41 protein-coding genes, 1 tRNA gene and 1 pseudogene (1 of these 43 running past the window's edge) are annotated in these 48,235 nt (G+C 35.1%); 31 read left to right on the forward strand and 12 right to left on the reverse strand.

Translation table 11 applies throughout. The features are described from left to right. From BZARG_RS08525 to BZARG_RS08550, 6 genes are all read left to right on the forward strand, one after another. A protein-coding gene (locus BZARG_RS08525) for a membrane protein (protein WP_008637337.1) crosses the window boundary here: on the forward strand, positions 1-793 show its 3' portion. Its footprint begins 530 nt before the window's first position; the window shows 793 of its 1,323 coding nt (coding positions 531-1,323); its start codon lies off the left edge, out of view; it ends in the stop codon at positions 791-793. Continuing rightward, positions 759-2,198 carry a hypothetical protein gene (locus tag BZARG_RS08530; RefSeq protein ID WP_237702584.1) on the forward strand — a complete coding sequence of 480 codons (1,440 nt, stop codon included), beginning with the start codon at positions 759-761 and terminating at the stop codon, positions 2,196-2,198. The genes BZARG_RS08525 and BZARG_RS08530 overlap by 35 nt, the downstream gene beginning before the upstream one ends. Then, a complete protein-coding gene (lptC, locus tag BZARG_RS08535; RefSeq protein WP_040288275.1) occupies positions 2,198-2,755 on the forward strand; it encodes an LPS export ABC transporter periplasmic protein LptC in 558 nt (185 codons plus the stop codon). The genes BZARG_RS08530 and lptC overlap by 1 nt, the downstream gene beginning before the upstream one ends. A 97-nt stretch (positions 2,756-2,852) precedes the next feature. Further along, positions 2,853-3,044 (forward strand): hypothetical protein, encoded by a 192-nt coding sequence (locus tag BZARG_RS16035; RefSeq protein ID WP_040288276.1) that lies wholly within the window; start codon positions 2,853-2,855, stop codon positions 3,042-3,044. A 3-nt stretch (positions 3,045-3,047) separates the two neighbouring features. Next, complete coding sequence (locus BZARG_RS08545; protein WP_008637369.1) at positions 3,048-4,337, forward strand: hemolysin family protein; 1,290 nt, start codon at positions 3,048-3,050, stop codon at positions 4,335-4,337. A 100-nt stretch (positions 4,338-4,437) separates the two neighbouring features. After that, the gene (locus tag BZARG_RS08550) at positions 4,438-6,561 is read left to right on the forward strand and encodes a peptidylprolyl isomerase (protein ID WP_008637281.1); all 2,124 of its coding nucleotides are present in this window, start codon (positions 4,438-4,440) and stop codon (positions 6,559-6,561) included. Between the two features lie 63 nt (positions 6,562-6,624). On the opposite strand, the gene BZARG_RS08555 is transcribed toward BZARG_RS08550, so the two are convergent. Both BZARG_RS08555 and BZARG_RS08560 read right to left on the reverse strand, forming a co-directional pair. Further along, on the reverse strand, positions 6,625-7,527 hold the full coding sequence (locus tag BZARG_RS08555; RefSeq protein WP_008637405.1) for a GYDIA family GHMP kinase: 903 nt from the start codon (positions 7,525-7,527) through the stop codon (positions 6,625-6,627). A 47-nt stretch (positions 7,528-7,574) separates the two neighbouring features. Then, positions 7,575-8,891 carry a hydroxymethylglutaryl-CoA reductase, degradative gene (locus BZARG_RS08560; protein ID WP_008637287.1) on the reverse strand — a complete coding sequence of 439 codons (1,317 nt, stop codon included), beginning with the start codon at positions 8,889-8,891 and terminating at the stop codon, positions 7,575-7,577. A 136-nt stretch (positions 8,892-9,027) separates the two neighbouring features. Here BZARG_RS08560 and BZARG_RS08565 point away from each other — a divergent pair, with 136 nt between their 5' ends. From BZARG_RS08565 to BZARG_RS08580, 4 genes are all read left to right on the forward strand, one after another. Beyond that, a complete protein-coding gene (locus tag BZARG_RS08565) occupies positions 9,028-11,220 on the forward strand; it encodes a S9 family peptidase (RefSeq protein WP_008637261.1) in 2,193 nt (730 codons plus the stop codon). A gap of 60 nt (positions 11,221-11,280) precedes the next feature. Next, a complete protein-coding gene (locus BZARG_RS08570; protein WP_008637370.1) occupies positions 11,281-13,110 on the forward strand; it encodes a peptide MFS transporter in 1,830 nt (609 codons plus the stop codon). A gap of 13 nt (positions 13,111-13,123) precedes the next feature. Continuing rightward, positions 13,124-14,887: a peptide MFS transporter gene (locus BZARG_RS08575; RefSeq protein ID WP_008637416.1), complete on the forward strand. Its 1,764-nt coding sequence runs from the start codon at positions 13,124-13,126 to the stop codon at positions 14,885-14,887. Between the two features lie 86 nt (positions 14,888-14,973). Then, a complete protein-coding gene (locus BZARG_RS08580) occupies positions 14,974-15,522 on the forward strand; it encodes a thioredoxin family protein (RefSeq protein ID WP_008637286.1) in 549 nt (182 codons plus the stop codon). Here BZARG_RS08580 and BZARG_RS08585 read toward each other — a convergent pair. Both BZARG_RS08585 and BZARG_RS08590 read right to left on the reverse strand, forming a co-directional pair. Further along, positions 15,519-17,570 (reverse strand): ComEC/Rec2 family competence protein, encoded by a 2,052-nt coding sequence (locus BZARG_RS08585; RefSeq protein WP_040288277.1) that lies wholly within the window; start codon positions 17,568-17,570, stop codon positions 15,519-15,521. The two genes, BZARG_RS08580 and BZARG_RS08585, sit on opposite strands and share 4 nt — an antisense overlap. A 22-nt stretch (positions 17,571-17,592) precedes the next feature. Next, positions 17,593-18,054 (reverse strand): C40 family peptidase, encoded by a 462-nt coding sequence (locus BZARG_RS08590; RefSeq protein ID WP_008637294.1) that lies wholly within the window; start codon positions 18,052-18,054, stop codon positions 17,593-17,595. A gap of 173 nt (positions 18,055-18,227) precedes the next feature. Here BZARG_RS08590 and BZARG_RS08595 point away from each other — a divergent pair, with 173 nt between their 5' ends. After that, complete coding sequence (locus tag BZARG_RS08595; protein ID WP_008637399.1) at positions 18,228-19,391, forward strand: DNA cytosine methyltransferase; 1,164 nt, start codon at positions 18,228-18,230, stop codon at positions 19,389-19,391. On the opposite strand, the gene lpxB is transcribed toward BZARG_RS08595, so the two are convergent. From lpxB to surE, 3 genes are read right to left on the reverse strand one after another with little or no spacing between them, the layout of a single operon-like run. Continuing rightward, the gene (gene lpxB / locus BZARG_RS08600) at positions 19,381-20,496 is read right to left on the reverse strand and encodes a lipid-A-disaccharide synthase (protein ID WP_008637366.1); all 1,116 of its coding nucleotides are present in this window, start codon (positions 20,494-20,496) and stop codon (positions 19,381-19,383) included. The genes BZARG_RS08595 and lpxB overlap by 11 nt on opposite strands. A gap of 1 nt (position 20,497) precedes the next feature. Continuing rightward, entirely contained in the window at positions 20,498-20,782 is a 285-nt protein-coding gene (locus BZARG_RS08605) for a hypothetical protein (RefSeq protein WP_008637319.1), read from the reverse strand. Then, a complete protein-coding gene (surE, locus tag BZARG_RS08610) occupies positions 20,775-21,551 on the reverse strand; it encodes a 5'/3'-nucleotidase SurE (RefSeq protein WP_008637293.1) in 777 nt (258 codons plus the stop codon). Before surE ends, BZARG_RS08605 begins: the two co-directional genes overlap by 8 nt. A gap of 153 nt (positions 21,552-21,704) precedes the next feature. On the opposite strand from surE, the gene BZARG_RS08615 reads away from it, so the two are divergent. After that, complete coding sequence (locus BZARG_RS08615) at positions 21,705-23,861, forward strand: carboxy terminal-processing peptidase (protein ID WP_008637326.1); 2,157 nt, start codon at positions 21,705-21,707, stop codon at positions 23,859-23,861. 7 nt (positions 23,862-23,868) lie between these two features. Next, entirely contained in the window at positions 23,869-24,954 is a 1,086-nt protein-coding gene (locus BZARG_RS08620) for an ABC transporter permease (protein ID WP_008637279.1), read from the forward strand. Between the two features lie 124 nt (positions 24,955-25,078). On the opposite strand, the gene yihA is transcribed toward BZARG_RS08620, so the two are convergent. Together yihA and BZARG_RS08630 are read right to left on the reverse strand one after the other, a co-directional pair. Beyond that, positions 25,079-25,678: a ribosome biogenesis GTP-binding protein YihA/YsxC gene (yihA, locus tag BZARG_RS08625; protein ID WP_008637411.1), complete on the reverse strand. Its 600-nt coding sequence runs from the start codon at positions 25,676-25,678 to the stop codon at positions 25,079-25,081. A 40-nt stretch (positions 25,679-25,718) separates the two neighbouring features. Further along, positions 25,719-26,483 (reverse strand): alpha/beta fold hydrolase, encoded by a 765-nt coding sequence (locus BZARG_RS08630; protein ID WP_008637409.1) that lies wholly within the window; start codon positions 26,481-26,483, stop codon positions 25,719-25,721. Positions 26,484-26,777: 294 nt separating this feature from the next. On the opposite strand from BZARG_RS08630, the gene mraZ reads away from it, so the two are divergent. From mraZ to BZARG_RS08715, 17 genes are all read left to right on the forward strand, one after another. Further along, complete coding sequence (gene mraZ, locus BZARG_RS08635) at positions 26,778-27,248, forward strand: division/cell wall cluster transcriptional repressor MraZ (protein ID WP_040288281.1); 471 nt, start codon at positions 26,778-26,780, stop codon at positions 27,246-27,248. Continuing rightward, a complete protein-coding gene (gene rsmH / locus BZARG_RS08640; RefSeq protein WP_008637260.1) occupies positions 27,235-28,131 on the forward strand; it encodes a 16S rRNA (cytosine(1402)-N(4))-methyltransferase RsmH in 897 nt (298 codons plus the stop codon). The genes mraZ and rsmH overlap by 14 nt, the downstream gene beginning before the upstream one ends. Before the next feature lie 66 nt (positions 28,132-28,197). After that, on the forward strand, positions 28,198-28,515 hold the full coding sequence (locus BZARG_RS08645; protein ID WP_008637290.1) for an FtsL-like putative cell division protein: 318 nt from the start codon (positions 28,198-28,200) through the stop codon (positions 28,513-28,515). Between the two features lie 60 nt (positions 28,516-28,575). Further along, entirely contained in the window at positions 28,576-30,528 is a 1,953-nt protein-coding gene (locus BZARG_RS08650) for a penicillin-binding protein (protein ID WP_050807296.1), read from the forward strand. Beyond that, positions 30,525-31,988 (forward strand): UDP-N-acetylmuramoyl-L-alanyl-D-glutamate--2,6-diaminopimelate ligase, encoded by a 1,464-nt coding sequence (locus BZARG_RS08655; protein WP_040288285.1) that lies wholly within the window; start codon positions 30,525-30,527, stop codon positions 31,986-31,988. Before BZARG_RS08650 ends, BZARG_RS08655 begins: the two co-directional genes overlap by 4 nt. Before the next feature lies 1 nt (position 31,989). Further along, positions 31,990-33,231: a phospho-N-acetylmuramoyl-pentapeptide-transferase gene (gene mraY, locus BZARG_RS08660; RefSeq protein WP_008637372.1), complete on the forward strand. Its 1,242-nt coding sequence runs from the start codon at positions 31,990-31,992 to the stop codon at positions 33,229-33,231. Between the two features lie 17 nt (positions 33,232-33,248). Further along, complete coding sequence (murD, locus tag BZARG_RS08665) at positions 33,249-34,580, forward strand: UDP-N-acetylmuramoyl-L-alanine--D-glutamate ligase (RefSeq protein WP_008637292.1); 1,332 nt, start codon at positions 33,249-33,251, stop codon at positions 34,578-34,580. 60 nt (positions 34,581-34,640) lie between these two features. Beyond that, positions 34,641-35,834, forward strand: a complete 1,194-nt coding sequence (locus BZARG_RS08670) for an FtsW/RodA/SpoVE family cell cycle protein (RefSeq protein WP_008637285.1) — start codon at positions 34,641-34,643, stop codon at positions 35,832-35,834. 24 nt (positions 35,835-35,858) lie between these two features. After that, entirely contained in the window at positions 35,859-36,974 is a 1,116-nt protein-coding gene (gene murG / locus BZARG_RS08675; RefSeq protein WP_008637324.1) for an undecaprenyldiphospho-muramoylpentapeptide beta-N-acetylglucosaminyltransferase, read from the forward strand. After that, complete coding sequence (gene murC / locus BZARG_RS08680) at positions 36,971-38,323, forward strand: UDP-N-acetylmuramate--L-alanine ligase (RefSeq protein WP_008637414.1); 1,353 nt, start codon at positions 36,971-36,973, stop codon at positions 38,321-38,323. Before murG ends, murC begins: the two co-directional genes overlap by 4 nt. Further along, complete coding sequence (locus BZARG_RS08685) at positions 38,313-39,032, forward strand: cell division protein FtsQ/DivIB (protein ID WP_008637332.1); 720 nt, start codon at positions 38,313-38,315, stop codon at positions 39,030-39,032. The genes murC and BZARG_RS08685 overlap by 11 nt, the downstream gene beginning before the upstream one ends. Positions 39,033-39,035: 3 nt before the next feature. Then, the gene (gene ftsA, locus BZARG_RS08690) at positions 39,036-40,352 is read left to right on the forward strand and encodes a cell division protein FtsA (RefSeq protein ID WP_008637262.1); all 1,317 of its coding nucleotides are present in this window, start codon (positions 39,036-39,038) and stop codon (positions 40,350-40,352) included. A 61-nt stretch (positions 40,353-40,413) separates the two neighbouring features. Then, complete coding sequence (gene ftsZ, locus BZARG_RS08695; protein ID WP_008637253.1) at positions 40,414-42,387, forward strand: cell division protein FtsZ; 1,974 nt, start codon at positions 40,414-40,416, stop codon at positions 42,385-42,387. A gap of 140 nt (positions 42,388-42,527) precedes the next feature. Continuing rightward, positions 42,528-42,977, forward strand: a complete 450-nt coding sequence (locus tag BZARG_RS08700) for a GatB/YqeY domain-containing protein (protein ID WP_008637330.1) — start codon at positions 42,528-42,530, stop codon at positions 42,975-42,977. Between the two features lie 40 nt (positions 42,978-43,017). Beyond that, positions 43,018-43,091, forward strand: a tRNA-Arg gene (locus BZARG_RS08705). 441 nt (positions 43,092-43,532) lie between these two features. Beyond that, positions 43,533-44,375 (forward strand): zinc-dependent peptidase, encoded by an 843-nt coding sequence (locus BZARG_RS08710; RefSeq protein WP_008637317.1) that lies wholly within the window; start codon positions 43,533-43,535, stop codon positions 44,373-44,375. A gap of 78 nt (positions 44,376-44,453) precedes the next feature. Continuing rightward, on the forward strand, positions 44,454-44,873 hold the full coding sequence (locus BZARG_RS08715) for a CBS domain-containing protein (RefSeq protein WP_008637288.1): 420 nt from the start codon (positions 44,454-44,456) through the stop codon (positions 44,871-44,873). A 41-nt stretch (positions 44,874-44,914) separates the two neighbouring features. On the opposite strand, the gene rpe is transcribed toward BZARG_RS08715, so the two are convergent. The 3 genes from rpe to BZARG_RS08730 all read right to left on the reverse strand — a co-directional run bounded on the left by rpe (position 44,915) and on the right by BZARG_RS08730 (position 47,811). Beyond that, positions 44,915-45,577 carry a ribulose-phosphate 3-epimerase gene (gene rpe / locus BZARG_RS08720; protein ID WP_040288288.1) on the reverse strand — a complete coding sequence of 221 codons (663 nt, stop codon included), beginning with the start codon at positions 45,575-45,577 and terminating at the stop codon, positions 44,915-44,917. A gap of 408 nt (positions 45,578-45,985) precedes the next feature. Further along, a complete protein-coding gene (locus BZARG_RS08725) occupies positions 45,986-46,849 on the reverse strand; it encodes a sigma-70 family RNA polymerase sigma factor (protein WP_008637385.1) in 864 nt (287 codons plus the stop codon). 590 nt (positions 46,850-47,439) lie between these two features. Beyond that, positions 47,440-47,811, reverse strand: coding sequence for a hypothetical protein (locus tag BZARG_RS08730; protein ID WP_008637268.1), 372 nt, complete (start codon positions 47,809-47,811; stop codon positions 47,440-47,442). A gap of 208 nt (positions 47,812-48,019) precedes the next feature. Here BZARG_RS08730 and BZARG_RS08735 point away from each other — a divergent pair. Next, positions 48,020-48,235: pseudogene (locus BZARG_RS08735) on the forward strand (IS1182 family transposase); the annotation flags it as partial.

Genomic DNA, 48,235 nt, shown 5'->3' on the forward strand with positions numbered 1-48,235 from the left:
CTATAATTTTGGAAATATTAAAAACAGTACTATTATTCTTGATTATGACTCTAGTGATGGAACCCTATTGGAGTTTCAATCCCGCGAAAAAAACAGATCGGATTTAGCTGGTTTAAGTCTTAATTTCGGACTTACCTATCAAGCCATGATTACGGATAAACTTCAGTTAAAATCAGGATTCACCTATACACCGGAAACTAGCTTAAATTCCACGAACGAACGATCGTTTGCCACTATACTCTTTAATCAGATTACGGGGCAGGAAGCTGAGGTTAATACTATAGACGCTAATTTAGCGGCGCAAGGTTTAGATGAAACTAAATTCGTATTACCTTCTAAATATTCTCTAGGTGCAGGTGTTGGCCAACCAAGAATGTGGTTTGTTGGTGCAGAATACACCTTTCAAAATACGAAAAATTTTAAAAACGAACTGTATGGTGATGCCGGTGTCGATTACTCTAACAGTTCAACTATTGCTCTTGGAGGATTTTTTATTCCAGAGTACAATTCGTTTACAAGTTACTTTAAGCGAATGGTTTACAGAGGAGGTGTTCGCTACGAATCGTCAGGCTTGAATGTAAATAACACTTCTATTGATGAGTTTGGCATATCTTTTGGAGTAGGACTTCCAGTAGGAAGAGCAGGAAACGATTTCTTTTCAAATGCCAACATAGGTTTTGAATTTGGGAAACGTGGAACAACAGATAGTAATTTAATACAAGAGAACTTTTTAAATTTTAGTTTAAGCTTATCCTTAAATGATAGATGGTTCCAAAAACGAAGATATGACTAACAACACCAATATTATGAAGAATATGAAAACGAAATTTACATTATTAGCTGTAATGCTATTTTTAGGCTTTCAGGTTGTGCATGCACAACAAAACGAGGAATGTATGACCAAGCTGTCTATTTTCTCGGAATATGCTAAAGCGAAAAATTATGATGCTGCTTTTGAGCCTTGGATGTATGTTAGAACAAATTGTCCAAAATTGCATAAAGCAATATATAGTCAAGGTGCTGAAATTTTAGAATATAAAATTGAAAAAGCAACTGGTGCCGAAAAAGTAAGCTTCCTAAAAGATTTAGTGAAGTTATACAAAGAACGTCAAATGCATTTTGCAAGTAACTCGCCAGCTGGTGAGTTTGAAACCAAATCTTGTCAATTACAATATGATAATAGAGAAGCTTTAGGGCTTTCAGATTTAGAGCTGTATAACTGTTTTGATGCCACTTTTAATTCGGATATAGAGAATTTCACAAACCCAAAATCATTGTATACCTACTTTTCTTTAATGGTGGATTTGTATGATGCTGGTAGTAAATCTGCTGCCGATTTGTTCAATAAGTATGATGATGTTGCTGAAAAACTTCAAACAGAGGTTGGTAACTATTCTGAAAAATTGAATGTTATTATTGAGAAAGAAGAAGCAGGAACAGCTTTAACTAAAAAAGAAGGAAGTTACCAAAGATCATACGAAAGCTATTTAAAAGCGTATGACCAAGTAGCATCTGGTGTAGATAAAAAATTAGGCGATCGTGCAAATTGTGAAAACTTAATTCCTTTATACAAAAAAGGCTTCGAAGAGAATAAAACAAATGCGGTATGGTTACAACGTGCAGCTGGTAAAATGTCTGAAAAAGATTGTTCAGACGATCCAATGTTTTTTAAATTGGTACACGCATTGCATGAAATAAACCCATCTGCTGATTCAGCTTACTTTTTAGCAATCTTAAAAGATAAAGAAGGTAAGTCAAATGAGGCGCTAGCGTTTTATGAGCAAGCTGTAGGTTTACAAACAGATAAGTTCAAAAAGGCAAGACTTAATGAAAAAATCGGGGATAAATTAAAAAATAAAGGTCGTTATGGGAGTGCTCGAAACTACTATATGAAGTCTTTACAGTTAAATCCATCAAACGGTCGTCCCCATTTACGTATTGCAGCAATGTATAACTCAAGTGCTAACGATTGTGGAGATAGTAACTATAATAAGCGTGCTGTTTTCTGGTTAGCTGCTGAAGAAGCTCTAAAAGCAGGACGTGTAGATCCTACATTAAAAAGTAGCGCTGCTCAAACAGCTGCTCATTACAAAGCAAAAGCGCCGCAGAAAACAGAAATTTTCCAAGCTGGAAATGCAGGACAAAGTATTAGTATTGGATGTTGGATAGGAAGATCAGTTACTGTTCCTTCTCTTTAATGTTTAACATAACAAATCATATAAAAAAAACCATAGTCATAGCTTTTGCTTTGACTGTGGTTTTTTCTTGTAAAAATAATTTCGACGATGTTAAAAAAATTGGAATTTCTGAAAACGCTCCAATTGGAGTTGCCGAAAATCTCAATTTAAAATACACCGATTCGGGTCGGGTAACGGCCAATTTACGGAGTCCGAAAATGTTGGATTTTTCAAATCGGGATTTTCCGTTTTCAGAATTTCCAGACCATGTAGAATTGGATTTGTTTGATGATGCGAATCAAAAAAGCACAATTACTGCCGATTATGCCATAGTTTACGATAAAACAGGCTTAATTGATATGCAAGGTAATGTGGTGTTAGCATCTCCTGAAAATGACACCCTATTTGCGGAGCAGTTGTATTATGATCAGAATAGGGAGTGGTTATTTACCAATAAACCTGTTATGTTCAAATCTAAAGGAAATATTTTAAGAGGAAATATGTTTGACTCTAACGTTAAATTTACTCAAGTAGCAATTGCGGAATCTAAAGAAGGCGTAATTATATTAGAGGAATAATGCCTATTAAATAAAAAAATGGAAACCTCGTGATTATTAAAGGCATGAGGTTTTTTTATTTACCTTTGTTTTTAATAAACCATTCAAAAATATCAAGATGAAAATCTTTAAGTTTTTTCAGTATGCCTATTTAGTTTTTGCTGTACTATTCATTTATGTGGCCGGGCAAAAATATATGGAAACGGAAATAATAGATTATATGTCGCTACTTCTGGCGGCAACCGCTGTTTTTATGTTTTTCTTCAGAAAAAAATTCAATAAACGCTTCGATGATAGAGATCGAAAATAGCCTATGAATCCAGATGTCATTATCATAATTGCATCCTTAATCCTTTCCGCTTTTTTTTCAGGTATGGAAATTGCCTATGTGTCTTCTAATAAAATTCACATTGAAATAGAAAAAAAGCAAAGTGGCTTATTGGCTAAAATATTATCCAAATTAACGGCAAAACCTTCCAAGTTTATTGCTACCATGCTTATTGGTAATAATATTGCTTTGGTTGTTTATGGTTTTTTTATGGGCGATTTGCTTGTGGAATGGTTCCAATCTATGTTACCATCATCTATAGCCATTGTCAATTATTTGTTGGTAGAGTTTAGTCTGCTAACACAAACCATTATTTCTACTTTGATTATTTTAATTACTGCGGAGTTTTTACCCAAAGTGTTTTTTCAAATTTATGCTAATTCACTTCTTAAAATTTTAGCCTTTCCTGCTTATATATTTTATATTTTATTTTCTTGGATTAGCGATTTTATTATATGGATAACCGATTTGGTATTGAAGAAATTCTTTAAAACCGAAGGCGATCAAGTGCAATTGGCGTTTACTAAAATAGAATTAGGTCACTATATCAGTGAACAGATGGAATCCGCAGAGCCACATGATGATGTAGATACCGAGATTCAGATATTTCAAAATGCCTTGGAATTTTCGGAAGTCAAATCCCGAGAAGTTATGGTGCCAAGAACCGAAATTATTGCTGTGGATGTCAATGAATCTCTTAAAACCATTAACGGTAAATTCACCGAAACAGGTATTACAAAAATATTGATTTATAAAGATAACATTGATGAGATATTGGGATATGCTCATTCATTCGAACTCTTTAAAAAGCCTAAAACGCTTAAATCTATTATCAGGCCTGTGGAATTTGTGCCAGAAACTATGCTAATTAAAGATGTTTTAAGTGCGCTAATTAAGAAGCGGAAAAGTATTGCAGTAGTATTGGATGAATACGGTGGAACATCTGGTATTATGACGGTAGAAGACATCGTTGAAGAGCTTTTTGGTGAAATCGAAGATGAACACGATACCGCTTTGCTAACTGAAGAGAAAATAGATGAAGAAAATTATATTTTTTCGGCACGTTTAGAAGTCGATTACTTAAATGAAACCTATAAATTAAATCTTCCAGAAAGTGAAAACTACGAAACATTAGGTGGTTTAATTGTAGACCAAACACAAGGTATTCCAGAGCAAGGAGAGGTTATTGTAACTGAAGATTTCCAGTTTTCAATAATGGAAGTTTCTACTACAAAAATCGATCTAGTCAAGCTCAAAATTCTTGAAGAAGACTAATTTCCTGATAATTAAAATAATTAATGCCAATTTCTACTTTTATTATTAAATAGAAAATGGTATTTTCGCGCACTATATCGTAAAAAATTTAAATGTACAGATGGCAGTTTTAAATAAAATTAGACAACGTTCACTTTTCTTGATATTAATTATTGCACTAGCATTGTTTGCTTTTGTATTATCAGATTTGTTTAGAAACAGTGATGCGCTTTCAGCAAAATCTCAAAACGTGGTGGCTACCATAAATGGTAAAGACATTTCTCGTGAGGACTTTTTAATGAAGGTTGAAAACGCAACTCAACAAATGGGTGGTCAAGCAACGCAAACCCAGGTTATGAATCGTGTTTGGGAGCAGGAAGTCCGTAGTGCGATATTAGAAAAGCAGTTTGAAGAATTAGGAATTACAGTTGAAAGAGACCAAATGCGTGATTTATTGCGTACTAGTTTGGGAAGTAATCCAGACTTTCAAAATGAAGCTGGTGTTTTTGACGATAACAAACTAACCGAATACATTGCTAACTTAAAAGCAACATCTGCCGCAGCCTATCAACAATGGATTGAGTATGAAAACTCAATTGCTGCAAATGCTTTACAACAAAACTATTTTAACTTGGTTAAAGCTAGTATGGTTGGAACGCTTGCTGAAGGGAAGCTAGAGCATCAGTTAGAAGGTAATAACGCAGATATTAAATTTGTGCAAGTAGCTTATTCTACGATTGCAGATAGTACGATTACAGTTTCTAAATCGGAAATTGAAAAGTACATGAAAAATCATAAGAAAGAGTACGAAGTTGAAGAGTCGATAGATTTACAATACGTACAATTTAGAGAAGCGGCATCTACGGAAGATGAAGCTGAAATAGAAAAAGAAATTGCTAAATATAAAACAGCACAAGTAGAATACGTAAATGGTAAAACGGATACGATTCCATCTTTTGCTAACGCGAAGGACAATGCTAATTACATTAATTTTGTAGCGAACTCTGAAATTAAATTTGCAGACCGTTTCATAAAGAAATCTGCTTTACCAGATGCTGTTGCAGATGATGTTTACAACTTAAATGTTGGAGAAGTATTTGGACCTTATAAAGAAAACGGTTTTATTAAGTTAACGAAAGTTGTTGCTGTAACCCAATTACCAGACTCTGTAAAAGCAAGACATATTTTAATTCCTTTTGTTGGATCTCGTTCACAAACAGAAGTAACGACGCAAACAGAAGTTCAAGCTAAAAAAACGGCTGATAGTTTAATGACTATTATTAAAAAAGATAAAAGCAAGTTTGTGTCTTTATTAGATTTTTCAGTGGATACTGGAACTAATGAAAAAGAAGGTATCGTGGACTGGTTTACTTATGATACTATGGTTCCTGAATTTAGAGATTTTGCTTTTGAAAACGAAAAGGGCAATATCGACGTTGTGAAAACTGATTATGGTTTCCACGTTATTGAAATTTTAGATCAGACAAGTAAGAAGCGTGTTATTAAAATTGGAACAATTGCTAAAACAGTTGAGCCGTCGGAACAAACAGTAAACAAAGTGTTTAGAGATGCTTCAAATTTTGAAATTGATTTAGCAGATAAAAACTTTGGAGATTTAGCTAAAGAAAGAGATTATACAGCACGTCCAGTTAATACAATTAAAGTACTGGATGAAACAATTCCTGGTTTAGGTAATCAACGTAATATTACACGTTGGGCTTTTGAAAGTGGTACTAAAACTGGAGATGTTAAACGCTTTAATGTTGCTGGTGGTTATGCTATTGTTCAATTAGTAGCTAAAAATAAAGCAGGCATGATGAAAACAGAAGATGCTTCTGTAACAGCTTTACCAGCTATCCGTATGCAAAAGAAAGCAGAATTAATTAAAAGCAGAATATCGGCTACAACTTTAGAAGATGTTGCTGCTGCAGAAAATACGTCTGTCCGTTCTTCTTTAGCAATTAACATGAAGAACCCTACTATTTCAGGAGCAGGGAACGAACCTAAAGTGGTTGGGTATGCATTTGGACTGAAAGTTGGCGAAACATCTAAATTAATTGATGGTGAAAAAGGTGTTTACATGATTCGTGTAGAAAAATTAACCCCTGCAGCAGAATTAGATAACTATCAAGGTTTTGCTAATAAAGTGCAGATGAGTAAAATAAATACAGTGGAATCTAAATTATTTCCTGCGCTAAAAGAGGTTGCTGAAATAGAAGATAACAGAGCAAATACTGTTCAATAATGTAGTTAGTACTTATATTATGACATGAAAAAAGGCTTTACAATTTGTAAAGCCTTTTTCGTTTTATAGGATTAAATCTTGATACCGAATAACGGTATGATAACCTTTTTCTTTAAAGTAACTTTCAGGATTTTTAGTAGCCGTGGCTAATATAAAATCGCCGCCCCAAGCACCGAGGCTTTTTAATTGGCCTTCGTAGTCTGGAAATAAGCGTGCTTTTACGGTAGGTTGCTTAATAATGCTTGAAATGATAGCTTCGTGTTGTTTAAGTAAGCCATTGAAGTGCTCAAGACTGTTACAAGCTACTAGCATTTGATTTGTTATTTCATTTATTTCTAAAATAGCATGTTCATTTTTATCTGAAGTGTTTCTATAACTCGAAATACCATCACGACTATTCTGCTTCTGATTCAAATACACAAAATATAGATCTTCTTTAAAAGTCGGATTAAAATGGATGGATTCCACAAGTCTTTCTTCATTTTGAAGCTGATAGGTTATAGCCGTTTCATGTCTTGCGCAAGCAATGTCATAACCGCTACCACCAAAAGTTTTGTTTAATAATAGGTAGGGATCAATATCTGCCCAGTCAGCAATATTGTTTAAAAGAGTAGAAGAGGAACCAAGTCCCCAGTTTCTTGGGAAGGTCAGACGACTTTCTATAGCGTAACCCGTTTTTAGAAAATCAGGATTTAATTGTTTGGCAACTTGAAGTATCTGAACTAAACGATTTGAAATAGCATCCTCATGCAAACTGCTTATTTTTTCTTTTAGAATAGTAAAAGTATCTTCAAACCAAGCCCTGCCTTTTTCATCTTTACTTTTCCATTCAATTGTTTTGCTTTCAATCGGTTTAATATCTAGAAACTGTCCGAATTTGGTTGGCAGCGCTAAAGCTTTGGCTCCGTCTAAAACTAAATATTCACCTGTAAGTAATAATTTACCGTTGCTATATAAACGTTTCATATTCGGTTGGTTCTGTCTTTGAGTGATGAATCTAATCTGTAAATAGATTATTTCCGTAAATTTTCTATAGCTTCTACAACTGCACGGTGCGTAACTATATGGGTTTTGAAGTGATGGATTATTTGCACTTTCTCTTCTGCTGAAGCATCAAATTGATTCAAGATATTCATTAAATGCATTTTCATATGCCCTTCTTGAATTCCAGTAGTGGTTAAGGAGCGCAAAGCAGCAAAGTTTTGTGCTAATCCTGCTACAGCAACGATTTCCATCAATTCTTTTGCTGATGGATTATGCAATAACCTCATGGCAAATTTAACTAAAGGATGTAATCCTGTTAAACCGCCAACGGTTCCTAATGCTAATGGAATCTCCATCCAAAAAGTAAATATCCCATTTTCAATTTTTGCATGCGTTAAGCTCCTGTATTGTCCGTCGCGAGAGGCATAGGCATGAACACCAGCTTCAACTGCCCGGAAATCATTTCCTGTAGCTAACACCACCGCGTCAATACCATTCATGATACCTTTATTATGGGTTACAGCGCGGTATGGTTCTATTTCGGCAATTTTAACCGCCTGAATAAATTTTTCTGCAAAAGCATCGGGATCTATAGTTTTGTCATCGGATAACTCTGAAACTGGACAAGAAACTTCAGCTCTTACTATACAGTTTGGTACATAATTAGATAAAATGCTCATTACAATTTCAATCTGTTTTTCAACTGCGGTAAAACCATCAAACAGTAAGGCTTCGCGTTTAAAAGTAGATGAAAATTGCTCTAAACAGGAGTTGATAAAGTTGGCACCCATGGCATCTAACGTGTCAAAAGTGGCATGTAATTGATAATAACCAGCTAAATCTTCTGTTTTATTTCGTAATTCAATATCCAAAATACCACCGCCGCGCTTTTCCATGTTTTCGGTAATGGGTTTTGCATCAGTTTGTAATTTTGATTTTACACTTTGAAAGAATGCTTGTAGGGTTTCGGTCTTTCCATAAAACATAAAGTGCACTTGACCGATTTTGGTGGTTGATAGTACTTCGGTTTTAAAACCACCGCGTTTTAACCAAAATTTAGCAGCTTTACTAGCAGCCGCAACTACTGAACTTTCTTCAATGGCCATTGGTATAGTTAGCATCTTCCCATTAATTAGAAAGTTTGGAGCAACGCCAAATGGCAAGTAATAATTGGTGATTGTGTTTTCAATGAATTCATCATGAAGCTGTTGCAGCTTATTGTCTGAATTCCAATATTGTTTTAAGGTTGCTTTAGCTTCTTCTTGGTTGCTGAAATGTGTTTCAACAATCCAATCGATTTTCTGGGATTTTGATAATTTAGAAAAGCCTGATATAGATGTGTTCATTTGGGTTTTATTGGAAATGTAAAGATACTATTTATGTGTGAGTTCTATATACAAAGGGTATTTAAGTGTTAATAAATGGGGTTTTTCGCTTATTTTTTAGTAAACTTGGCAAAATTTTAGTCTTAACTTTATTTTAATGAGATTCACAAAACAACTCCTGTTAGTTTGCTTAATTACAAGCTTTTTTACTTCAGCTCAAAATAATAAAATTTCACTTGAAGATATTTGGTCGGGCACTTTTAGAACTGAACGAATGGATGCTTTGCATTCCATGAATAACGGTCAACAATATTCAGTATTGAATTTGGATCGTACTACGCGGTCAATAACTATTGATGTTTACGATTATAAAACCCTAAACAAGGATTACACGTTAGTAAACTCCTCTAATTTAGGGCCTATTCAATCTTTTTCAGATTATACATTTAGTGCTGATGAAAGTCAGATATTATTAGCAACGGAAGTTGAATCTATTTTTAGACGCTCTACTTTAGGTAAATATTATGTGTATAACACGAAAACCAAGCAATTGGAATTGGTGGCTGCTGAAAAGATTCAAGAACCAACGTTTTCGCCTGATGGGTTTAAATTAGCCTACGGTTATAATAATAACTTATTTGTAAAAAATTTAAAAACAGGAGACACCCAGCAAATCACCTATGATGGTGAGAAAAATATAATTATCAACGGTATTACGGATTGGGTTTATGAAGAAGAGTTTGGTTTTGTTCGCGCTTTCGAGTGGAATGCTGATAGTAATAAAATAGCTTTTATTCGTTTTGATGAAACCGAAGTGCCAGAATTTTCTATGGATGTTTACGGACAGGATTTATACCAAACACAAAACGTATTTAAATATCCAAAGGCCGGTGAAGCTAATGCCATAGTATCTTTGCATATTTATGATGTGAATTCGGACGAAACAGCAGAAGTTAAAGTAGATAAAAGTTATACTGATTTTTATATACCAAGAATTGAATGGACTAACAATCCTGATGTTTTAAGTGCGCAATATATGAACAGACACCAAGATGAATTGGATTTATGGTTTGTAAATGCTGCAAAAAATACAACAAAATTAGTCCTAGAGGATCGGGACAAGGCTTATGTAGACGTTACAGACAATTTAACGTTTTTAGAGGACTATAGTTTTATATGGACCAGCGAAAAAGATGGTTATAATCATATTTACCATTATGATGAATCTGGAAAACTAATCAATCAAATTACGAAAGGTAATTGGGAGGTCACTAATTATTATGGGTTTGATGCCAAGGATAAAAAAATCTTCTACCAATCGACAGAAAAGGGTTCTATTAATCGCGATGTGTATTCAATTAAATTAAATGGTCGCAATAAAACAAGGTTAACCACAGAAAGTGGATCGAATAATGCCGCTTTTAGTGCAGACTTCTCTTACTTTATTAATACGTTTTCTAACGCTTCAACAGCACCTGTTTATACCTTAAATAATGCTAATTCTGGGGAGCTAATCAAATTGATTAAAGATAATTCAGCATTAGAAAACGCATTGAAGGACTATAAAATGTCTGAAAAAGAATTTTCAACTATTGCAGTTAATGGCAATGATTTAAATATGTGGATGATTAAACCTGCCGATTTTGATGCTTCAAAAACATATCCGTTATTTATGTTTCAATATTCAGGTCCTGGATCACAAAGTGTTTCCAATTCTTGGAATAATTCTAACGATTATTGGTATCAGTATTTGGCTCAAAAAGGGTATATCGTGGCTTGTGTCGACGGTCGAGGAACAGGATTTAAAGGTGCTGAATTTAAAAAAGTGACTCAAAAAGAACTTGGAAAATACGAATTAGAAGATCAAATAGATGCTGCTAAAAAATTAGGTTCTGAATCTTATATTGATGCAACTCGTATAGGAATTTGGGGTTGGAGTTACGGTGGCTTTATGAGTAGCAATGCCCTGTTTAAGGGGAATGATGTTTTTAAAATGGCTATTGCCGTAGCACCTGTAACAAGCTGGCGTTTTTACGATTCGATTTATACCGAGCGTTATATGACGACACCACAAGAAAATCCAAGTGGTTATGATGAAAACTCTCCAATTAATCATGTTGATAAATTAAAAGGCGATTTTTTATTAATCCATGGTACTGGCGATGATAACGTGCATGTGCAAAACACCATGCGTATGGTAGAAGCGTTAATTCAAGCAGACAAACAATTTGAGTGGATGATTTATCCAGATAAAAATCACGGTATTTACGGTGGAAATACCCGCTTACATTTATATAAAAAGATGACTAACTTTATCGACGAAACTTTAGGTGATAAAATAGGCAAGTAAAACTAGAGCGCAGGCTCAAACATTAGAAACTAACTAACTAACTAACTAACAGATACAATTATGGCAAATACGACTGATGTGGCAATGAAAAAAGAACTATTTGGACATCCCGTAGGGCTTTTCATACTATTTTTCACCGAAATGTGGGAACGTTTTTCATATTATGGAATGCGTGGAATATTAGTATTATATATGGCGGCTTCCGCTACGGCAATAGATCCCGGATTAGGTTGGTCCAGTAAAGATGCCCTTTGGCTTTACGGTTGGTATACCATGTTAGTATATGTTGCTTCAATTCCAGGTGGTTGGATTGCCGATAAGATTTTAGGGCAAAAGAAAACGGTTATGCTTGGAGGTTTATTACTGTGTGTGGGACACGGTATTCTTGCTATCCCACAAAGTTGGGCGTTTTTCACGGGGCTTTCATTAATTATTTTGGGAGTAGGTGGATTAAAACCAAATATTTCAACCATGGTTGGTGGATTATATAGGGAAGGTGATATTCGTCGTGATAGCGGTTTTACTATTTTTTATATCGGTATTAATATTGGTGCATTTTTAGCGAGTATAACTGTTGGATTAGTGGCGTATTATTACGGTTGGCATTATGGATTTGGTCTAGCTGGTATTGGTATGCTAGTTGGTCAAGCTGTATTTATTTGGGGTCAAAAATTCCTAAAAGGCGTTGGCGAATTCACAGGAGGAAGTGAGGCAACGGAAGAAGAGCGTTTAGCATCAAAACGTCCTTTAAATAAAATTGAAAAAGATCGCGTTATTGTTCTATTAATTTCATTCTTAATCGTGGTTGTGTTCTGGGGAGCTTTTGAACAAGCAGGCGGATTAATGAATCTTTATACAGATGCAAAAGTAGATAGAAATATTGGCTTAAGCTGGTTACAGGAAATTCCAGCTGCCGTTTTCCAATCGCTTAATGCAGGTTATATTATTATATTCGGAACAATTATTGGTGGTTTCTGGATTTGGTGGAAGAAGAAAGGAAGAGAATCTTCTTCTATATTCAAAATGGCCATCGGTACTATTATAATGGGTCTTGGTTATGTGTTTATGATGTTTGCATCACAAGAAGCAAGTGCTGAAACTTTTGGTAAGGCTGCAATGATGTGGATATTTTTAGCTTACTTATTCCATACCATTGGAGAACTGTGTACGTCACCAGTATCATTGTCGTTTATTACAAAATTAGCGCCATTAAAATACGCATCTATTATGATGGGTGTGTACTTCGCCGCTACTGGTTTTGGAAATAAATTAGCAGGTACTATTGGGGAGTCTTCGCAGTTGGAATCTTTTAAAGGAGAAATGGTTGTTAGTAAACAGGATATATTGCCGTTTATTTCCAAGGACTCTATGAAAGTTAAAAATGCTGAAAATAAAGTGATTAAAATTTATGATTATGCTATAAATCAAGATAAAAACTTTAGCATTAGATCTACAGTTTATCCTGAAAATGGTCAAGTGATTTTCAAGGATTTTACATCTGGTGAAGAATTAAATTCCTTGTTTGCAATGTCTCAAGGTGCCGATTCTAATACTAAAAAGCTTTTAGAAGATTTAACTGAAAACAATGTGTCAGCTTCTAATCCGTATCATGCACGATTAGTGTTTGAAAAAGACATGGATAAAGCGCAAAATTTAGAAAATAAAGGAGACGGGAAAGATTACGGTGTATCTTTTGTTTTAGAAGAAGAACAAAGTGAGCAAGAGTTTGCAACATTTATGTGGTTAACCATATTTACAGTAGCATTTGGTCTGTTGCTTTTATTATTCTTGAAGAAATTGAAGAAATTAACACATGGTGCTGAAGATAATGAGCGCGAAATTGGAGACGAAAATGAAGGTTATGAAGTAGTTCAACCTACCAATAACTAAAACTCAAAAAATTATGAATACAGATATTGAAAATCTATTTAAGGACACTGTTCTCGGACATCCAGTAGGACTTTTTATTCTTTTCTTTACAGAAATGTGGGAGCGTTTTTCTTTCTATGGAATGCGTATACTCCTTATTTTATTTTTAACAGCACCAATGATGAGTGATAATCCTGGATGGGATTGGCCTCGTGAACACGCATTGGCATTAATTGGAACCTACGCTTCTTTGTTGTATTTAACGCCCATTGTAGGCGGTTGGGTTGCCGATAAAATTACTGGGTACCGTGTGGCTGTTATTATAGGCTGTTTAGTAATGACTCTAGGTCACGCTGCAATGGCTTTTGATACGACGATTACATTTTATATAGGTCTAGCATTATTAGTAATTGGAACTGGTTTTTTTAAGCCAAATATTACATCTATCATTTCTGAAATGTACAAAACGCGTGAGTCTAAAAAAGATGGTGCTTACACTATTTTTTATATGGGAGTTAACGCTGGTGCTTTCTTCGGAATGATGCTTTGTGGATATTTAGCCGAAAATTACGGATGGCATTGGGGCTTCGGTTTAGCTGGTATTTTTATGCTTTTGGGGATGCTTCAATTTATGCTAGCTCATCAAATATTCGGGAAAATCGGGGATAAACCAGGCAGAAAAGAAGAAGTTGTATTATCCGATACTATAGACGAATCTAATCTAGCTGAAATAAAGCTCAACCCATTTACAACCTTTGATTATGTTTTAATTGTGTTGTCTTCCGTTGGGGGGCTACTTTATCTTTTTAATGATCCATTGGAGGTAATTTACTCAAAATCTTTGGTGCCTTTTGAAATTGCGGGAATGAGTGGTACTAATATCGTTGTTCTTGCCGCTTTAGCCTTGTTTCTAATTTTATTAATAACACGTATTGCACGCTATTTGCCTATTGTTCGGGATAGACTTATTGCGGTGACCATATTTGCCCTATTTACTGTTTTCTTCTTTGCTTTCTTTGAGCAGTCTTTAGGGTCTATGACTTTGTTTGCGAGTGATTATACCGATAGGAGTCTGACAGGAAATTCGGCAACTATTTTTAAGATAGTCGATGGATTATTGACAACTATTCCGTTAATTATAATTACCTATGTTATTACTTTAATATTTAAGAAAACATTTACCAAAATTGGCGCTTCAAACATTATACTTGCCATTGCCTTTATTGGAGTATGGGGATTAGTGATTTTCCGTTTATACGATAAGTTTAGTCAAACAGAAATGACAGTTGATGCTACTTGGTTTGGGATTTTAAACTCGTTCTTTATTATTACATTGGCACCTGTTTTTTCAAAATGGTGGGAAAGTAAATACAATCCAAGTGCAGCTATGAAATATGGTATTGGATTGGTGTTATTAGGATTTGGTTTTGCTATTTTATCCTATGGAGCTGCAGATATTCCACCCGGGGCCAGAACAGCATCTGTAAGCATGATATTTTTAATTCTGGCTTACTTGTTCCATACCATGGGTGAACTTTGTTTATCACCTTTAGGACTGTCGTATTTGAGTAAGTTGGTGCCTGCACGTATGATTGGTTTTATGTTTGGAGTATGGTATCTTGCTATTGCGGTTGGACAAAAGGCTGCAAATACCATGGGAGGAATGATTGATAAAATCTCTGAACAATACTCTTTAGGAACCTTCTTTTTAATATTTGCTATAATTCCAGTTATTGTTGGAATAGTTTCAATGGCCTTGAATCCTTTACTTAAACGATTAATGCACGGTGTGCGATAATCGATTAAATTGTTAATTTATTTATAAAACACGCCTTTTTGGCGTGTTTTTTGTAAGTTCGAATGCGATATTACAACAGATACTTTATGAAAAATATATTATACACTGTATTGCTAGTTATTGGTTTTTCAGCAGCCGGAACAGCACAGGAGATTAATTGGGTGAGCTTGGAAGAAGCTGTCAAACTTCAAAAGAAGAATCCTAAAAAAATTATGATGGATGTTTATACCAATTGGTGTGGTCCCTGTAAAATGCTCGATAGAAATACGTTTCAAAATAAGGATGTTGCCGAGTATGTAAATAAACATTACTACGCAGTAAAATTTAATGCCGAAGGAAATGAGAAAATCAATTTTAACGGTAGAGAATTTGCTAATAAAGGATATAACCCTGCAAATGCAAATAGACGAAATTCTGTTCACGATTTAGCACATTACTTCAGTGTGCGTTCTTACCCAACTATTGTGTTTTTAGGTGATGACAGTAGTCTTTTGGCACCTGTTGTTGGATATCAAACGCCACAACAATTGGAGTTGTATTTAAAACTGTTTAAAAATAACGGGCATACAGTTTTTAAAACGCAACAAGATTTCCAAGTGTATGCAGAAGCATTTAAGCCTGAATTCACTAACTAATTTCTAGTTTGTTTTAATATAAAAGCGCCTTTTTCACCAGTATAGTGAAAAGGGCGTTTTCTTTTTTTACAGGTCTCAGTCCATCTTTTTACATACGATTTGTAGTTGCTACCATCCATTATAATCAGCTTCGGATTTAAAGAGTCTATTAGTCGATTTAAGTTTATTTTAGGTGATTCACGCAACAATAAATAATCTGGATTAAGGGTCAAGTTTTTAAATATAGCTAAACTGTCTATTATTAAGAGTTGTTTATCGTTAAAGCGATACACATTGGAAAGCGTATGAGAGGATGTGTTTTTAATGAAGTTTCCAATTCTATAATTAGAAATGCTATAGTCACTCAACATTTTAAGCGTATCTAAATTATGATAAATCTCTAAATGAAGTCCCTGCTTTTTACTAAGGATACTATGCCTGCTTTTATGAAACACAATCAATTCATCTTGACTATGATACCAATAACTATTAAAAAATAGTCCCACTGTAAATAAACATATAGCTGTTAAAGCTAAAACTAATCGCTTGTAGGTCTTGGAAATAAAATATTGTGTCAACAAAAGGATAATAAGATAAAACCCAATAACTAAAAACCAATTCATAGGAATATCTCTGAAAATAAAGACTTCCTGCTCGGCAATCCACTTAAAAAACACATTCATAGTATGGATAATTTCACCAAAGCCATCAGTAATTATATTTTTTGGTACATTCAGGAAAGCCATTAAAAACACCACTAAACCGTAGCCTAAAATTATTCCTAGAAAGGGAATAATCACGACATTGGTTAGTAAGAATAATCCTGGAAACTGATGGAAGTAGAGAATGCTTAATGGGAAAATGCCTATTTGAGCCGCGAGAGATACCGTAAATAAAGTTATAATTTTATTCGGAAAACGATACGGTGTTTTTAAGCGTTCAAAAATTAAAGGATGAATGGCTACAATACCAATAACCGCTAAATAACTTAATTGAAAACCAACTTCGAATAGCAGCTCCGGATTAATAATTAAAAGTAAGAAAGCCGAAACCGCTAATGTGTTATATATGTTATAAGGCCGTTTCAAGTATATTCCTACAGTAACTACGCTGAACATGGTTACCGCGCGCAAAATGGATGGTGATAAGCCAGCAAGAATCGCATAACTCCAAAGAATTATAAGTATGATAATAGCTTTTATATAATTTCCGTTTTTTGTAAAAATCAACGGCTTTAAAAGCCATTGTAGAATAATAAGAATGATACCAATATGCAGTCCAGAAATCGCCAAAATATGTATGGCACCAGCATTTACGTAGTCTGCGTAAAGATCCTTATTTATATCTTGCCGCTGCCCTAGTAGTAGCGCGTTTATTACAGCTAGTGCTTCGGGTTCAAAATTATACTTTTCTAGTTTTTTGTTTAACGATTGTCGGATGTAATCTGCATATCCATAAATAGTATGTTTTTCGGTGGATAGGATGGAAATAACGTTGTTCCTGCTATTAATTTGGGCATAAATCTGATGGTTTTCTAAATACTTTTTATAGTCAAATTGATACGGGTTTAAAGGACTGGACATTTCTTCTAAATTACCATATATGACTACGCTATCATCGACAGACAATTTTGAAATACTATCATTTTTAGAAATGTTTAATAGAATTTTACCAAAAACAGTTTTGCCGTTAATAGCTTGCAAATTGGCAATATAGCGATGATTGTAAAGATTGGATTTTAATAATTCGGAAATATGAATGTGAAGCTGCGAAAATTCGCCATTCTTAATATTGTATTGATTAGTGTAATGTGTATCATGATTTAAATGATTATCAAGATGAGCACGCAAGTTCCCTAAACTCATAACCGTTATAAAAGTTACTAATCCAAACCATATTCGCTGTTTAAATTGTTTGCGATATACAAAATAAAGTATCGTAAGAATGAGAAGAAGTACGCCAGATACAACCATAGAAAAATCGAGGGACCATGCGAATTGCACACTCACTAAAACACCTAACATAAAACAGAATGCTAGTTTAACTATTGGGAAATCAAGTAGTTTCACAACAGGAAGTTACGAAAATAATTTATAGTACTCGTCGAGCTTGTACAAAAGCGAAATACCAGTAGCGTTCAGAGAGTTCTGAAATCATAACACCGCGACTTGTAGATGCGTGAATAAATTCAACAAAACCAGTTCTGGACTCCGTAACAATCCCAACATGATTCACACTTCGGCTGTTTTTACTAGTAGCAAAAAACAATAAATCCCCTTTCTGAACCTCTTTTACATCTACCCAATCGCCAGAAACAGCTAATTTTGATGTTGTTCGTGGTAATTGTACGGCTTCTTTTTTGAAGGATGTAACAATTAGTCCGGAGCAATCCATTCCTTTTTTAGTAGTACCACCGTACTTATATTTAACACCATCGAATGTTTTAGCGTAATCTATAATGGACTCAACTTGAGTGTTATAAGTTCCGTTATTGCTACCTATTTTTTTTGTAGCTGGAGCCGATTTATGTGTCCGCTTGGAAGATTTCGTCACTGTTTTGGACGACTTACAAGCCGAAAAACACAGTAAACATAATATGATTAAGAAGCTTTTTTGCATACCCCAAAATACAAATTTTTGTAATAAAAAGTAGAAACATCTTAAAAACTTGGTTGGTCATCAATTATAAAACGGTTACTTTTAGCTTTTAATTGTAATATTTTAATATGCAGGTAGTAGATTTGTTCTCGGGTTGTGGCGGATTAGCTCTAGGCTTTAAATGGGCTGGTTTTAATACGCTTTTAGCTAGTGATGTGGATGAAAACTGCGAAAAAACATACACTCATAACTTCCCAAATGTGCCATTTATTAGAAATGATTTAAGGGATATTTCTACAGCTGAAATAAAGAGTATTATTTCTAGAACACCCGATGTGGTTATTGGTGGGCCACCATGTCAAGGGTTTTCATTGGCCAATAAAAACAGGAATAAAGTAAAATCTGATCCTAGAAATGAGCTTTTTTATGAATTTGTTCGCGTTGTAACCGATTTACAACCGAAGGCTTTTGTTATGGAAAATGTGCGTGGTTTGTTATCCATGCAAAAAGGTGAAGTGATCAAATTAATGAAAGAAGAGTTTGAAAATGCTGGTATAGGTTATCAAGTAGATTATAAAGTTTTATTGGCTTCGGATTATGGAGTGCCGCAAAACAGGCACCGCGTTATTATGATTGGCATTCGAAAAGATTTAGAAAAGCAACCGCTATTCCCTAACAAAACCTATGAAAATCCAGTAACCGTTTGGGAGGCTATTTCCGATTTACCTCAAATAAAAGCATCTGAAGGCGATGAGAAAATGATGTACGAAACTGACCCCGAAAATAATTTCCAAGAATTTATAAGACAGGAAAATCAAAAAGTTTATAATCATATTGCCATGCGCCATACCCAACGATTAATTAATCGGTTTCAAGTAATTAAAGCAGGCGAATCATTAGCGCATGTTTCACAAGAATACGGAGCTGTAAAACGAGGGAATCCTAAAGAGAAATCGAAAGTTGTGTTTTCACAAAACAATCAACGCTTGCGTGCCAACAAGCCTGCACCAACAATAGCAGCCTCTTTTCAAAGTAATTTTATTCATCCTTTTTTGCATAGAAACTTCACAGCTCGCGAAGGAGCAAGGCTTCAGTCCTTCCCCGATAATTTTATTTTTCAAGGTATGCGAACTAAAATGAGTTGGGAAAAAGGCTTAAGTCAATATCAGCAAATAGGAAATGCTGTTCCACCGTTGTTGGGTTACGCTATTGCAAAAGCTTTGCAAGAAACCCTAATGGGAACAGAAAGTTTAAACAAAAAACTATTCGAAAGTTTAAAAGTTACGCAGTAAGGGATTTGTAAATTAACTGTGCCGTTTTTTTGCTAGCACCTTTTCCTCCTAATCTTTTTTCTAGTTCATAATATTCTAAAAACATATTGCTTCTAGATTTTTTTTCTAGAATTTTATCTAATTCGACTTTTAGGTTTTTGCGATTAAAATCATCTTGAATTAATTCCGTAACCACTTCTTTGTCCATTATTAGATTGACCAATGAAATGTAACTTATATGCTTTATCAATCGCTTGCCTATTTGGTAGGATAGCCAGCTGCCTTTGTAGCAAACTACTTCTGGTACTTTAAATAGCGCCGCTTCCAGTGTAGCTGTGCCCGAAGTTACTAGCGCGGCATAAGACACGCTCAATAAATCATACGTTTTATTAGAAATAAAATGCACGTTCGAATTTTTAATAAATTGCTTGTAGAAATCATAATCTTGACTTGGCGCTCCAGCAATTACAAATTGGTAAGCTGGATAATCGGAAACTAAGCTTAACATAACGGAAAGCATTTTAGATATTTCCTGCTTTCTGCTTCCTGGTAATAAAGCAATAATCGGTTTTTGGCTTAATTCATGCTCTGCCCTAAAGGATGCTTCATCAACTTGATCGCGACCAGAAATAGCATCAATTAGTGGATGTCCAACAAAATTCACTTTAACATTATGTGTGTTATAAAACGTTTCTACAAATGGCAAAATAACATACATGTGGTCAATATCCCGCTTAATAGCTTTTACACGACCTGCTCGCGACGCCCAAACTTGTGGCGATATATAATAATTAGTTTTGAAATCTTGCTGTCTTGCCCATTTGGCAATACGTAAATTAAAACCCGAATTGTCAATAAAAATAATAACGTCTGGTTGGTATTCGGTGATATCGGATTTGCATAAATCAATATCTCTAAAAATAGAAGAGAGATTCAAAATCACTTCAGAAAAGCCCATAAACGAACGTTCCTTGTAGTGTTTTACTAATTCGCCACCAACTTCCTGCATTAAATCTCCTCCCCAAAACCGAAATTCAGCATATGGATCTTCATTTTTTAATGCTTTCATCAAGTTGGAGCCATGTAAATCGCCCGAAGCCTCGCCTGCAATTATATAATATTTCATACTATATAAATTTAAAAAGAAATGTTGATATGGCAATAATAATTGTAGCTAATAATACGCCACGTGCTCGGTAATCCTGTTTTTTCTTTATAAAAACAAAGAAAGCTAGAAGATTCAAAATTGCACCCAGGCTGATTAGTTTACCTAATACACCTTCAGCAGCAGCACTTTTTAAGGCAATTATAAAATCATTATTATTTCCTAAAAGTATGGTTGCTAAATAAAGTCCAATAGCATTGGCAATTAAGCCAACTAAAAACCCAGTTAAAACTTCTTTCTTAATCATTAAAATTCCATGTATTTAATTGCTGAACGTAATGGTGCGCTGTTAAATCGAACTGAACGGGAACAATGGAAACGAATCCATTTTCTAAAGCCCATTCGTCGGTATCTTCTCCTTTATCTAAATTGACAAACTTCCCCGATAACCAATAGTAGTCCTTACCTTGTGGTGTTTGACGTTTATCAAATTCCTCTTGCCAATTTGCATTAGCTTGTCTGCAAATCTTAATTCCTTTAATATCCTTTTCTGGAAGATTTGGAATATTAACATTCAACACCACGCCTTTTGGTAGGCCATTTTTTAAAACTTCTTTCGTTATTTTGGTTGCTATTGTTTTGGCCGCGGTGAAATCGGCGTTGTAATTATAGTCTAAAAGTGAAAATCCTATTGCTGGAATGCCTTCAATACCAGCTTCCAGAGCAGCGCTCATAGTTCCAGAATATATAACATTTATGGAAGAATTGGATCCGTGATTTATGCCAGACACGCAGATATCTGGACTTCTACCTATAATTTCTTTAACGGCTATTTTTACACAATCGGCCGGTGTGCCAGAACAACTGTATTCAGTTCTGCCAGAATCATCAATAGCTACGCGCTCCAAATGTAGAGTCGAATTTAGTGTGATAGCATGACCCATAGCACTTTGTGGACTATCGGGTGCCACAACAACAATGTCGCCTAGCTCTTTTACAGCATCAATTAAAGCGCGAACGCCAGGGGCAGTTATACCATCATCATTAGTTACTAAAATAAGTGGTCTATTTGTCATTTTAATTCCGTTAATTTAGGGTGCTAAAATACATAAAATCATGCGTAAAGACTGAATTTATCTGGTTTAACAAAAAATTAATAGCTTTTGATTAATTTGGCATGGTTTTTTCGTTAATTTAGTGAAAAATATACTATGCTTTTTTTAAGACTTATGAAAAGGAACTATAACATATTAGTGCTATTGCTCTTGCTTGCTTTTGCTTCTTGTAGCTTTACAACAAAAACATTTGAAGACCCGGATAAAGATAAGTTACTTATTCAAGTAATAACTTACGTTTTAGAACGCGGTCATTTTGATCCTAAAGCTATAGACGATAACTTTTCGTCTAAAGTTTATGCGGATTACTTGGATCAGATAGATCCATTGAAGCAATACTTCTACAAATCGGATATTGATGAGTTTTCGAAATACAAAACCGAACTAGACGATCAGTTAAAAGCTTATGATATTTCATTCTTTACGTTAACGCACAGTCGATTGGTACAACGAATTGAAGAAGCTAAAGCAATATATCAAGAAATTTTAGCTAAACCGTTCGATTATACGAAAAACGAAACTTATAATGCGGATTATGAATCAATGGATTATGTAAAAAATAAGCGCGAGCTAACAGATCGATGGAGACAACGTTTAAAGTATACGAACTTGGCGAGTTATGATGACTTGACGAAGGAGCAAGAAAATCGTGAAGATTTGAACGCAAAAGCCGATTCATTAAAGATTGATCTTATAGCTAAAAAAACCTTGATAGAGATTGAAAAGGATGCACGTGATGCAACCTTGAAAACTATTAATATTTATTATAATGATTATATTGATGACATGGCTCGTGATGATTGGTTTGTGTTTTATATAAATGCAATCGCTCAAGAATTTGATCCTCATACGAGCTATTTTGCACCACAAGATAAGGAGGCTTTTAACCAAGGGATGGCTGGGAAACTGGAAGGTATTGGCGCGCGTTTGCAAAAACGAAATGACAATACTAAAATTTTGGAATTAATTTCCGGAGGTCCAGCATGGCGTGGTAAAGAATTGGAAGTTGGTGATATAATTGTACGAGTACGCCAACAAGGCGAAAGGGAACCGGTAACTATTACAGGAATGCGTATTGACGATGCCATAAAATTAATAAAAGGTCCTAAAGGTACGAGCGTTTATCTTACGGTTAGAAAAGTAGACGGTACTACTAAAGTTATTAAAATAACCCGTGATGTGGTAGAAATTGAAGAAACACATGCTAAATCAGCTTTTGTTAAGAAAGGAGATAATAGCTTTGGTATCATTAACCTACCAAAATTTTACGCAGACTTTGAAGATTATAAAAAATTAAATGCTGCTACCGATGTTAAAAGAGAAATTAACCGTTTAAAGGAACTCGGTATGGAAGGTTTAGTTTTAGATCTACGAAACAATGGAGGTGGCTCGTTACAAACGGTTGTAGAAATGGCTGGTTTGTTTATTAAAGATGGTCCAATTGTTCAAGTACGCTCCACAAATGCTTCAAAGGAAGTATTAAATGATACGGATAAATCTATCGATTGGGATGGACCACTGGTTATTTTAGTTAATGAATTTTCGGCATCAGCTTCAGAAATTATGGCGGCTGCAATGCAAGATTATAAGCGTGCTATTATTATTGGTAGTAAGCAAACCTATGGAAAAGGAACCGTACAATCTTTTTACGACTTGAACGATATGGTTAGAAATAATCAGGAAGGTGATTTAGGTGCGTTAAAAGTAACCAGACAGAAATATTATAGAATTAATGGTGGCTCTGTACAATTAGAAGGTGTTAAAAGTGATGTAATTGTTCCAGACCGTTTTAGTTATATTGATATAGGCGAAAAAGATCAGAAAAACCCATTGGTTTGGGATGAGATTGATGCAGCCGATTTTAAATTATGGGATGGTTATTTCGATTACGATTCTACTATTGAAATTAGTAAGAGGCGCATTATAGGTAATGAACAACTTAAGCTAATTGATAATAATGCCAAGTGGGTGAGAGAGCGCATGGACGAAAAAACGTATCCATTAAATTATGAAGATTATAAATCGCAATTGGAGGAAAATGAAACAATATCTAAAACCTTTGATAAAATAAGTGAATACCAAACTAACTTAACATATGAGTCGTTGCCATATGAGCAAAAACTTTTTGAGCAGGATACCATTTTAAAAGAGAAGCGTATTCGCTGGCATGAAAGCTTAAGTAAGGATGTTTATGTAGAGGAAGCATTACATGTTTTAAAAGACCTAAAAAGATCTTATAACGTGAGTAAATTTGCAAATGTTAAGGAATAAGTAATTTATGAGTCAGAAATCTAACTCATTAAGTCAATTAGCGCTCCAGAAATTTAAAAAAGATTTCTGGGGCGTTTTTAGTTTTGGATTTATTGTCTTTGTTGGACTTATTTCCATTTTCGCATACGTGGTTGCGCCCGATAATTCGGAATACGCCAATCAAATGCATTTATCTATTCACTCTAAAAAACCGGGTTTTACAATTGAAATATTAACCATTTCACAGAAATCAGAAGTGGAGCAATCTATCTTTTCACAAGTATTTTTTGGAAAAAAAACTCAAGATACCGAAATTCCTATTAGTCAGTATTCTATAGAGGGTAACATGTTAACTTATACAGAATATGCCTCTGATGGTTTGGAAGGAATGAGCAAATCATTGAATATGAGTGGTGTTTCTGAATCCGATTTAATTTCAAATAAAACCTTTCTTTTTGGAACCGATAAATATGGTCGCGATTTATTAAGTCGAACCTTGGTTGGCGCTAGAATATCCTTTTTTATTGGCTTTATAGCGGTTTTTATATCCCTAGTTATTGGCATTTTTATGGGAAGTGTAGCAGGTTATTTTGGTGGTCGTGTGGATGCTATTATCATGTGGTTTATAAATGTTTCTTGGTCCATACCAACCTTATTATTGGTAATTGCTATTACGCTAGCGCTAGGAAAAGGCTTTTGGCAAGTATTTATTGCGGTAGGATTAACTATGTGGGTGGAAGTGGCTCGTGTAGTCCGTGGTCAAGTTATGGGTGTAAAAGAAATGCAGTATGTTACTGCCGCACGTGCTTTGGGTTTTAATGATTTTCGTATTATTACCAAACATATTTTACCGAATATTATGGCGCCTGTCATTGTTATTTCGGCAGCTAATTTTGCAGCAGCTATTCTAATTGAAAGTGGTTTAAGTTTCCTCGGAATTGGCGCGCAACCACCTATGGCGAGCTGGGGAGCCATGATCAAGGATCATTATAACTATATCATTCTAGGAAAGCCTTATTTAGCCTTAATACCAGGATTTTGCATCATGAGTCTGGTTATGGCGTTTATGCTTATGGGAAATGCATTACGTGACGCTTTAGATGTGAAATCTTAATGGTCTGTATAAATAATAGAGGGAAGTTTAATTCGTTGCTCTGTTCGTTTCTGAAAATATAAACTTTCTTCCTTTACGTTCTCTAAAAAAAAAGAGTATTAAAGTAAAGCTAAACGGAGTTTTATCATTCCATATTTTCGTTTACTTCATGAATATAATTCAGAAGTTCATCTTTACCCATTTCTTTGGATGAGGATGTGATAAAGTAATTAGGCATATCCTCCCAAGTTTCCATCATAACGGCACTATAGTCCGCAACATGATTTAATATAGCTTGCGGTTTTAACTTATCGGCTTTGGTGAAAATAATTGAAAAAGGAATATCGTTTTCACCCATCCAAGCCATAAACTCTAAATCTATAGGTTGAGGTTTATGTCGAATATCCACCAAAACAAAGGCTGAAACCATTTGCTCACGCTGGTTGAAATAATCGGTAATAAATTTTTGAAATGTTTTTTTAGAACTTTTAGAAACACGCGCATAACCGTAGCCAGGCAAATCGACTAAATGCCAGGTTTTATTAATTAAAAAGTGATTTATAAGCTGTGTTTTCCCTGGTCTTCCAGACGTTTTAGCTAAACTTTTTCGGTTAGTAATCATATTAATTAATGATGATTTTCCAACATTACTTCGTCCAATAAAAGCATACTCTGGAAGTAGGTCTTTAGGACATTTAGTAACATCAGAATTACTCATTACAAATTCTGCCGATTTAATTTCCATAGCTATTTCCCTGAATTTTAGGGTTAAAATATTAGTGTTGTTACAGTCCGCGTTTTGTTAACCAACCATTAAGAATGGTGTTAAATTCATCGGGATGTTCCATCATGGCGGCATGACCGCATTTGTCGATCCAAAATAATTCGGAATCTGGTAAAAGTTTATCAAATTCTACACCAACTTCCGGTGGTGTAACTGTATCATTTTTCCCCCAGATAATGCAAGTTGGCGTTGTCATGTTGGGTAAATCTTTAGCCATATTGTGACGAATAGCGCTTTTGGCTATGGCTAGTGTTTTTATCAGTTTGTTTCTGTCGTTTACAGTTTCGTAAACTTCATCTACAATCTCTTTGGTAGCCACTTCAGGATCGTAAAAAACATCTTGCGCTTTTTTCTTGATAACCTCGTAGTCGCTTCGTTTAGGGTAGCTTCCGCCCATGGCACTTTCATAAAGTCCTGAACTTCCAGTAATAATCAAAGCTTTAATTTTTTCTGGATAAAGTTTGGTGTGGTATAGGCCAATATGACCCCCAAGGGAATTTCCCAATAAAATGACGTCGTCAAGTTCTTTATATTCTATGAAGTCATAAAGATACTTGGCAAAACTTTTTACATTTGTCTTTAAAAGTGACATCGTATAGATTGGTAACTCTGGAATAATTACACGATAGCCTTTCTGGCTAAAGTAACTTGTAACAGCGTCAAAATTGCTTAATCCGCCCATTAGTCCATGTAAAACAATGATAGGTTTGCCTTCCCCTACTTCTATATAGCGGTAACTTTTTTCTTTTTTTAATCTATGCGCCATTAATTGGTTGGTCTTTTCTTCAAACAAATATAGGTAAATCATTGACAATATATCCACTTTTCTTAAAAGTGCCACGCCTGATTTCTAACCAAGATATGAACAATTTGAAATCGTTAAAGTTTTTAACGATTTAATCTGCTGATTCGCAACGATTAAAGGTGTTGTGTCGCTTCTTAAGTGCCGATTAAGGGCTAGATATTTGAATAATTATCAACAAAGTGGTATAATGTGGTAAAAGGTGGTAATTTTTTCAATATCTTTGAAACTCAAACCCGATAATCAACACATACTGCTTTGAGCTCATTAATAGGAACATACGAATGTAAAGTAGACACAAAAGGACGACTTATGTTGCCTTCTGGGTTGAAAAAGCAGTTGTTGCCTATTTTGCAAAATGGCTTTGTTCTAAAACGTGCTGTTTTTCAGCCGTGTTTGGAATTGTATCCAATGGCAGAATGGGAGTTGCTTATGCAGAGAATGAATAAGTTGAATCGATTCAAAAAAAAGAACAATGATTTTATCCGACGCTTTACTGCGGGGGTTAAAATAATAGAAGTGGATGCCACTGGGCGATTGTTAATCCCGAAGGATTTGGTGGCTTTTGCAGACATTTCAAAAGAAATTGTAGTGTCTAGTGCTATTAACATTGTAGAAATTTGGGATAAAGATAAATATGAACAAGCTATCGATGATGCAACAGGAGACTTTGCAGATTTAGCTGAAGAAGTAATGGGACAAGACGATGACGACTATGGAATATCATAACCCGGTTTTGCTGAAAGAAACCGTTGATGGTTTAAATATAAAAGAGGACGGTGTATACGTGGATGTCACCTTTGGTGGTGGTGGGCACAGTAAAGAGATATTAAAACGACTGGGGAAAAATGGAAAACTTTTTGCTTTCGATCAGGATCCAGATGCGCTTGAAAACACGATTGATGATGAGCGGTTTACGCTAATTCATGAGAATTTTCAGTTTATGAAACGTTTTTTACGATTTTATGGTGTGAAAGAAGTAGATGGCATTTTGGCTGATTTTGGCGTGTCATCACATCAATTTGATGTAGCTGAACGTGGTTTTTCTACCAGATTTGAAGCGGATTTAGATATGCGGATGAATCAGAAAAGTGAATTATCGGCTTATAATGTTGTGAATGATTATGATGAAGAGCGGCTTAAGCAAGTGCTTTGGCAGTACGGGGAGTTGCGGCAAGCTGCAGCAATGGCAAGCGCTATTGTTGAGCAACGGAAAATAGAGCCTATTAAAACAAGTGATCAGTTAAAGTTGGCTTTAAAATCATTTTTGCAACATCAGAAAGAAAATAAGGTTTTGGCACAAATTTATCAAGCCATCCGTATTGAAGTGAATCAAGAAATTGAAGTGTTAAAAGCATTTTTGCTACAATCGCCAGAAACGTTAGTGGTTGGTGGTAGGTTAAGTGTTATTTCTTATCACTCTTTAGAGGATAGGTTAGTTAAACGTTTTATAAGAAATGGTCTATTTGAAGGCGAACCAGAACGTGATATATACGGTAATTTTGAAGTGCCAATGAAAAAGGTTGGCGGTTTAATAGTGCCTTCCCGAGAAGAAATAAAACGAAATAGCAGAGCTAGAAGTGCTAAACTTCGAATAGCTAAAAAATTATAACAATCAGCGTTTTTTTGCTGGCATAATGAATAAAGATAATAGTTCCGATTTAATCAGGGTTTTACAATGAAAAAGGAGGTTTCTAACATATTTAAAGGAGCATTTTTGGTAAACGAAGATGCGCCAAAAAGCTGGCTGATGATTCTGTTTGTGTCCGTTCTAGCAATTGTTATGATTGCTAGTTCACATAGTGCTGATAAAAAAGTGCATCAAATAGCACGCATTAATAATGAAGCAAAAGAGTTAAGGTCTGCTTTTGTGGATGGTAGAAAACGTTTAACGGAATTAAAAAAAGAAACCGTGGTAGAATTGAAAATGGAAAGAAGGGGGTTAGCAATTTCTGAAATTCCACCAACAAAAATTAAAGTTAAATCTCAAAGGTAGTTCAGGTTGGCAACAAACGAAAAGAACATATTAAACCGATTATATTTTGTGGCAGGATGTATGTTCATCTTCGCCATGGCAGTCGTGTTTAAGCTTTTAAGTATTCAGGTGCTTCATGGAGAAGAGTACCGCAACATGGCGGAGGAACGCAATATTAGTAATGTTGTTATTCCAGCAAATCGCGGTAATGTGTATTCTGCTAATGGAAACTTGTTAGCTACTTCTGTGCCAAAATATGATATTCGTATAGACGCTATGACGCCAACTTCGGCCAGACTTGAGGAGTTTCTAAAGCCTTTAAGCGATTCTTTATCTAAATATTCTGGAAAATCATCAGGTTATTATCAAAAGGAAATCCGAAAAGCTCGGGCTAATAAGAATAGATATTATTTGCTAGCGCGGGATATTGGTTATTCTGATTATGTACGTATTCGTAATTTTCCATTGTTAAATCTTGGCGCTTTTAAAGGCGGATTAATTGTTGAACAAACTACTAAAAGAGAACACCCTTTAGGTGAAATTGCACAACGCTCCATTGGTTATGAGCGTTTTGACGATGCTGGCCATGTTACACGTGCTGGAATTGATGGCGCTTTTGGTGAAAAATACTTACGAGGAACAGATGGTCGTCGTTTAAAACAAAAAATAGGAAAAGGACAATGGAAGCCAATTGCGGACTATAATCAAATAGAGCCTAAAGATGGTTACGATGTCTACACGACTTTAAGCGTAAATATTCAAGACATAGCGCATCATGCCTTATTGCAGCAATTGGAATATTATCAAGCCGAGCATGGTTCTGTTGTTGTTATGGAAGTGGCAACTGGCGAAATCCGCGCAATTTCAAATCTAGGTCGCACGAAAAGTGGAGGTTATTATGAGAAATTAAATTATGCCGTTGGTGAGTCTCATGAGCCAGGCTCAACATTTAAAGTTATGGCTTTAATGGCGGCTTTGGAGGATAAAGTAATCGATACATCCACTATTGTCGATACAAAAAGAGGGCGTAAAACATTTTATGGTCGCCCTATAACTGATTCGAAACATGGTGGTTTTGGTGAGATTTCTGCAGCCCGTATTTTAGAAGTGTCTTCAAACATTGGAATTGCAACTATTATAGATGAGCATTATTCTAAAAATCCAGAAAAATTTATCAATCGTCTAAAAAGCTGGTCTTTAGATAAGCCTTTAGGGTTACCAATTATAGGAGAAGGAAAACCTGTTATTCCAGCGCCAGGACATGAAATTTGGAGTAAAAATGCTTTGCCGTCTATGGCTTATGGTTATAATATGGAGTTAACGCCTCTGCAGACACTCACGTTTTACAATGCCATCGCCAATAATGGTGTTATGTTAAAACCGCGCTTTATTAAAGAAGTCAAAGAGTTAGATGTGAACATAGAGTCTTTCGATAAATATGTTATCAATAATAAAATAGCTTCTGATAAAACAATAAATGAGATTCAAGAAATTTTGAAAAATGTAGTTGTTCGTGGAACCGGACGCTCCTTGTATTCACCTTATTTTTCGATGGCAGGAAAAACGGGAACTGCAAAATCAGAATATTGGATGAAGGATTGGAATGATAGACCGCGCTATGTGTCATCTTTTGCTGGATATTTTCCTGCTGAAAATCCAAAGTATTCATGCATCGTGGTTATCCATAAGCCAAGTGTTAAAAAAGGTTATTATGGTGCCGATGTTTCTGGACCAGTTTTTAAACGTATTGCTCAAAAAATTTTTACCGATACACCCATTATTGACGAGATCGATACTTTAGAAGTGAATGATATAGCTGTTAACAATGAATACAACGCGTATTTTAAAACAGCACAAACCTATCTGACTATTATGCCAAATGTGGTTGGGCTGCCAGCAATGGATGCCATTGCATTACTGGAAAACATGGGCTTAAATGTCAGTATTAAAGGCGTGGGCGAAGTGACATTGCAATCCATTTCTAAAGGTGAAAAAATTAAGAGAAATCAAACCGTAACGATTCAAGCATCATGATGATTTTAAAAGACATATTATACAAAGTACCATTACTTGCAGTTGTAGGCAGTACAGGTGTGTCCATTAATAATATTGTTTTCGATTCAAGAAAAGTGTCTAAAAATGATGTTTTTGTTGCAATAAAAGGAACCGTTGTAGACGGTCATGATTTTATTCAAACGGCAATTGATCAGGGTTGTGCTGCTGTAGTTTGCGAAAATACACCAGATAAACTTACCGAAAATGTTGTTTATGTTGAGGTTACCAATACCTCTAGCGCTTTAGCTATTATGGCTTCCAATTTTTATGGTGTGCCATCCGCTAATTTGAAATTAGTTGGTGTTACGGGAACCAATGGGAAAACAACCATTGCAACCTTACTGTATCAGTTATTTAAAAACGCTGGTTATAAAGTGGGACTATTATCTACCGTTAAAATTATGGTGGACGATTACGAGTTTAAAACATCACATACTACGCCAGATTCGTTAACGATTAACAAATATTTAAAGCAGATGAATGATGCTGGTGTAGAGTTTTGCTTTATGGAAGTGAGCTCGCATGGTATTCATCAAAAACGTACGGAAGGTTTAGATTTTAAAGGGGGTGTTTTCACTAATTTATCACATGATCATTTGGATTATCACAGCAGTTTTGCAGAATATCGGGATGTGAAAAAGGCTTTTTTCGATGGGCTTTCAAAAGACGCTTTTGCGGTGGTAAATGCGGATGATAAAAATGGGATGGTGATGTTGCAAAATTCCGTTGCAAAAAAACACACATACGCCTTAAAGAGTTATGCTGATTATAAAGCGCATATTCTAGAAAATCAATTTACCGGTTTGTTGCTTAAAATTAATGACAGTGAAGTTTGGACGCGCCTAATTGGAAGTTTCAATGCTTATAATGTCTTAGCCATTTATGCGACTGCCGAATTGTTAGGTCTAGAAAAAGTAGAGATATTACGTTTAATAAGCGAATTAAAAAGTGTTTCAGGACGTTTTCAGTATATAATTTCTAAAGAAAAAATTACGGCTATTGTGGATTATGCACATACGCCTGATGCGTTGAAAAATGTATTAGAAACCATAAATAGCATCCGAACTAAAAATGAAGAACTAATAACCGTTGTTGGTTGTGGTGGAGATCGCGATAGAACTAAACGACCAAAAATGGGTCATATCGCTTCGGCTTTAAGTACTAAGGTGGTTTTTACAAGTGATAATCCAAGAACCGAAAATCCAGATGAGATTGTTAAGGAAGTGGAAGCGGGCGTAGAGCCTCAAAATTATAAAAAAACAGTTTCTATTACCGACAGGAAACAGGCTATTAAGGCAGCTTGTCAAATGGCAAATCCTAATGATATTATTTTAATTGCTGGTAAAGGTCATGAAACTTATCAAGATATTAATGGCGAGCGTATCGACTTTGATGATCTTAAAATTGTACAAGAATTATTAAAACAATTAGAAAAATAATATGCTGTTTTACCTATTTGAATATTTAGACACGAACTACGATTTTCCAGGATCTGCTTTATTTGGTTTTATAACCTTTAGAGCGGCTGTGACAATCATTTTGTCTTTGCTAATATCTACTATTTTTGGTCGACGTATTATTCGTTTTCTTCAAAAACAGCAGGTAGGTGAAAATATTCGTGATTTAGGTTTAGATGGTCAGGTTGAAAAAGCGGGCACGCCTACAATGGGTGGTGTCATTATTATACTAGCAACATTGATTCCTGTTTTATTATTTGCGAAGTTAGGAAATATATATATCATTTTACTGATAATCACCACATTATGGATGGGAGCTATTGGGTTTATTGATGATTATATCAAGAAATTCAAAAATGATAAAGATGGTTTAAAAGGGCGTTTTAAAGTGCTTGGTCAAATTGGTCTTGGAATTATTGTTGGTGCAACCTTATATTTTCACCCAAATGTCACTTTAAAGGAAAAGTTACCTCAAGCCCAACAGCAGGAAATATTGACAGCAAACCCGAAAGTGGAATCGTCACAACTTTTTAAAATGGAAGAGAAGTCTACCAAGACTACCATTCCATTCGTAAAACAAAATGAATTTGATTATGCAGATCTAATCACATGGATTAGTCCTGATTTGGCAAAATATGCTTGGATTATTTTTATTCTGGCAACTATTTTTATAATTACTGCCGTTTCTAACGGAGCTAATTTAACAGATGGTATTGATGGTCTGGCTGCAGGAACATCGGCCATTATAGTGTTAACACTCGGTATTTTTACGTGGGTTTCGGGTAATATTATTTTCTCGGATTATCTAAACATCATGTATATACCGCGCGTAGAGGAAATAACTATTTACATCGCAGCTTTTGTAGGGGCCTTAATTGGGTTTTTATGGTACAATACTTATCCAGCTCAAGTTTTTATGGGGGATACAGGGAGTTTAACTATTGGTGGAATTATTGCTGTAATTGCAATTGCCGTTAGAAAGGAATGGTTGATACCTATATTATGTGGAATTTTCCTTGCGGAAAATTTATCCGTAGTTATGCAGGTAAGTTGGTTTAAATATACCAAGAAAAAATATGGTGAAGGTAGACGGGTTTTTAAAATGGCGCCTTTACATCACCATTATCAAAAATCGGGATATCACGAAAGTAAAATAGTAACACGTTTTTGGATTATAGGAATTTTACTAGCTATTATTACCATCGTTACTTTAAAAATTAGATAAAACGAGCGCGAATTAATATGAAACGATTAGTCGTATTAGGAGGAGGAGAAAGCGGAGTGGGTGCAGCGCTTTTAGGAAAAGCAAAAGGCTTTGAAGTTTTTGTTTCAGATAAAGGAAAAATTAAAGATAAATATATAAACGTTCTTAAACTTAATGAGATTGAATGGGAGTCTGAACAGCATACGGAATTACAAATTTTAAATGCTGATTTAGTAGTTAAAAGTCCAGGTATTCCGGATACAGTTCCAATAATAAAACTGCTCAAGGAACAAGGGGTTTTAGTTGTTTCTGAAATTGAATTTGCATCACGTTATACGCATGCAACTTTAGTGGGAATAACGGGAAGTAATGGTAAAACTACGACCGCTTCATTAATGCATCACGTATTAAAGCAAGAATTGGAGGTGGGATTAGCCGGTAATATCGGGGATAGCTTCGCGAAACAAGTTTTGGAAAATGATTTTTCAAACTATGTATTAGAAATCAGCAGTTTTCAATTAGATAATTGTATCGATTTTAAACCACATATAGCCGTTTTGCTAAACATTACACCGGATCATTTGGATAGATATAATTATGAGTTTGATAACTATATCGCTTCAAAATTCAGAATTGCTATGAATCAAACATCGGAGGATTATTTGATTTATGATGCCGACGATGACGTCATTACAAATTGGCTTAAAAAGAATCCAGTTCAATCAACATTATTGCCGTTTTCGCTGGTGAAAACAATAGAAAATGGCGCGTATTTAGATAAAGAAACACTTAAAATAACAATAGATAATAATCAGATAATTATGCCAACAAAGGATATAGCATTACAAGGGAAGCACAATACTAAAAACGCTATGGCAGCGTCTACGGTTGCGCACTTACTTAAAATAAGAAAACAAACCATTCGTGAGAGTTTAGAGAATTTTCATGGTGTTGAGCATCGTTTAGAAGAAGTGTTAAAAATAAATAAAGTGAATTATATCAACGACTCGAAGGCTACAAACGTAAACGCAACGTATTATGCATTAGAGAGTATGAGTTCACCTACAATTTGGATTGTTGGTGGCGAAGATAAAGGCAATAATTACGCAGAGCTTTTTCCATTTATAAATGAAAAAGTAAAAGCTATTATTTGTTTAGGCGTTGATAATAAAAAGTTATTTGAAAACTTCGAATCAATGGTGGATATCATTGTTGAAACTCAATCCATGAGCGAAGCAGTTAAAATCGCATACAAAATAGCAGAATCTGGTGACAACGTGTTACTATCTCCAGCATGTGCTAGTTTCGATTTATTTGAAAACTATGAAGATCGCGGACGTCAATTTAAAGAAGCGGTTAGAAATTTATAAAATATAAATGGTCATTTCAAAATTGAATTGACATAAACTAAAAAATACAGAAGTATAAACGTGCAACAAGTTTTTAAAAATATAAAAGGCGATCGATTAATATGGGCAATAGTGGCACTATTGGCAATATTTTCGTTTCTACCTGTTTACAGCGCAGCTAGTAACTTAGCTTACAATGGCGTTGGAAGAGGTACGTTTTCAATATTTTTCGGACATTTTATGCATTTGTTATTAGGTTTTTTAATAGTTTTTATAGTTCATAAAATTCCCTATCGGTATTTTAGAGCTATTTCTATTTTATTACTGCCTGTTGTATTGATGTTACTGGTTATAACTTTAATGCAAGGTTCATCAGGGTCTGGAACTAATACGAGCCGCTGGATTCAAATACCTGTAGTTGGTGTTTCGTTTCAAACATCCACTTTTGCCTTTGTGGTATTGATGGTCTATGTAGCGCATTATATGTCACGGGTCAAGGATAAGGTAATCGCTTTTAAAGAATCTATTTTACCGCTTTGGACACCCGTTTTTTTTGTACTGGTTTTAATATTACCAGCTAACTTTTCTACGGCAGCTATTATGTTTTGTATGGTTGTTGTTTTGGTGTTTTTGGGAGGTTATCCCGTTCGGTATTTAGCAGTTATTATTGGGTTAGGTATTGTGGCTTTGACGCTTTTTGTGTTAACGGCAAAAGCCTTCCCGGATGCCATGCCAAACCGAGTGGATACTTGGATGAGTCGTGTGGAGAGTTTTACTGATGATGCTATTACAGAGGAAGATTATCAAATAGAAAAGGCTAAAATAGCCATCGCTTCTGGAGGCGTGCAGGGAGTAGGCCCAGGAAAGAGTACTCAAAAGAACTTTTTACCACAGTCTTCTTCCGATTTTATTTTCGCCATTATTGTGGAGGAATATGGCTTAATTGGCGGTTTTATACTGTTATTTTTTTACCTCGCTTTATTATTTCGAATAGTTATCGTATCTCAAAAATCAGATACAATATTTGGAACATTAGTAGTGTTGGGTGTTGGTTTGCCTATCGTGTTTCAGGCGTTAATAAATATGGCTGTCGCCGTGCAGTTATTTCCTGTTACAGGACAAACTTTACCGCTTATTAGTAGTGGTGGAACGTCTATATGGATGACATGTTTGGCAATTGGTATTATATTAAGTGTTAGTGCAAAAAGAGAAGAAATAGTCAATAAAGAACAACGAGAAGACAACCCTTTGGATATATTAACAGAGGCAATTTAATAACAAGAAATTTTAAACATATCAGTGATCAATAGTAATAAAACATATAAAATAATTCTTTCCGGTGGAGGTACAGGTGGACATATTTATCCGGCTGTCGCGATAGCTAACGAATTGAAGTCGCGGTTTCCAAATGCCGATTTTTTATTTGTGGGCGCTAAAGATCGCATGGAAATGGATAAAGTTCCGCAGGCAGGATATAAAATTATAGGTTTGTGGATTTCGGGAATTCAGCGTGAATTAACATTGAGAAATTTAAGCTTTCCTTTTAAATTAATAAGTAGCTTATGGAAGTCTCGAAAAATTATAAAAGATTTTAAACCGGATGTTGTTATTGGAACTGGCGGTTTTGCAAGTGGTCCTTTGTTAATAATGGCAACATCAAAAGGTATTCCTAGTTTAATTCAAGAGCAAAATTCTTACCCAGGAATTACCAATAAATTATTAGGTAAAAAAGCGGATAAAATTTGCGTGGCTTATGATGATTTAGAGCGCTTTTTCCCTAAAGATAAAATTATAAAAACAGGAAACCCTGTGAGAGCAGATTTGTTGCATATTGCTGAAAAACGTGATGATGCGTACAAGATGTTTTCATTAGAAAAGGAAACAAAAACCATTCTGGTTTTAGGTGGTAGTTTAGGGGCGCGACGTATAAATCAATTGATAGAAAAAGAATTTGATTTTTTGCTAACACACAATGTTCAGATAATCTGGCAGTGTGGCAAGTTGTATTATGAGCAATATAAAATTTACGATAACACTAAAAATATTCAAGTTCACGAATTTATAAATGATATGGCTTGTGCTTATGCCGCTGCTGATATTATTATTTCACGAGCGGGTGCTATTTCAGTTTCAGAATTATGTATTGTTGGGAAACCTGTAATATTTATTCCGTCACCAAATGTAGCTGAAGATCATCAAGCAAAAAATGCACAGGCAATTGTAGATGCACAAGCGGCTATAATTATTAAAGAAAGTGATTTGGAAGTGGATTTTCAAAATAAATTCACCCAACTTATTATATCACCAGAAAAGCAACAAAAGTTAGGCGATAACATTAAAAAGTTAGCCTTAACAAATGCTACAAAACAAATTGTAGATGAAGTAGAACTATTATTAAACAAGTCAAATAAATGAATCTAGACTCTATAAAAAACGTTTATTTTATTGGTATTGGTGGTATCGGTATGAGTGCGCTCGCCCGATATTTTCACGCTAATGGCAAGCGTGTGTCTGGTTATGATAAAACCTCTTCCGAGATAACGGATGCGTTAATTGATTCGGGTATTCCTGTTCACTTTGAAGATTCTGTAAGGTATTTAGAAGATTATGTATTAAACAACACAAATACTTTGGTGGTTTATACGCCAGCCGTTCCAAAGAGTCATAAGGAGCTGGTTCATTTTATGCATAGTGGTCACCGTGTTTTAAAACGTTCAGAGGTTTTGGGTGTTATTACCGCAAACACATTTTGTTTGGCAGTGGCAGGTACCCACGGCAAAACTACAACCACGAGTATTTTAGGTCATATAATGAAAGTATGTGATGTTCCTGTAACCGCATTTTTAGGAGGGATTAGTGAAAATTATAATTCCAATCTTATTCTAAATGGTACGGAAGTAACGGTGGTAGAGGCAGATGAATTTGATTGGTCATTTTTAACGCTTTCGCCAAACATGGCTTGCATTACATCTATGGATGCTGATCATCTGGATATTTATGGCGATGCTGCAGAATTGGAGAAATCCTTTAATGATTTTGCTCATAAATTAAAAGAAGATGGTACGTTATTTGTAAAAAATGGCTTATCAATAGCGGGTGTAACATATGGTATTGAGGATGATTCAGATTACACCGCTCAAAATATAAAGATTGAGAATGGCACCTATATTTTTGATGTAAAAACACCAAAAGCATTAATTGAAAATATTGAATTCAGCCTACCTGGTCGGCATAATTTATCTAACGCGTTAATTGCTTTAGCAATGGCTGTAGAATACGGTTGCAATCACGATCAAATTGTAAAAGCTTTAGCTTCTTATACAGGGGTTAAACGTCGTTTTTCATATCATATTAAACGAGATGATTTGGTCTATATAGATGATTATGCACATCATCCGGAGGAAATAAATGCCGTACATCAAGCGGTTCGGGAAATGTATCCAGGTAAAGAAGTTTTGGCTATTTTTCAACCACATCTATTCAGTAGAACGCGTGATTTTGTAGACGATTTTGCAGCTAGTTTATCAAAATTTGATGAAGTTATGCTTTTGGATATTTATCCAGCGCGCGAAGAACCTATTGAAGGCGTTTCATCGGAATGGTTGTTAGAGAAAATTACGAATGACAATAAACTGCTTATTTCAAAAGCCGAATTAATTGATAAAGTAAAAGCCAGTCGAGCTCAAGTTATTTTAACAATCGGAGCTGGTGATATTGGTGAACAAGTAAAACATATAAAAGAAGCATTACGCCATGAAAATTAATTGGAATTACATAAAAATACCTTTGCTGCTTGTTATGGTGGTGGGATTATTTGCGTTTTCTTCCAAGAAAAACAATAAGCGTATAGTTAGTATTCCGACCATAAATTTTAATGGGGAAGACAACCTGTTTATTACGCATGATGCAGTTAGTAAATTGTTAATACATAATCGAGGAGGTGGACAGAATGTCCCTAAAGAAGCCATAGATTTGAACCTATTGGAATCTGCCCTAAATTCAAATCCAATGATTAAGTCAGCGCAAGTGTTTGTAGGAGTCAATGGACATTTAGTAGCTGAAGTAGAACAAAAAAAACCTATAGCCCGAATTAGTAATTCGGTGTCTTTTTATATAGATGATGATGGTCTTTATATGCCGTTATCAAAAAATTACGCCGCAAGAGTACCACTCGTAACTGGAAACGTTTCAAAAACGGATTTGGAAATCGTATACAATATGGCGGTTAAAATTCAAAATGATGAATTTTTGAACACGCATGTTACAAGTATTCATCAATATGAAGATAAGAGTTTATCGCTGCGGTTAAGACAATGCTCTTTTGAAGTATATGTGGGGAGTTTAGCACAGTTAGATAAGAAAGTAAATAACTTAAAAGCGTTTTATAAAAAAGCGTTTAAAGATAAATTATTGAATAATTACAGTAAGGTTAATCTGCAGTTTGATAGCCAAGTAATATGCACTAAATCTTAAAACATGGAAGGAAATATTGCAATAGGATTAGATATCGGAACCACAAAAATTGTGGCAATGATTGGTCGTAAAAATGAATACGGAAAAGTAGAGATTTTGGGTATTGGAAGGTCTAAAAGCCTAGGTGTGCATCGTGGTGTGGTTAACAACATTACGCAGACTATTCAGTCTATTCAACTTGCGGTGCAAGAAGCGGAAACGGCTGCCGATGTTAAAATTGAAAACGTAACGGTAGGAATAGCAGGACAGCACATTAGGAGCTTGCAACACAGCGATTATATAACGCGATCCAATGCCGAATTGGTTATAGATGATGAGGACATAGATAGACTTATAGATCAAGTGCATAAGTTAGTTATGCTTCCTGGTGAAGAGATTATTCATGTTCTACCGCAAGAATATAAAGTGGATGGTCAGGCTGAAATTAAAGAACCAGTTGGAATGTATGGCGGCCGTTTGGAAGCTAATTTCCATGTGGTTGTTGGTCAAGTGTCGTCTATAAGAAATGTAGGACGCTGTGTAAAAAGTGCCGGATTAAATCTAGATAATATCACTTTAGAGCCTTTGGCGTCAGCGAATGCTGTTTTAAGTCAAGAGGAAAAAGAAGCCGGTGTCGCTTTACTCGATATTGGTGGTGGTACAACCGATTTAGCCATTTTTAGAGATGGTATTATTAGGCATACAGCTGTTATTCCATTCGGAGGGAATGTTATCACGGAAGATATCAAAGAAGGTTGTTCCATTATTGAGAAGCAAGCGGAACTATTAAAAATAAAATTTGGTTCAGCATGGCCAGGGGAAAATAAGGAAAACGAAATTGTATCCATTCCAGGTTTACGAGGTCGGGAGCCGAAAGAAATCACTTTAAAAAATCTATCAAAAATTATCCATGCACGCGTTGTGGAAATTGTTGAGCAGGTTTATGTAGAGATTAAAAATTACGGACATGAAGAGCAAAAGAAAAAACTAATTGCAGGTATTGTTTTAACGGGTGGAGGCGCACAATTAAAACATTTAAAGCAGTTGGTGGAGTATATTACGGGAATGGATACACGTATCGGTTTTCCAAATGAGCATTTAGCTGGTAACAGTGATGATGAAGTAACGAGTCCGCTTTATGCAACGGCAGTTGGACTGGTTATGGATGGTTTAAAGCGACAAGAGCGTAAAAAACTGGAAATTGCTTATGAAGAATCGTTAATTGAACCAGAGCCAGAAGACGAACAAGAAGAAGTTATAGAGCCGCCAAAACCACCGAAACGGTCTTTTTTAGACAAGTTTACGGAGCGAATAAAGGATTTTTTAGACAACGCCGAATAAAAGGCGAACCTGAAAAATATTAATAATAAGAGAATAAATAAGTATATATAAAACGAAATTCATGAGCAGCAACAAAGAATTCGAAACAAACATTTCTTTTGATTTACCGAAAAATCAATCAAATGTCATTAAAGTAATAGGCGTCGGCGGGGGCGGAAGTAACGCCATTAATCACATGTTTCAACAAGGGATTAAAGGTGTGGACTTTGTAATTTGTAATACCGATGCGCAAGCGCTTCAAAATAGTGGTGTTCCTAACAAAATTCAATTAGGTTTAAATCTAACAGAAGGTTTAGGAGCAGGTGCAAACCCTGATATTGGCGAACAATCGGCTGTAGAAAGTTTTGAGGACCTTCAGCGTATGCTGGATACCAACACAAAAATGATTTTCATTACCGCAGGAATGGGTGGTGGAACCGGAACCGGTGCCGCACCAATTATTGCCAAAATGGCCAAAGATTTGGATATTTTAACCGTTGGAATTGTGACTATGCCTTTCCTTTTTGAAGGCAAAATGCGAAATCAGCAAGCCCAAATCGGTATTGAGAAATTGCGAAGTGTGGTAGATTCATTGGTAGTTATAAATAATAACAAACTTCGTGAAGTTTATGGGAATTTAGGTTTTAAAGCTGGTTTCGCTAAAGCGGATGAGGTTTTGGCTACGGCTGCACGTGGAATAGCGGAAGTTATTACACATCACTATACGCAAAACATCGATTTACGAGATGCTAAAACGGTATTAAGTAGTAGCGGAACGGCTATTATGGGATCGTCTAAATCGTCTGGTCAAGATCGTGCAAAAGAAGCGATTAGAAAAGCGTTAGATTCTCCTTTGTTAAACGATAATAAAATTACAGGTGCTAAAAATGTTTTGCTGCTGATAGTATCTGGAACGCAAGAAATTACGATTGACGAAATTGGTGAAATTAACGATCACATCCAGGATGAAGCTGGATATGGTGCTAATATTATCATGGGTGTCGGTGAAGACGAAAGTTTAGGCGAATCTATTGCAGTAACCATTATTGCTACAGGTTTCGACGTTGAACAGCAAGATGAAATTTCAAATACTGAAGTCAAAAAAGTCATTCATGCTTTGGTGGACGATCAGCCTGTGGAAAAGGATTTATCCAAAAAGGAAAAGGAACCGACAATTATTGTTCCGCATATAGATTTACAAGTAAAAGAAGAACCAAAAGTAGTTAAGCATACTTTAGATTTAGGGGAGTTGGAAGATTTAAAGTCTCCAGAGCCAAAAAAAGATAAAGGCACCGGTTTAATTAAAACAACCGATGCCATTAGTAATCTTAATGTGGCGTATGAAGAAGTATTAACGGAAGTCCATGAAGATGAATTTGTAATAACAGATGTCGTTGCTGAGGTAACACCAGAAACTGTTTTCAATGAGCCTGAAGAAGAGAAACAAATAACATTAACATTCGACATGCCTTTTAGTAACCAGTCTTTTGAAGATAAAGAAGAAGAAAAGGCGGCTAATAAGGTTGTTCATACTTTAGAAGAAGAACGTATCAGAAAAATGTCTGTTACGGATCATGTGGAAATTATTGCGGTAACACAGTCTAATGATAAAGGCGAAGTACGGTATGCTTTAGATGATTATGCGGAGGCAGAATCTAGTATGAATTCGAAGGCTAAAATAGAAGAGAAGCAAAAGAAAAGTATTGAAATTGAGGATTCAGAGGTTGTTTTTGAAAAGAAAACAATCGAAACTAAAAAGGTTGAAGAAACTCAAGGTCGAGAAGAAATAGATCCGATTCATACGCCAATTTCAGAAATGCTAAAAGAGCGCGCAGCAGAACGTAGACTAAAAATGAAGAATTTCAATTATAAGTTTAATAATTCGAAAATTGATGATATAGAACGCGTGCCTGCTTATAAGCGTCATGGTGTTAATTTAGACGAATCTAGACATTCATCAGAATCTAGTATTTCAGGAACAAGTTTAAGTTTAGATGATAATGACGACATGCAATTGCGAAACAATAACTCGTTTTTACATGATAATGTTGACTAAAAATTAATTTAAGTTTAGTGTTTAGACTTTTTAGATGCCCGAAACAACGTATTACGTTATTTCGGGTTTCTTTTTTTAATACATAACCGTAGAAAACGGTTTTTCTTAGTATATTTGTCGCTGTATAAGAAATTTACATTATGAGCTTACAACAAGATATTATGACGGCTTTAAAGGAAGCCATGAAAGCAAAAGATCAAACGGCTTTAACTGCTTTACGAGCGGTTAAATCGGCTATTCTTTTAGCACAAAGTGAATCAGGAGCTCAAACAGAATTAACAGAAGAGCAGGAGCTTAAAATCCTTCAGAAACAAGTTAAGCAACGTAAAGATAGTGCGGCAATTTATTTGGAGCAAAACCGTAAAGATTTAGCCGATCCTGAAATTGACGAAGCTGCTGTAATCAGTCAGTTTTTACCAGAAGCCTTATCCGATGAAGAAATTGAAGCAGTAGTTGTTGCAACTATTGCAAATCTCGGTGCGGAAGGTATGAAAGATATGGGCAAAGTTATGGGTGTAGTTAGTCAGGATCTAGCGGGTAAAGCTGATGGCAAAACGATATCGAATATAGTAAAAGCAAAATTGTCTTAAATTATTTTAAATAGAGATTCCTGCGTTTGCAGGAATAAATGGCCACGTAGCTCAGCTGAATAGAGCACTGGATTTCGGCTCCAGCGGTCGGGGGTTTGAATCCCTTCGTGGTCACGAATAAATGGAAAATCCACACGTTAAATCAAGCTCGCTTGAATTTAAAAGTGTGGATTTTTCATTTTCAATCCCGAAAGCTCTGATTTGTAATAAACTTGATTTTTGCTCGCTTGAATTTAAAAGTGTGGATTTTGCGTTTTCAATCCCGAAGCGTTGGGAGGAGCTTTAAGGGCTGCGTAGCAATTCCAAAAGTTTTGATTTGTCACTATATTATCTTTGAACTTGTTTGCGTGTTTTTTTGTTTAAAACATTTTAAAACCTGAAGCTTTTGGAAGAGTTTCTGCTATGCGTACTAATCCCAAAAGCACTGGTTCGCAAAAGTTTTTATGTTTTAAAATTTCTTCTTGTTCAATTATACGGTGCAATAAGATTCTAATATGAACCACAATTCGTATATTGATTATCGAAATCAAAACCCATAACGTTCCATAATTACCTATGTTTCAACTCGAAGAAATTCCAACATTTTACATAGTTATGGCAGGGGTTCTGTTTTTTGGCCTTGCTTCATTAGTTCTGTATGCGGTTATCAACATGATAGATATCGGTTATGTTTTACTCAAACGAAAACCCTTATATCGTTATTTATTGCCACCTTTTAAAAAGTTGCCCATAAAACAAGAGCAACTTTTACAAGCGAAATTCCGATTCTACCAACGATTAACAGAAAAGCAAAAACGCGTTTTTAATCACCGATTGGTGACCTTTATTAATTCGAAACAGTTTATGGGACGAGATAATTTAGATCTCACTGATGAAATGATTGTCATGATCTCGGCTACAGCAGTTATGCTAACCTTTGGATTTCGGGATTATAAATTACAAATGATTAAAGGTATAATAGTTTATCCATCTTCATTCTATTCTGAAACTAACGAAGCCTATCATAAAGGTGAGTATAACCCGAGATTAAAAGCGCTCGTTTTATCTTGGGAGCATTTTATGGAAGGCTATTCTATTTCTAATGATAATCTGAATTTAGGCATTCATGAATTCGCCCATGCTATTCATATTAATAGTATTAAAAATCGTGATGTAAGTTCTATAATTTTTTCGGATTCATTTAAAGAATTATCTCAATTCTTATCTGAAGAAACCGAATTACGCCAACGCTTGTTGGCATCGGGATATATTCGGAATTACGCCTATACCAACTCTTTCGAGTTTGTAGCCGTAATTATTGAAACCTTTATAGAGACACCTTCCCAATTTCGCTCGAAATTTCCGAGAGTCTATGCGAAAACAAAACAAATGCTGAATTTTAACTTTGAAGGCTATTAATTTGATAACCTGATTTATATCATGCTTTTTGTCGGTAATCTTGTCTACTTTTAATAATAAGTTTAAAAACCAATAACTATGAAAAAGCGTGAACCAGTTTCGGAAATAATGACCAAATCCGTTATTACATTGAATTTTAAAGATGATTTGGAAACAGCCGAAAGAATTTTTAAAACCAAGAAAATACGTCATATCCCTGTTGTGAGTGGCGATGAAATAAAGGGCATGTTGAGTTATACGGATTTACTGCGAATTAGTTTCGCCGATGCCGTTGATGAAGATGACGATTCAGTGGATAGCATTGTGTATAATATGTTTACTATCGAGCAGGTAATGGCTAAAAATTTAGTCAGTGTGCCATCAACAACCACCATAAAAGAAGTTGCAGAGATTTTAGCGAAAAAAGAATTTCACGCCTTACCAATTGTCGACGAGGATAAACTTGTCGGAATTGTAACAACAACCGATTTAATTAACTATCTATTAAAACAATATTAATTCCAACCTAGAACGAAAAAAAGCTCCGAAAGGAGCTTTTTTTATGAGTTAGCAAGTGCTTTTAGTTCTTTAATGGTTTCTGTGGGGTTATCACTTTTAAATACGTGACTTCCGGCTACAAAAGCATCTGCACCAGCTTCTACAAGCTGTTTAATGTTTTTGTCGGTTACGCCACCATCTATTTCAATGCGGGTGTTTAAACCTTGCTCATCAATCATTTTACGTAATTTTTTAATACGACTGTAAGTCATATCTTCAAATTTCTGACCGCCAAAACCTGGGTTTATGGACATTAATAATACCATATAACATTTTGGTAAAATATCTTCAAGTACACTTATAGGCGTAGTCAAGTTTAAAACCACACCCGCTTTACAGCCTGCATCAGTAATTTGTGTAAGCGTTCTATGTAAATGCACAGTCGATTCGTAATGAACAGTAATAATATCAGCACCTACTTTAGCGAATTCTTCAATATAACGTTCTGGTTTTTCAATCATTAAATGCACATCAAGCGGCTTGGTGGCGTGCTTTTTAATAGCTTGTATAATAGGAAAACCGTAAGAAATGTTAGGAACAAAATGCCCGTCCATTACGTCAATATGAAACCAATCGGCATCACTGTTGTTTACCATTTCAGTATCGCGCTGTAAGTTACCAAAATCGGCAGCAAGCATGGAAGGAGCTATTAGTTTAGAGTTCATTAGTGTGTTGTTTTGTTGTTTCGACAAAGATAATTAAAAAAATAGTCTTCGTGTTGTCCATTTCAATCCTTCACTTAAATACTTGCCACTATCTTATAATTAAGCAAGATTACCCCTACGATTAAAAGTAATATGGATTTGGAAGTATCTTCCCATTGGAAAGAGGGATGAAGGAAATTAAAAGTCCCTTCCTCTGGGGAAGAGATTTAGGGATGGGATAAAAAAATGAACCCACGGTAATCAGCCGTGGGTTCTTTCATCAATCAAAAAACGAACAGTCTTACTACCCGCGAAAGCGGGTATCTCACCGAAGTAAGAATATACTGTTAGTTGCCGTAAAATTCCAAAAGTTAAAATTCCAAATACCAATTTCTTGATATGTGGAATTTATTACTTGAAATCTAAAACTTATCCTAAATAAGTTTTTAATATTTTACTTCTAGACGTATGTTTCAATCTACGAATAGCTTTTTCTTTAATTTGTCTAACACGTTCTCTAGTCAGGTCAAACGTTTCGCCAATTTCTTCTAAAGTCATTGGGTGTTGGTTTCCTAAACCGAAATATAAACGGATAACATCCGCTTCACGAGGCGTTAAGGTTTCCAGAGCACGCTCAATTTCCGTACGTAAAGATTCTTGTAGTAACTCTCTATCTGGGTTTGGAGACTCACCAGAATTTAATACATCATATAAGTTCGAATCTTCACCTTCCACTAAAGGCGCATCCATACTTACGTGACGACCTGAATTTTTCATAGACTCCTTAACATCGTTAATAGTCATGTCCAATTCTTTGGCAATTTCCTCCGCACTTGGTGGACGCTCATGAGCTTGTTCCAGGAAAGCAAAGGTTTTATTAATCTTATTAATCGATCCAATTTTATTTAACGGTAAACGCACAATACGAGACTGTTCCGCTAAAGCTTGCAGGATAGACTGACGAATCCACCATACAGCATAAGAAATAAATTTAAAACCACGCGTTTCATCAAAACGTTGAGCTGCTTTAATAAGACCTAAATTCCCTTCATTAATTAAATCTGGTAAGGTTAAACCTTGGTTTTGGTATTGCTTAGCTACCGACACAACGAAACGTAAATTAGCCTTCGTTAACTTTTCTAAAGCCAACTGATCACCCGCTTTTATGCGCTGTGCTAATTCTACTTCTTCATCTGCGGTAATTAAGTCAACTTTTCCTATTTCTTGAAGATATTTGTCTAACGAAGCAGTTTCTCTATTGGTAACCTGCTTGGTAATTTTAAGTTGTCTCATGTACGGTTTCTCTCTAATTAAGTTGTGCGAACAACGTGTTCTATATAGTTATACGTAAGCATTGTTCTTTTTGTTACAAGAAACCATGAATCTTTTTTAGGGCGTTCCTTTTTACGTTTAAAATAAGTTCGTTAAGTGCTTTAAGTTTTGTAAATACGCAAAAAGGCGGGCTGTCCATTATATCTTTTTTTACGATAATAAGGATTGTTGCATAAACCGGGAAGTATGAGAAAACGTAAAAAAAGGATGCCATTTCCATCCCTAACGCGCTTACCAAGAGTCTAGAGTTTTAGCATTTGAAATAAGTTACGTAAATAGGCCTTTGCAATAGTTAAATTAGGATTAATATATGAGGATACTTACAGACGTACTTTGCTGAAAAGTTAATGCATTTTACTTATTTTTTAACACAGCACTTTGTTGTAACCAGTTTTTATTCTTTTTTATTAATTGACTTCAAAGTGTATTTATCATAAGCAATTAAGTCAAATACTTTTGATTCGCCCGTATTCAACCACTTTTTATAAATCAGTTTTCCGTTCATATAAACGTAAAGTTCATTGTCTTTTGTTTCTTTTTTGAATATCATTTTATCCTTGCCAAACTGAAAAGTCTGTTACTTTTCTATTTTCACTAAATTTAATCGTTAAACTTCCTGTATTAATTCCACGTTTTGAATAACCTAAATAATATCTAAATTCAGAATTTGTTTTCGATTCAGGTTCTCCTAATAATTCAATAATTTGTGTTTGGGTTTTTCCATTCAGTTCGTGAGTTTTTCGCAAACTATTCATCATATCCCAACGCAAAGACCATTCAGTTTCTGATTCCGTCCAGTTTTTCCACTTTTCAGAGTTAAATCGTTCGTGAGTGATATTTCCTTTCAGAGCAAATCCGATTAGAATTATCATTCCGATTATCAAAAAACCATATTTTAATGCTTTTCTCAATGTTTGTTTCAAATTGGTTACAACGTTTATGTATAAGAATAGTTGCGGGTTTGTATGCGAGGATTTTCCGCAGGAAAATCAGACGTTACAAACCCGCAACGACCTTTGGGTTAAGCACTAAACCGCAATTATTTTTACACGGTGTGCCTGTTGCACAACTCTGTTGATAAAGTTACTATAATAATGCATTTTGAGCCGATAAATTTTATAATTTGTTGTTATGCAAGGCATAAAGACATATCAAGAGAAGCTGTTTACCGATTTTTTATTGAGTGAACGTGTACCAGAGCACAACTTTTATCGACAGCTTAAAAATGTATTAGATTTAAAGTATTTATACAAATTAACCGCTCCGTTTTACGGTGCTACAGGTCAAAAGAGTATTGATCCTGTGGTTTTTTTTAAACTGTGTTTGGTTGGTTATTTGGAGAACATT

The organism is Bizionia argentinensis JUB59, from assembly GCF_000224335.1.
GTDB classification, from domain to species: Bacteria; Bacteroidota; Bacteroidia; order Flavobacteriales; family Flavobacteriaceae; genus Algorimicrobium; species Algorimicrobium argentinense.

What these genes read in the sequence shown, in the direction of transcription:
- BZARG_RS08530 (WP_237702584.1), top strand. Translation starts at nt 759, where the DNA reads ATGATAGATGGTTCCAAAAACGAAGATATGACTAACAACACCAATATT.
- lptC (WP_040288275.1), top strand. Translation starts at nt 2,198, where the DNA reads ATGTTTAACATAACAAATCATATAAAAAAAACCATAGTCATAGCTTTT.
- BZARG_RS16035 (WP_040288276.1), top strand. Translation starts at nt 2,853, where the DNA reads ATGAAAATCTTTAAGTTTTTTCAGTATGCCTATTTAGTTTTTGCTGTA.
- BZARG_RS08545 (WP_008637369.1), top strand. Translation starts at nt 3,048, where the DNA reads ATGAATCCAGATGTCATTATCATAATTGCATCCTTAATCCTTTCCGCT.
- BZARG_RS08550 (WP_008637281.1), top strand. Translation starts at nt 4,438, where the DNA reads ATGGCAGTTTTAAATAAAATTAGACAACGTTCACTTTTCTTGATATTA.
- BZARG_RS08555 (WP_008637405.1), bottom strand. Translation starts at nt 7,527, where the DNA reads ATGAAACGTTTATATAGCAACGGTAAATTATTACTTACAGGTGAATAT.
- BZARG_RS08560 (WP_008637287.1), bottom strand. Translation starts at nt 8,891, where the DNA reads ATGAACACATCTATATCAGGCTTTTCTAAATTATCAAAATCCCAGAAA.
- BZARG_RS08565 (WP_008637261.1), top strand. Translation starts at nt 9,028, where the DNA reads ATGAGATTCACAAAACAACTCCTGTTAGTTTGCTTAATTACAAGCTTT.
- BZARG_RS08570 (WP_008637370.1), top strand. Translation starts at nt 11,281, where the DNA reads ATGGCAAATACGACTGATGTGGCAATGAAAAAAGAACTATTTGGACAT.
- BZARG_RS08575 (WP_008637416.1), top strand. Translation starts at nt 13,124, where the DNA reads ATGAATACAGATATTGAAAATCTATTTAAGGACACTGTTCTCGGACAT.
- BZARG_RS08580 (WP_008637286.1), top strand. Translation starts at nt 14,974, where the DNA reads ATGAAAAATATATTATACACTGTATTGCTAGTTATTGGTTTTTCAGCA.
- BZARG_RS08595 (WP_008637399.1), top strand. Translation starts at nt 18,228, where the DNA reads ATGCAGGTAGTAGATTTGTTCTCGGGTTGTGGCGGATTAGCTCTAGGC.
- lpxB (WP_008637366.1), bottom strand. Translation starts at nt 20,496, where the DNA reads ATGAAATATTATATAATTGCAGGCGAGGCTTCGGGCGATTTACATGGC.
- BZARG_RS08605 (WP_008637319.1), bottom strand. Translation starts at nt 20,782, where the DNA reads ATGATTAAGAAAGAAGTTTTAACTGGGTTTTTAGTTGGCTTAATTGCC.
- surE (WP_008637293.1), bottom strand. Translation starts at nt 21,551, where the DNA reads ATGACAAATAGACCACTTATTTTAGTAACTAATGATGATGGTATAACT.
- BZARG_RS08615 (WP_008637326.1), top strand. Translation starts at nt 21,705, where the DNA reads ATGAAAAGGAACTATAACATATTAGTGCTATTGCTCTTGCTTGCTTTT.
- BZARG_RS08620 (WP_008637279.1), top strand. Translation starts at nt 23,869, where the DNA reads ATGAGTCAGAAATCTAACTCATTAAGTCAATTAGCGCTCCAGAAATTT.
- yihA (WP_008637411.1), bottom strand. Translation starts at nt 25,678, where the DNA reads ATGGAAATTAAATCGGCAGAATTTGTAATGAGTAATTCTGATGTTACT.
- BZARG_RS08630 (WP_008637409.1), bottom strand. Translation starts at nt 26,483, where the DNA reads ATGGCGCATAGATTAAAAAAAGAAAAAAGTTACCGCTATATAGAAGTA.
- rsmH (WP_008637260.1), top strand. Translation starts at nt 27,235, where the DNA reads ATGGAATATCATAACCCGGTTTTGCTGAAAGAAACCGTTGATGGTTTA.
- BZARG_RS08645 (WP_008637290.1), top strand. Translation starts at nt 28,198, where the DNA reads ATGAAAAAGGAGGTTTCTAACATATTTAAAGGAGCATTTTTGGTAAAC.
- BZARG_RS08650 (WP_050807296.1), top strand. Translation starts at nt 28,576, where the DNA reads ATGTTCATCTTCGCCATGGCAGTCGTGTTTAAGCTTTTAAGTATTCAG.
- BZARG_RS08655 (WP_040288285.1), top strand. Translation starts at nt 30,525, where the DNA reads ATGATGATTTTAAAAGACATATTATACAAAGTACCATTACTTGCAGTT.
- mraY (WP_008637372.1), top strand. Translation starts at nt 31,990, where the DNA reads ATGCTGTTTTACCTATTTGAATATTTAGACACGAACTACGATTTTCCA.
- murD (WP_008637292.1), top strand. Translation starts at nt 33,249, where the DNA reads ATGAAACGATTAGTCGTATTAGGAGGAGGAGAAAGCGGAGTGGGTGCA.
- murC (WP_008637414.1), top strand. Translation starts at nt 36,971, where the DNA reads ATGAATCTAGACTCTATAAAAAACGTTTATTTTATTGGTATTGGTGGT.
- BZARG_RS08685 (WP_008637332.1), top strand. Translation starts at nt 38,313, where the DNA reads ATGAAAATTAATTGGAATTACATAAAAATACCTTTGCTGCTTGTTATG.
- ftsA (WP_008637262.1), top strand. Translation starts at nt 39,036, where the DNA reads ATGGAAGGAAATATTGCAATAGGATTAGATATCGGAACCACAAAAATT.
- ftsZ (WP_008637253.1), top strand. Translation starts at nt 40,414, where the DNA reads ATGAGCAGCAACAAAGAATTCGAAACAAACATTTCTTTTGATTTACCG.
- BZARG_RS08700 (WP_008637330.1), top strand. Translation starts at nt 42,528, where the DNA reads ATGAGCTTACAACAAGATATTATGACGGCTTTAAAGGAAGCCATGAAA.
- BZARG_RS08710 (WP_008637317.1), top strand. Translation starts at nt 43,533, where the DNA reads ATGTTTCAACTCGAAGAAATTCCAACATTTTACATAGTTATGGCAGGG.
- BZARG_RS08715 (WP_008637288.1), top strand. Translation starts at nt 44,454, where the DNA reads ATGAAAAAGCGTGAACCAGTTTCGGAAATAATGACCAAATCCGTTATT.
- rpe (WP_040288288.1), bottom strand. Translation starts at nt 45,577, where the DNA reads ATGAACTCTAAACTAATAGCTCCTTCCATGCTTGCTGCCGATTTTGGT.
- BZARG_RS08725 (WP_008637385.1), bottom strand. Translation starts at nt 46,849, where the DNA reads ATGAGACAACTTAAAATTACCAAGCAGGTTACCAATAGAGAAACTGCT.